This window comes from Longimonas halophila, from assembly GCF_002554705.1.
Classification (GTDB): Bacteria; Bacteroidota; Rhodothermia; order Rhodothermales; family Salinibacteraceae; genus Longimonas; species Longimonas halophila.
This window is the reverse complement of sequence record NZ_PDEP01000007.1, coordinates 115,344-173,014: the sequence shown is the minus strand read 5'-3', so window position 1 is coordinate 173,014 and position 57,671 is coordinate 115,344. Positions and strand designations below refer to the sequence as shown.

Annotated in this window: 44 protein-coding genes (2 of these 44 cut by a window edge); 33 read left to right on the top strand and 11 right to left on the bottom strand. The window is 62.1% G+C overall.

Annotation, left to right across the window (positions count from 1 at the left end):
- The 7 genes from CRI93_RS08960 to CRI93_RS08930 form a co-directional block, all read left to right on the top strand.
- Positions 1-95, top strand: partial view of a lipopolysaccharide biosynthesis protein gene (locus CRI93_RS08960; RefSeq protein WP_176521806.1) — the 3' portion only. Its footprint begins 1,366 nt before the window's first position; the window shows 95 of its 1,461 coding nt (coding positions 1,367-1,461); the start codon falls outside the window, past its left edge; it ends in the stop codon at positions 93-95.
- Positions 96-233: 138 nt separating this feature from the next.
- On the top strand, positions 234-1,538 hold the full coding sequence (locus CRI93_RS08955) for a glycosyltransferase (RefSeq protein ID WP_217992519.1): 1,305 nt from the start codon (positions 234-236) through the stop codon (positions 1,536-1,538).
- 135 nt (positions 1,539-1,673) lie between these two features.
- Entirely contained in the window at positions 1,674-2,597 is a 924-nt protein-coding gene (locus CRI93_RS08950; RefSeq protein ID WP_141491638.1) for a sulfotransferase family protein, read from the top strand.
- Between the two features lie 77 nt (positions 2,598-2,674).
- Entirely contained in the window at positions 2,675-3,907 is a 1,233-nt protein-coding gene (locus CRI93_RS08945; protein WP_098062280.1) for a glycosyltransferase family 4 protein, read from the top strand.
- 24 nt (positions 3,908-3,931) lie between these two features.
- Entirely contained in the window at positions 3,932-4,951 is a 1,020-nt protein-coding gene (locus CRI93_RS08940) for a CdaR family protein (protein WP_141491637.1), read from the top strand.
- 18 nt (positions 4,952-4,969) lie between these two features.
- Entirely contained in the window at positions 4,970-5,944 is a 975-nt protein-coding gene (locus CRI93_RS08935) for a hypothetical protein (RefSeq protein ID WP_098062278.1), read from the top strand.
- A gap of 10 nt (positions 5,945-5,954) precedes the next feature.
- Positions 5,955-6,662, top strand: coding sequence for a DUF4230 domain-containing protein (locus CRI93_RS08930; protein ID WP_098062277.1), 708 nt, complete (start codon positions 5,955-5,957; stop codon positions 6,660-6,662).
- A 212-nt stretch (positions 6,663-6,874) separates the two neighbouring features.
- Here CRI93_RS08930 and CRI93_RS08925 read toward each other — a convergent pair whose 3' ends face one another.
- Together CRI93_RS08925 and CRI93_RS08920 are read right to left on the bottom strand one after the other, a co-directional pair.
- A complete protein-coding gene (locus CRI93_RS08925; protein ID WP_098062276.1) occupies positions 6,875-8,695 on the bottom strand; it encodes a flotillin family protein in 1,821 nt (606 codons plus the stop codon).
- A gap of 245 nt (positions 8,696-8,940) precedes the next feature.
- Positions 8,941-9,627 carry an OB-fold-containig protein gene (locus CRI93_RS08920; protein WP_098062275.1) on the bottom strand — a complete coding sequence of 229 codons (687 nt, stop codon included), beginning with the start codon at positions 9,625-9,627 and terminating at the stop codon, positions 8,941-8,943.
- A gap of 342 nt (positions 9,628-9,969) precedes the next feature.
- Here CRI93_RS08920 and CRI93_RS15385 point away from each other — a divergent pair, with 342 nt between their 5' ends.
- From CRI93_RS15385 to CRI93_RS08880, 9 genes are all read left to right on the top strand, one after another.
- Entirely contained in the window at positions 9,970-10,662 is a 693-nt protein-coding gene (locus CRI93_RS15385; protein ID WP_176521805.1) for a hypothetical protein, read from the top strand.
- A 17-nt stretch (positions 10,663-10,679) separates the two neighbouring features.
- Positions 10,680-11,312 (top strand): histidine phosphatase family protein, encoded by a 633-nt coding sequence (locus CRI93_RS08915; RefSeq protein ID WP_176521804.1) that lies wholly within the window; start codon positions 10,680-10,682, stop codon positions 11,310-11,312.
- 80 nt (positions 11,313-11,392) lie between these two features.
- Entirely contained in the window at positions 11,393-12,799 is a 1,407-nt protein-coding gene (locus CRI93_RS08910) for an isochorismate synthase (protein WP_098062273.1), read from the top strand.
- Between the two features lie 144 nt (positions 12,800-12,943).
- A complete protein-coding gene (menD, locus tag CRI93_RS08905; RefSeq protein WP_098062272.1) occupies positions 12,944-14,698 on the top strand; it encodes a 2-succinyl-5-enolpyruvyl-6-hydroxy-3-cyclohexene-1-carboxylic-acid synthase in 1,755 nt (584 codons plus the stop codon).
- Between the two features lie 163 nt (positions 14,699-14,861).
- Positions 14,862-15,770, top strand: coding sequence for a 1,4-dihydroxy-2-naphthoate polyprenyltransferase (locus CRI93_RS08900; RefSeq protein WP_098062271.1), 909 nt, complete (start codon positions 14,862-14,864; stop codon positions 15,768-15,770).
- Positions 15,771-16,118: 348 nt separating this feature from the next.
- Positions 16,119-17,183, top strand: coding sequence for an o-succinylbenzoate synthase (gene menC / locus CRI93_RS08895; protein ID WP_098062270.1), 1,065 nt, complete (start codon positions 16,119-16,121; stop codon positions 17,181-17,183).
- A 100-nt stretch (positions 17,184-17,283) separates the two neighbouring features.
- Positions 17,284-18,711 carry an o-succinylbenzoate--CoA ligase gene (gene menE / locus CRI93_RS08890; protein WP_098062269.1) on the top strand — a complete coding sequence of 476 codons (1,428 nt, stop codon included), beginning with the start codon at positions 17,284-17,286 and terminating at the stop codon, positions 18,709-18,711.
- Positions 18,712-18,780: 69 nt separating this feature from the next.
- Positions 18,781-19,254, top strand: coding sequence for an energy transducer TonB (locus CRI93_RS08885; protein ID WP_098062268.1), 474 nt, complete (start codon positions 18,781-18,783; stop codon positions 19,252-19,254).
- A gap of 35 nt (positions 19,255-19,289) precedes the next feature.
- A complete protein-coding gene (locus CRI93_RS08880; protein WP_098062267.1) occupies positions 19,290-19,733 on the top strand; it encodes an energy transducer TonB in 444 nt (147 codons plus the stop codon).
- A 223-nt stretch (positions 19,734-19,956) separates the two neighbouring features.
- Here the strand turns inward: CRI93_RS08880 and treS are convergent, their stop codons facing one another.
- The 3 genes from treS to hutH form a co-directional block, all read right to left on the bottom strand.
- Positions 19,957-23,352, bottom strand: a complete 3,396-nt coding sequence (gene treS / locus CRI93_RS08875; RefSeq protein WP_098062343.1) for a maltose alpha-D-glucosyltransferase — start codon at positions 23,350-23,352, stop codon at positions 19,957-19,959.
- A 131-nt stretch (positions 23,353-23,483) separates the two neighbouring features.
- The gene (locus CRI93_RS08870) at positions 23,484-25,460 is read right to left on the bottom strand and encodes an alpha-1,4-glucan--maltose-1-phosphate maltosyltransferase (protein ID WP_098062266.1); all 1,977 of its coding nucleotides are present in this window, start codon (positions 25,458-25,460) and stop codon (positions 23,484-23,486) included.
- Positions 25,461-25,801: 341 nt separating this feature from the next.
- Positions 25,802-27,322, bottom strand: a complete 1,521-nt coding sequence (hutH, locus tag CRI93_RS08865) for a histidine ammonia-lyase (RefSeq protein ID WP_098062265.1) — start codon at positions 27,320-27,322, stop codon at positions 25,802-25,804.
- Between the two features lie 381 nt (positions 27,323-27,703).
- Between hutH and CRI93_RS08860 the strand changes: the two genes are divergently transcribed.
- Positions 27,704-28,990 carry an ammonium transporter gene (locus CRI93_RS08860; protein ID WP_342752105.1) on the top strand — a complete coding sequence of 429 codons (1,287 nt, stop codon included), beginning with the start codon at positions 27,704-27,706 and terminating at the stop codon, positions 28,988-28,990.
- A 105-nt stretch (positions 28,991-29,095) separates the two neighbouring features.
- Here CRI93_RS08860 and CRI93_RS08855 read toward each other — a convergent pair whose 3' ends face one another.
- Positions 29,096-29,701, bottom strand: coding sequence for a hypothetical protein (locus CRI93_RS08855; protein ID WP_141491636.1), 606 nt, complete (start codon positions 29,699-29,701; stop codon positions 29,096-29,098).
- 369 nt (positions 29,702-30,070) lie between these two features.
- On the opposite strand from CRI93_RS08855, the gene CRI93_RS08850 reads away from it, so the two are divergent.
- From CRI93_RS08850 to CRI93_RS08820, 7 genes are all read left to right on the top strand, one after another.
- Positions 30,071-31,168, top strand: coding sequence for a prephenate dehydrogenase (locus CRI93_RS08850; protein WP_098062262.1), 1,098 nt, complete (start codon positions 30,071-30,073; stop codon positions 31,166-31,168).
- Between the two features lie 134 nt (positions 31,169-31,302).
- Positions 31,303-32,412 (top strand): glycine cleavage system aminomethyltransferase GcvT, encoded by a 1,110-nt coding sequence (gcvT, locus tag CRI93_RS08845; RefSeq protein WP_176521803.1) that lies wholly within the window; start codon positions 31,303-31,305, stop codon positions 32,410-32,412.
- A 166-nt stretch (positions 32,413-32,578) separates the two neighbouring features.
- Entirely contained in the window at positions 32,579-33,340 is a 762-nt protein-coding gene (locus CRI93_RS08840; protein WP_098062260.1) for a 2-phosphosulfolactate phosphatase, read from the top strand.
- 30 nt (positions 33,341-33,370) lie between these two features.
- The gene (locus tag CRI93_RS08835; protein ID WP_098062259.1) at positions 33,371-34,972 is read left to right on the top strand and encodes a DNA translocase FtsK 4TM domain-containing protein; all 1,602 of its coding nucleotides are present in this window, start codon (positions 33,371-33,373) and stop codon (positions 34,970-34,972) included.
- Positions 34,973-35,007: 35 nt separating this feature from the next.
- Positions 35,008-36,144 (top strand): 5-(carboxyamino)imidazole ribonucleotide synthase, encoded by a 1,137-nt coding sequence (gene purK / locus CRI93_RS08830; protein WP_245850428.1) that lies wholly within the window; start codon positions 35,008-35,010, stop codon positions 36,142-36,144.
- Between the two features lie 53 nt (positions 36,145-36,197).
- Complete coding sequence (gene purE, locus CRI93_RS08825; protein WP_098062258.1) at positions 36,198-36,722, top strand: 5-(carboxyamino)imidazole ribonucleotide mutase; 525 nt, start codon at positions 36,198-36,200, stop codon at positions 36,720-36,722.
- 14 nt (positions 36,723-36,736) lie between these two features.
- Positions 36,737-39,028, top strand: coding sequence for a fibronectin type III domain-containing protein (locus CRI93_RS08820; RefSeq protein WP_098062257.1), 2,292 nt, complete (start codon positions 36,737-36,739; stop codon positions 39,026-39,028).
- A gap of 2 nt (positions 39,029-39,030) precedes the next feature.
- Here the strand turns inward: CRI93_RS08820 and CRI93_RS08815 are convergent, their stop codons facing one another.
- The 3 genes from CRI93_RS08815 to CRI93_RS08805 all read right to left on the bottom strand — a co-directional run bounded on the left by CRI93_RS08815 (position 39,031) and on the right by CRI93_RS08805 (position 44,617).
- A complete protein-coding gene (locus CRI93_RS08815; protein ID WP_176521801.1) occupies positions 39,031-41,178 on the bottom strand; it encodes a sensor histidine kinase in 2,148 nt (715 codons plus the stop codon).
- 217 nt (positions 41,179-41,395) lie between these two features.
- Positions 41,396-42,667, bottom strand: a complete 1,272-nt coding sequence (locus CRI93_RS08810; protein ID WP_098062255.1) for an asparagine synthetase B — start codon at positions 42,665-42,667, stop codon at positions 41,396-41,398.
- 39 nt (positions 42,668-42,706) lie between these two features.
- Positions 42,707-44,617 (bottom strand): tetratricopeptide repeat protein, encoded by a 1,911-nt coding sequence (locus tag CRI93_RS08805; RefSeq protein ID WP_176521800.1) that lies wholly within the window; start codon positions 44,615-44,617, stop codon positions 42,707-42,709.
- Between the two features lie 269 nt (positions 44,618-44,886).
- Between CRI93_RS08805 and rseP the strand changes: the two genes are divergently transcribed.
- From rseP to CRI93_RS08760, 9 genes are all read left to right on the top strand, one after another.
- The gene (gene rseP, locus CRI93_RS08800; RefSeq protein WP_098062253.1) at positions 44,887-46,299 is read left to right on the top strand and encodes an RIP metalloprotease RseP; all 1,413 of its coding nucleotides are present in this window, start codon (positions 44,887-44,889) and stop codon (positions 46,297-46,299) included.
- A 298-nt stretch (positions 46,300-46,597) separates the two neighbouring features.
- Positions 46,598-47,374, top strand: a complete 777-nt coding sequence (locus tag CRI93_RS08795; protein ID WP_245850426.1) for an undecaprenyl pyrophosphate synthase — start codon at positions 46,598-46,600, stop codon at positions 47,372-47,374.
- Positions 47,375-47,530: 156 nt separating this feature from the next.
- The gene (gene bamA, locus CRI93_RS08790) at positions 47,531-50,059 is read left to right on the top strand and encodes an outer membrane protein assembly factor BamA (RefSeq protein ID WP_245850425.1); all 2,529 of its coding nucleotides are present in this window, start codon (positions 47,531-47,533) and stop codon (positions 50,057-50,059) included.
- A 182-nt stretch (positions 50,060-50,241) separates the two neighbouring features.
- On the top strand, positions 50,242-50,748 hold the full coding sequence (locus CRI93_RS08785; RefSeq protein ID WP_176521799.1) for an OmpH/Skp family outer membrane protein: 507 nt from the start codon (positions 50,242-50,244) through the stop codon (positions 50,746-50,748).
- Between the two features lie 104 nt (positions 50,749-50,852).
- On the top strand, positions 50,853-51,449 hold the full coding sequence (locus CRI93_RS08780) for an OmpH/Skp family outer membrane protein (protein WP_176521798.1): 597 nt from the start codon (positions 50,853-50,855) through the stop codon (positions 51,447-51,449).
- A 177-nt stretch (positions 51,450-51,626) separates the two neighbouring features.
- Positions 51,627-52,463: a 3-methyl-2-oxobutanoate hydroxymethyltransferase gene (gene panB, locus CRI93_RS08775; protein ID WP_098062249.1), complete on the top strand. Its 837-nt coding sequence runs from the start codon at positions 51,627-51,629 to the stop codon at positions 52,461-52,463.
- 45 nt (positions 52,464-52,508) lie between these two features.
- Positions 52,509-53,375: a 5'/3'-nucleotidase SurE gene (gene surE / locus CRI93_RS08770; RefSeq protein ID WP_098062248.1), complete on the top strand. Its 867-nt coding sequence runs from the start codon at positions 52,509-52,511 to the stop codon at positions 53,373-53,375.
- Between the two features lie 69 nt (positions 53,376-53,444).
- Entirely contained in the window at positions 53,445-53,771 is a 327-nt protein-coding gene (locus CRI93_RS08765; RefSeq protein WP_098062247.1) for a nucleotidyltransferase family protein, read from the top strand.
- Entirely contained in the window at positions 53,740-54,105 is a 366-nt protein-coding gene (locus tag CRI93_RS08760; RefSeq protein WP_098062246.1) for a HepT-like ribonuclease domain-containing protein, read from the top strand. Before CRI93_RS08765 ends, CRI93_RS08760 begins: the two co-directional genes overlap by 32 nt.
- 64 nt (positions 54,106-54,169) lie before the next feature.
- Here the strand turns inward: CRI93_RS08760 and carB are convergent, their stop codons facing one another.
- The gene (gene carB, locus CRI93_RS08755) at positions 54,170-56,995 is read right to left on the bottom strand and encodes a carbamoyl-phosphate synthase large subunit (protein ID WP_098062245.1); all 2,826 of its coding nucleotides are present in this window, start codon (positions 56,993-56,995) and stop codon (positions 54,170-54,172) included.
- Positions 56,996-57,066: 71 nt separating this feature from the next.
- On the bottom strand, positions 57,067-57,671 hold the 3' portion of the coding sequence (carA, locus tag CRI93_RS08750; RefSeq protein WP_098062244.1) for a glutamine-hydrolyzing carbamoyl-phosphate synthase small subunit. It continues 532 nt past the right edge of the window; the window shows 605 of its 1,137 coding nt (coding positions 533-1,137); its start codon lies beyond the right edge, outside the window; it ends in the stop codon at positions 57,067-57,069.

The window sequence follows — 57,671 nt, the reverse complement described above, 5'->3', positions numbered from 1 at the left end:
CGGCAGGCACCCTCAGCTATGGAGGTCTCGTGTGGCTCCTCGATCGCAACCTGATACGCCGCCTAGTGCGGCTGGCGCGGCGGTTAGGCGCATGAGATCATAGCGACCCCGAGTCTCGTTCTCATCAGCAAGTGATTACGTGTGATGCATCTGCTCCCCGTGCATCAAGTAAGAAAACAAAACCACACCGAGAAGGGACTCTCAGCGGGGCTGTAATCAACCGTAGCTTGCCCATGAACGTATTTATTGCAACCATCGGTACGCGCGGGGATGTGCAGCCGTATGTAGCGCTTGGCGAGGCGTTGCACCAGGCGGGGCATGCCGTCACCATATGCACAAGCACCCGATACGCCGCGCTGGTGGCGGAGCGCGGGCTGCAGTACGGACGGCTGAGCGACGATCTGGTGGCGCTCATCGAAACGCCAGAAGGCCGTGCCGCTATTGCTGGGGCCGGCGGAAGCGCTGGGGGGATGCGCGCGCTCATTCGTCTGATTCGCACGTCCTTCCGCATCCAACGAGCCCTGTTTTGTGATGGGTGGACGGCCGCGCAGGCGGCGAATCCGGATGTGGTGGTGTACCATCCGAAGATGGCGATTGCACTACACTACGCCGAGCGCCTGGGCATCCCTGCCGTAATGGCAACGCTCTTCCCCACGTTGCTGCCCACAAGCGCGTACCCGAACCCTGGGTTTCCGTCTCTCAATCTGGGACGAAGGCTGACTGCCACATATAACCGGGCCACTCATCACCTTGTGCGGGCAGTCGTGAGCGTGGTGTCCCGCTGGCTCTTTGCGTCGTGGCGTGCCGAGCACGGCCTGCCGCCGCAGCCGTGGGGCACCGGTCTACTGCACCGCGACGACGGAACGCACGTGCCAATCGTGAATGGATGGAGCGCACATGTAGCCCCGAATCCGCCCGACTGGCCGCGCCAGGATGTGACGACGACCGGATACTGGGTCTTGGATCGCCCATCGGACTGGACCCCGCCGTCCGAACTGCAGGCGTTTCTGGAGGCCGGGCCGCCTCCGGTCTACGTGGGCTTTGGGAGTATGGCGGGGGGCGATCCTGCACACACCACACGCGTTGTGCTTGATGCGCTTGCACAGGCCGGACGCCGGGGCGTGCTGGCGCGTGGGTGGGGCGGACTGGATGCCCAGGATTGCCCTGAATCGGTCTATCTCCTTGATCAGGTGCCCCACGACTGGCTGTTTGAGCGCGTGGCGGCGGTGGTGCATCATGGCGGGGCCGGGACCACAGCGGCAGGGCTACGGGCTGGGTGCCCAACGGTGGTGTGCCCCTTCTTTGGCGATCAGCTGTTCTGGGCGCGCCGCGTCTGCGATCTTGGGGTGGGCCCCGCCCCGGTGCCGCAGAAGCACCTCACCGCACCGCGCCTGGCCGATGCGATCCGGCAGGCCACCGAACGCGGCGCAATGCGTCAGGCAGCGGCCATGCTGGGCCGTGCGCTACGCCGCGAAGACGGAGCGGCACAGGCCGTTTCCTCCATCGAGCGTGTAGGGACAGTTCAACAACATGGGTGACTCCGTCCACCAAGATTCTACTTATCAAGCCAGACGTCGTTACGTAGAGCGCTCCAGACGTTTGACGAGACGCTCATCTGCACTACAACATACAGCATAGGCAGCGTATCCCCGCTTAGCGAACTCAACTTACCTGTGACCTCGCTCTTCTTCATTGTCGGCTGTCCGCGCTCGGGCACAACGCTGGTGCAGCGGCTGCTGTCCACGCATCCGGAAAGCACCGTGCTGCCCGAGACCTTCTTCGTGCGCCGCCTGATGCCGAATCACCGCACACTGATGAATCCGTTATTGCAAAGCGAGCATAACGTGCTGGTGCAGGCGGTGCTACAGAGTGAGGCGTGGAGTGTGCAAGATCTCTCTGAAGAAGCCTTGCATCGCGAAGTCCAGCGCCAGCCGCAGACCGGAGCGGGCGTCTTGCGGGCGTGGATGTACACGGCAGCCCGAGCACACGGCGTACCCGTGGTGGGAGAGAAGACGCCCGATCATGCGCTGCAGGTAGCGGCGCTACACCACGCACTGCCCGAGGCCCGGTTTGTGCACGTGATCCGCGATCCGCGAGCGGTGGTGAACTCCTGGCGCACGGTGCCGTGGTCGTCGGGCTACGTGTGGCGCGATGCTGATCTGTGGCGCGAGCGCGTGCAGGCCGTGCGGCAGGCTCCAGAGTCGGCTCCGGTGCACACGGTGCGCTTTGAGCAGCTCGTGCAGGCACCGGCCACCACGATGCAGCGCGTGGCGGCGTTTTTGGGGCTGTCGCCGGGTCACATGTGGACGCGCGATGACGTAGACGCCGAGCAGGTGGCGGTGGATGCGGAGGCGGAGCCGTGGAAGCAGAATGCGCTCGCGCCGATCGATCCGGCGGTGGCCACGCGCTGGCGGAGGGCGCTGCCTGAGGCAGACCAGGCGATGGTGGAGCACATGGCCGCGCGCGAGATGCAGCGCTGGGGCTACATGCCCGAGGCATCGGCAGCGGCGCGGCGGGCGGCGGCCTGGCGAAAACCGCGACAGCACATCCGGTGGAAGGCGGACCTGCTCCTCCAGGAATGGAACGGCGGATCGTAAGCGGAGCCACGGAAGACTGCATCCGTATGGAGCATGCGTGCTGCCGCTCCTTTGCTTCCTCCTAACCCTTTAATTCCATGACCCTTGGCTATCTGCATGTCGGTGCATCGGAGCACGGTGTGCACCGGTACGGGGCGCTGTTGGCGCAGGCGGCACGGGGGCACCTGGAGGGCGATGTGCAGGAGGCTAAACTGACGTTCTCGGGCACGGCACAAGACGCGGGTCGCATTGATGCTGCACTGAACGCGCTTGCCGAGGCCGATGTGCTGCATGTGCAGTACGAACCGGCCGTTTGGGGCGGATCGGCGGCAGCGCAGAACGTAACGCACTTTGTCCGCCATGTGCAATCGCCGTATGTGGTTACGGTGCACGATGCGCGCGATGGATACGGCGTGGCAGCGCGTCTGAAACGGCTCTGGGCCGCGCGCAATGCAGCGCAATCGTCGCGCAAGGGGACGGGTTCGGCAGAGAAAAATACGTCAGGGGGATACGCAGGCACGGCGCCATGGACAGCAGGGTATGCCTCAATGCGGCGGGCGTGGCAGTTCTGGCACCTGGAGCGCTCGAACGCGCAGGCAACGCGTCAGATGATGCACGGGGCGGCAGCAGCGCTGGTGTGCACCGCGCCCGAGCAGCAGCGGCTGGCAGCGGTCTCTGGTACTACGCCGCTGGCTGTGATTCCGCACTTTGTAGAGGCCCGCGCCCTCCCCGATGCTACGGCAGCCCGCGCCGCGTTGGGGCTGGCGGACGCGGAGCCGGTGGTGACGGTGTTGGGCTTTATCCATCGTCAGAAGGGGCATGACCGCGTGCTGCGGGCCCTTCCGCACTTGCCCGACACCGCACAGCTCCTGTTCGTGGGCGCGCCGTCGGATGGGGAGGGGCGCTTTGCCAGCGAGCTCCGGGTCGATGCCGAGGCGCTGGGCGTGGCCGAACGCATGCGCATCACCGGATACGTGGACGAGACGACGCTGAACCGGTATCTGGCGGCCACCGACGTGGCCGTGTGTCCGTTTCGGGAGGCGGCGGCCTCCGGCTCGCTATCGACGTGGATTGCGGCGGGGCGTCCGCTGGTGGTGTCGGATCTGCCGCTGTTTGCGCCGTACCAGGCGGCAGCGCCTGAAGCGGTGCGCATCGTTGCAGACGCAGAAAACGGGGCTGCATGGGCAGATGCAATTCGGGATCAGCATGCAACGCTTGCCGCTGGAGTGGGCTCTGTCGGAGCGTTGCGGAACCTGCAGACGCGGCTGGCGCTTCCCACAATCATCCAGCGGCACATGCGCTGGTACACTCGTGCAGCACCGGCCTCGTGAGCCTTTGCTGCTGCGCCATTGCCTTTGCTAACTCGTACCGCCTCGCTTGTGGACTCCTCCGATTCTACGTCGAGCTATCCGGTCTTTTGGGAGCGCCTGAAGGAGATCTTTGAGCTGCGTCAGGTGCCGTCCACCTCCGACGGAACGGCGCTTTCCATCTGTATTCTGATTGCGCTGGTACTGTGGGCCGCGCTCACGCTACAAGAGGTGCGCACCGTTACGTTCGACGTGCCTACCGAGCTGGTAAATGTGCCCGAGGACCAGGCGCTGGTGTCCGAGCCGCCCGATCATGTGAGCGTGCAAGTGACGGGCGAGGTCATCCAGTTGCTGTATCTGTACGCGAATCCGCCCCAGGCGCCCATTGACGCCAGCAGCAGCGAGGTGAGCATTGAAGATGTGCTGGGCCTGGCCGGAAGTAACATCAGCATCGATGCGGTGACGCCGCGCAACGTGAACGTGCCGCTGGAGGCGCGGGTTGAGCGTTCGGTGCCGGTAGCCTCGCGCGTGGACATTGACCTCGAAGACGGATACGAACTGCTGGCTCCGCCCACCCTGTCTCCCGATTCGGTGCGCGTGTCGGGTGCCGAGTCAATCATCGGCGCGCTCGATCAGTGGCCCACGGCCTCGCGTCATCTTGAAAGCTTTCGGGATTCCGTGCAAATTCAAGTTCCACTGGCAGATACGTTGAATCCCTTAGTGAGCCGATCAGTGGATAACGTCTCCTTTGAAGCGCAAGCCGGGCGGTTTGCTGAGGAAACCCGCGAGCTGTTTGTGGAAGTGACCGGTGTGCCACCCGGGCAAAACCTGGTGGCGCTCGATCCGCCCATGGTGCGGGTGCGCTACCGCGTGCTCTTCGACGAGATGTTCGAAGCGCGCCGGGCCGATGACTTTGCGGCGGTGGTAAACTACGACCAGATTCGCCGCGATACGACCGGACGCGTAGAGCCCCGCATTCATGTGCCCGCGGGGCTTACCATCCGCGACCCCGAGCCCATGCCGCCCCAGCTGCGCTACTTCACACTGATGTCGTCTGAGTCTCAATAGCCGAGTCGTTATCCGCGTATGCTGTACCTGGCCCTTGCCATCCTCTGTAGCGTTACCATTGGCGTCCTCTTTAAGTACACAGGGCAGCAGGGCATCGACCGGGTGGCGCTTCTCACGATCAACTACGTGGCAGCCGTAGGCGTAGGGGTGGTGCTCTTTGCGACAGGTGGAAGCGTTGTGGAGGGTGATGTAAGCCTGTCTGCGGGGATGCTGGGGCTCAGTGCTTTCGTGGGTGTACTTCTCATCGCCGGATTCTTCCTCCTGTCATTGGCAACCGATCTGGCCGGGATGTCGCTTGCGCTGGGCGTGTGGCGCGTGTCGGTGGTGCTGCCGTTTCTGGCGTCATGGGTCATCTGGGCCGAGCCGCCGTCGGGGTGGCAGGGCGCAGGCATGGCCCTGGCGGCCATTGCGTTCTTCCTGATTGCGCGGCAGCCGCCTGCCCAAGCAGCCCGTGAGCAGAAAACGGCATCTGGTCCTCCAGCTGCGGCCGTTGAGTCCGATTCAGAGGCCGTGGCTGCCGCCCCTGCCTCTGTACAAACCGTGGCTGAAGAGGCCCCGGCTGTGGCCTCGTTTGGGGTCTTGCTGCTGCTCTTTCTGTCGAGCGGCGCCATCGACATCTCACTGAAGACGTTTTCGGAAACCTACAATGCGGCGCAGGGCGAGCAGGCCTTCTTTCTGCTCCTTTCGTTTGGCATGGCCGGGTTGGTTGGGCTGGTGCCAGTGCTTACCAAGGGGCTGCGGCACCGCGAGTGGCCGACCGCCGCCGCATACGGGTGGGGCACCGTGCTGGGCATCGTAAACTACGGCTCGCTGGAGTTCCTGCTGCGTGCGCTGGGCGTCTTTCCGGGCACGGTGGTCTTCCCCGTAAACCATCTGGCGATTGTGCTGTTGGGGGCTGTGGTAGGCGTTTTCATCTTTGGCGAGTACCTGTCGCGCATCAATCGGTGGGGCATTGCGTTGGCCACGGTGGCACTCGTTTTCCTCATGATGTAGCACTCCGAGCATGAAGCAACGCGTGATAGGCGGTCTGCTGGCGTTGGCGCTCGTTACATTGGGCGCAGGGCTGGCGTGGTGGGTGCGCGGCCCCTCTGAGGCTGAGATCCAGCGCGCTGTCGTGTCGACCGTGCAGCAAGAGACGCCCTCTGCCTTCCTGGTAACAGGCATCTTGTCGATGCAGGTGGAGGAGCGCGTGGCCTACACCGAGAGCGTAGCCCCCGAGTTCTACCAAACGCTGCGCCGCTATGGCATGGCACCGGGTGTAGACCTGGTAACAGCGGAGGCCCAGGTCCGGGTCACCGGTCGCGTAACGTATGGCTTCTCGGTGTATGATCTGACGTCCGATCGTATCACCAAGCGGCGCGATGGCACCGTACATGTGCAGGTGCCGCCGTTGCAGGTGCAGTCTGTGGCTCCCGACCTGGAGACGCTCCAAGTACACACCGAAAGCCGGGGCTGGCTGCGGGTGTTTTCGGGAGATATGGAGAGTACCGCACGCAACGAGGCCATGGCGGGCGTGCAACAGGCGCTGCGTCAGCAGGCCGAGCAGCGCATCCGCGAGGGGGCGCAGGCTCACGCAAACACACAAGACGCCCTCAGAGCGATGCTCACACCCTCGCTCCGCGTGGCTGGACTCTCGCAGCCCCAGTTGACCTTCGACTTCGAGAGCGACGGTCCTGCGGGCCCTGTGCTCCGCGCCCCCGAAGAGGAATGAACCCACGTTGCGGGGCATCAAGTTGTGGGGAATGGTATGTGCAGAAGCGCCTCCGCCAAGTCGACACCGACGGTCCTGAACAGGGCGCCGAACCCCCTACACCGCATCAACGATGCTTCTTTCTCCAACGCACGTGATTGTACTTAGACGCATAGTTCGTTAAGAGAACAATCAAAACGGGTTCTTACGGTCGCGCAGAAGAAGATGCCACATCACGCGTCGTTCCCGTCGCTTGGCGACACCTCCACGTCGACCGAGTCGAGCAGCGACTGGCCGCCTGGCACGTTGCGGAGCGTTTCGATGAGGCGGTCGGCGTCTTCGTTGCCCTGAAGGCCCTGCATGACCTCCCGGATCACAGGCATCAGCAGGCCCACATTGAGCACCGTGCCCATAACATCGCCCGTAATCGAACTGGAGCGTCCCTGTGCGCCATCGCCACCGGGCTGTGCGGACAGCGACGGGCTGCCCTCCAGGCCGTTGACATTGAGCACACGGATGCTGTCGATCTGCTCGGCGGGCTGCACGAGCTTCTCGACGAGCTCGGGCAGCTGCGGAATGAGCTGCTCCAGGCTCTGCGCCAGAATGACCTGCTGCTGGATCGCGTTCTCGGCATCCAGTTCGGCACGGCGGACCTCCGCCTCGGCAAGCCCCACCGTTTTTACGGCGAGTGCCTTCTTCTCGGCGGCATCGGCGTCGAGTTGGGCAGCTTCAAGGTTGGCTTCGGCCACAGTACGGATTTCGTACGCCTGCACGTCGGCCTCCACCTGACGCTCCTGGCGCTCGACCTCGGCATCCTGCTCGGCCTCAATCACTTCGATCTGCTTCGTTCGATTGGCGCGCTCCACGGCCCGCACCGTCTCCTTCTGCTCGTCGGCACGGACGAATTCGGCCTCCTGCAGCGCCGTCTCCTCCAGCTTGGTGAGCTTGGTTTTCTGCGCTTCCGCCTCGGCAGCTTCGCGGTTGATGCGCGCGATTTCGATGTCTTGCTGCTTCTCTTCGTTGGCCAGCGACACCGCCCGCTCGCGGCGTACCTTGGCGCTTTCGATCTCTTCCTGTTTCTGCTCCTTTGCGAGGGACACAGAGCGCTCGCGCTTGATCTCGGCTTCCATGACCTCCTGCTCGCGCTCCTCTTCGGCTACGCGAACGCGGCGCTCCGTGCGGATGCGTGCTTCTTCGGCGACCTGCTGCTGCTGGGCCTCGGTCTTTTGGGTCTGCGCGTGCTCGGTCGACTCGGCCTCGCGAATCTCGCGTTCTTGCTTCGCCTCGCGCTCTTTGATGTCTTGCTCGATTGAGAGCTGCCGGACCTGCGCCTCGCGGTCTTGCTCGGCAATCGTCACTTCTTTTTGGCGGAGGCGCTGGTTGGCGCTCTCTACCTCTGAGGAGGTACGCTCGGCGATCTCCTTACGACCGCGCGCATCGAGTACGTTGTCTTCGTTGTGCATCTCCAGCGGCAGCTGCTCCAGATACTGGATGGCTACATCGTCGAGCTTGTAGCCGTTGAGCACAATCTCCTGATCGCCATCCTCGCCCAGCGCGGCCAAAATCTCATCGCGGAACGCGCGGCGGTTATGGTAGAGCTGGTCGAACTGTAGCTTCGCTCCGGCGGTTTTCAGGGCGTCGGCGAATTTTGCCTCGAACAGTTCGCGCAGGATCGCGATGTTAGACGCCCGGTCGCAGCCAATGGTGGCAGCCACGTGCTGAATGTCGTCCTCCATCGGGTTGATCTTAATGTAGAAGTCGACCTCCACCTCGGCACGGATGCCATCGGCACAGGACAGGCTCTCGTGCTCGCGCCGCACGATCCGCACCGTCTTTACGGTGAGGTCGAGCGTATCGACGCGGTGAATGAGTGGAATGACGAAGGCGGAGCTGAGCGACACGCCGGGCGTGGCGAGTCCGAAGCCGGTTTTTACAAGTGCCTCCCCCGCCTCGGCTTTGACGAAGAACTTGCTGATCATGCTGAACAGCACTAATGCAAAGACCAGCAAGCCAATGCCGCCGAAAAGGAGAAGCGTAACAGTTGATGCGCCCATTAGAGCGGTGAAGTCGTGTTAAAAGAAAACGATGGGGTGAAAGGAGCCGGGAAAGGTCCAGAAGAAACTCAGCCGGCGGTGTTAGAACCTGTTTGGGTTTTGGTTTGACGGCGAGAGCGAGGGCCGCTGAGGCGAAAATTGGACTCCAATCGAGGTTCGTAGCCGGGGCTACGGGCCGAGATTAGGGGCAATTTGCAGCCCAGCGGAACCGCTCGCAGCCCAAAATAAGAAATCAAAACAGGTTCTTACAGGCGGTCGAGATCGTTGTCGTTGAGGGGCGCAACGTAATAAAAGTTACGCTCCGGATCGTAATCGTACAGCAGCACCCGGTCGCCATAGTTGAGGGCGAGGTCGTTATCATTGTCATCGGCACGCACACTGACCTCCACGCGACCGCGTCCCTTCATGCGGACGGTAGCCGAGCCAAATGTAGGAGTGACCCGCTGTGTGGAGAGCACGCCTACCGTTCCAACCAACTCGCTGGCTCCTTTGGCAACGCCGTAGTCTTGAAACAGCGGCTGTAGCAGACGCGACGTAGGGGCTGTAATGAGCACGGCCGCTGCTCCAGCCGGCAGAGCCAGCACGAGCGAGGTGGCCAGTCCGGTGCCCACCATGCTCGACACGGTCGATCCCAGCAGACTAACGAGCAGCAGTCCAACCCAGCCAAAGCTGAAGCAGAACAGAATCAGAAAAAGGGAGAGCGGGATCATGCCAAGCCCGAGCGTCTGAAGCACTCCGCCGCCCCCGGCATCGGCGTCTGCATCCAGGTCCACATCGGCGTCAAGGTCGACCTCGGTATCCAGGTCTACATCGACATCGAACCCATCCAGGTCGAAAAGACCCAGCAGGGCAAGACCGCTAAAGGCACATGCCAGGAGTAGCGGGATGGTGAAGATAAGCAGTGCAGGCTTGAAAAGCGCCGTCGCGTCCATGGACGGGAAGCGTGGATGTATATGTGTAATGCAATATAAAATTTACCTAAGCAGGCGGGAAAAACGCAAGTGTGAAGACGCAGTGCCTCCGTATCGGCGAAACGAGACCGCCTCAGCCGTATGCCCCAGCGCCTGTCGATAGCAGGACGCTCAAAATGAGGACTTGACAGGGAGCCGCCCAGGCTGCGTATACGATAAACCGCAAATAAAAAATGCTAAGATTCGAATCGAGCGATGCATCGATCTTGTCGCCTCCCCACCGTTTTCAAATAATTCTGAAACTGCATCCCGGACGCGGATGTAGATTTCATGCTATTGCTTTTGCACCAATTGCTTCTGCCTATGGGCCTATTTGCCCGCGAAGAGGTTACCATTTTGGACACGCCCTACGGCATGTTTACCTCGAACGGGCTATGGTTTCATGTGCGGGAGGACGACGTGCGCACCTATGCGGCCGATGTGCTGGAGCATGTGTCGCTTGAAACGCTGGTGACGTACGCAGGCCGGTGGATCCATTCGCCGCAGACGCTGGCGGTGTGGCTTCTGCCGATACTGCTGATGGTGCTGAGTCCTGTTCCGGCATTTGCCTGCATGCTCGGGGCCTACCTGGGCTGGAAGGCGTTCTGTCCGGCTGTTGTAAGCTGGAGGATCATGGGGATGGTGCGCATCCTCAATCAGCCGGTGGTGCAAGGGCTGTTCTACGTGGTGGTGCTGAGCTATCTGGCGGCGGGTGAGCAGCTGGCGGCCGTCGGTACGGGACTGGTCGGGTTTGTGCTGCTGCGCTGGGGCCTGCTGCGATGGGCCACCGACCCAATTGTGCACCGGCTGTGGCGCGGTCTGTACCGTCTGCCAGTGGCCGACCAGGTGCTGCGAGCGGTCATCGTGCGCGCCGCACGCCACTACGGTGCATCGCTGGATCAGATCGACCGGATGCTCGGCGATATCATTCGCCACTGGACCGCCCGCGCCGACGACATGGACGACGTGCGTCCCCCGCCCGATACGTCGACGCGTGGGCCTTCACCTTCTTCCTGACGAGTCTACTGCCTGCAATGCCTGCTGAGCCCACTACGCTGTACGTCACGCGCCACGGCGAAACCGATTACAACCGCGACCACATCATGCAAGGGAGCGGCGTTGATAGTGCGCTAAACGAAACAGGCCGGGCGCAGGCCGAGGCGCTGGCTGTTCACCTGGCCGATACGCCGCTCGACGCGGTGTACGCCAGCACGCTGGTCCGCGCGCGCCAGACGGCCAAAATTTTAGGCGTGCCTCACGAGCCGCTGCCGTACGCCTATCTCGACGACCTGAAAGAGATTAGCTGGGGCGTGTACGAAGGCACGCCGCCCACCGACGAGCGCACTGCGGCTATGAAAGCGATCAAAACGCGCTGGCGGGCGGGTGAAGTAGAAGCCCCCGTTGAAGGCGGCGAGTCGCCGCGTCAGGTGGAGCGCCGCGCGCGCCGCGCCATTGATGTGATCCTTGAGGCGCACGCTGGCGAGCACGTACTGGTTGTAACCCATGGGCGCTACATGCGCATCATGCTGGCCTCGCTGCTCTACGATGGCGATCTTACGCAGATGCCGAACGTGCCGCATGCCAACACGGGACTGTACGTCGTAACGCATGAACATGACACCTTCGAAGCCCAGGTAACGAATAGCGTGCGCCACCTGGCGTCGTAACTCTGTACGTGCTGCGCGCATTCACGAAACAATGCGCACCGCTGCTGCTGTGCCCTTGCTGGTTGACTTCCGTTCGCCCTATGATCCCTCTTTCTCTGGTTTCGGCTCCGTCCGACGATCGCATCGACGCCGATGCTGTGCGCCAGGCGCTGCGCGCCAAGGTACGGCAGGCCGTGCAATCCATGAACGGCGTGAAGCAGGTGCGGGCGGTGTCGGTTAAGGTGCCTGTTGCCATCGATCCCTTGGCATGGGGCGCGGTGCAAACGCAGGCTCCGTTTGTCTACTGGCGCAGCCGTACCACCGATAGCACCTACGCGGTAGTGGGGGCCGCTCGTCAGTGGCAGGGTGAAGCCGGATCTGGGGAGACCGTCCCTGCCTCGGTCGTGGAGCGCCTTGCGCCGTGGCTCGATCGCCTGCCGCCTGCAGTGCGTCTGTGGGGCGGGGCGCGCTTCGACCCGACATCAGAGCGCGAGGCAGCGTGGGCTGACTTTGGAGCGTGGACGTTCATGCTGCCACGCTTTACCCTGCACCGCAGTGGCTCCACCACGCGGCTGCATGCCACCCTGGTGGCTCCGCACGACACTGCCGCGCACGAGGCGCTCCTCCGCCAGATCGATGCGCTTCGTTTCCCCAATATCCCCGACGCCCACACCGATGCCCACCGCATCCGCCGTACCGATCGGCCCACGCGGGCGGAGTGGATGCGGCAAGTGCGTGCTGCCGTACAGTCCATTCGCAGCACGGACCTTCGCAAAGTGGTGCTGGCCCGTGCGGTCGACCTGCACTTCGACCACGCGCTCATGCCGTGGGCGCTCCTGCACCGCCTGCAGCAAGAAACGCCGCAGTGTACCGCCTTTGGATGGCAGCCCAAGCGCTCGGGTCCGGCGTTCATCGGCGCTACGCCCGAACGACTGTTTCGGATGCATGGCGACACGCTCCGCACCGAAGCCATTGCCGGAACGCGTCCTCGTGGCGCCACGCCCGCCGACGATGCCATGCTGCGCCACGAACTCCTGACCAGCGACAAAGACCGCCGCGAGCATGCGTTTGTGCAAGATGCGATTGCGGATGCGCTGGCCCCGCTTGCCACAGACGTGAACATGCCGGATGCTCCCAGCGAACTGGCGCTGCAACGCAAGCGGCACCTGCGCTCCGAAATTACTGCCACGCTCCACGAATCCACCTCGCCGCTCAACGTGCTAAACGCGCTGCATCCGACGCCGGCGGTCGGCGGCACGCCCACTCGCACCGCCCGCGCCTTCATCCGCGAGCACGAGTCGTTCGACCGTGGATGGTACGCCGGACCCGTGGGATGGATGACGCAAGATGCCGCCGAAATGCTCGTAGCCATCCGGTCGGCACTGGTGGATCGCGACACGCTCACACTCTACTCGGGCGCGGGCATCGTAGAGGGCTCCGACCCGGCCAGCGAGTGGGACGAGATCGAGAATAAGCTGGCGGATTTTAAGGCGGCACTGGAGCGTTAGGTGAGTGAAACGGGGCAGAGGGGCCCGAAGGGTCATGCCTGTTGTGCCCCTGAACGATTGCGTCACGAGGCAGAGCCTCGCGACGAGATGCGGGGTAGTGCTGCAACTGCGTAAATCTCATTCTATTTAGATACAACCCGTTGCATGGACCATTCGACCGCTCCGAATCCACTTGATGCTCCAAACCGAACCCACGCCTGGGCGCGCTGCATGATCGACGAATGCGTGCGCTCAGGCGTCGACACGTTTTTCGTGTCGCCCGGCTCGCGCTCTACCCCCCTGACGACCGCCGTCGCGCAGCATCCGGTCGCGCAGTCTGTGTTACATGTGGATGAGCGCGGCGGGGCGTTTGCTGCGCTGGGATTTGCACGTGCTACAGGACATCCTGCTGGGTGGATTACCACCTCGGGCACCGCTGTAGCCAATGGCATGCCTGCCGTGGCCGAGGCGGGGCAAGAGGGTATCCCCATGCTGCTGCTGACTGCCGACCGTCCGCCCGAGCTGCGGGGCACCGGGGCCAACCAGACCATCGACCAGGTGAAGCTCTTTGGCGATCACGTACGCTGGAGCGCCGATGTGCCGCCGCCCAGCCCCGACACGCCGCTGGCATCTGTGCTCACCACCGTCGACCAGGCGCTCCACCACGCTCAGCGTCCGCCGGGCGGGCCCGTACACCTGAATGTGATGTACCGCAAGCCGCTGCACCCGGTCGAGCAGACGTTTGAGATCGACGACCCCGCCGTGCACCACTGGGCCGAGCGGCGCACGCCGTTCACCACGTACCCGGTGCCCGTGCCGCACGCGCTGCTTCCGGATTCGCTCACCGAGGCGGTGCAACAGGCCGAGCGCGGACTCATTGTGGCGGGCCGCCTTACGGATGCCGAGGCGCACGAACTGCTCGACTGGGCTCGCGCGCAGCACTGGCCCGTGCTGCCCGACATCACCTCGCAGCTTCGCCTGAGCGCCGAATCGCCCGTGGTGCCGCACGCGCACCACATCGCCCATCATCAGGCAGCCGATCTTCGTCCCGATGTCGTGCTGCACGTAGGCGGACGCTTTGTATCTAAACCCATGCGGCATTTTCTGCGGGATGCGGAAGCACGCGTCTACGCCACCATTCGTCCCGCGCCGCTTCGGGTGGATCCCGACCACCGGTGTACGCATCACATCGAGACAACCGTCGCAGCGGCCATGGATGCGTTACCTACACGCACCGCCACGCCGGCTTCCTGGAACGGTCAGTGGAAGCGGGCTAACGATGCCGTGAGTGATGCACTTGCGCAACGGTTTGAGGACGAGGAACTACCTCCGCTGAGCGAACCAAGTGTGGCGCGCGCCCTCAGCGAGCACATCCCCGACACCCACGCGTGGATGCTGGCCAGCAGCATGCCTATCCGCGATGCACAGCGCTACGCCACAGCTCAGGGCGCGAACGTGCCGGTGTTTGCCAACCGCGGAGCCAGCGGTATCGACGGCACCATTGCCACCGCAACGGGCATCAGCATTGCGCGCGATGCACCGACCACGCTCCTCATTGGCGACCTGGCCACCTGGCACGATGTGAATGCCCTCGCATTGCTGGAGGCGCATCCGGTGATCGCTGTCGTTGTGAACAACGATGGCGGCGGCATCTTCCACTTTCTGCCGATTGCCGAGCACAGCGACGTGTTCGAGCCGCACTTTACGACCCCACACGGACGCTCGTTCAAAGCCATTGCTGAGGCATTCGACCTGCCCTACCACCAGCCGAGCACGCGCGCCGAGTTTGCGGATACATACCAGGCAGCCTGTGAGCGCGGCACCAGCGCCCTGATTGAAGTCCGCACTGACCGCACCGAAAACGCCGACGTACACACGCAGCTGGATGCCCACGTGGCTGCCGCCCTCAGCGATAGGTGACAGACATTGAATCCGTTATTGGGTAGTGATTCAATGCTACGTGATGGAGAAACGGTACCCGTAGCCGGAGACTGGGAGCGCCGCCCGGCGCGTACGTCTCCGGCGGGAGCGAAGCGGCCTCTTCGCCTCTCAACAAAACGCCTTTAACTGAACACACCGCCTCATGCCCACCCGCGACGAATTGGCTGCTGCGCCCTGGCGCATCTGGATTCAGGCCGCCCGCCCGAAGACACTTCCAGCGGCGGCAGCGCCTGTAATGATCGGGATTGCCCTGGCCGTGGGCGATGGCGGCTTTCATCCGCTTAGTGCCGGACTTGCGCTGTTGTCGGCATTGCTGATTCAGGTGGGGGTGAACTTCCACAACGACTACACGGACTTCCTGCGTGGCACCGACACCGAGGAGCGCGTGGGACCGTTGCGCGTAACGCAGGCCGAACTGGTGGATCCGAAGACGATGCGCTGGGCCACATTTGCGGTGTTTGCGGCAGCGGTAGCCGCAGGCACCTACCTGATGATTCGCGGCGGCTGGCCCGTGGTGCTCATCGGCGTGACGTCGATTGCCTCGGCGCTCTGGTACACCGCCGGACGCTACTCGCTGGCGTACATCGGCTTGGCGGATCTCTTTGTGTTTGTGTTCTTTGGCCCGGTAGCGGTAGCGGGTACGTACTATGTGCAGACGCTCACCCTTACGGCGCCTGCGGTGCTTGCTGGAGCCGGACCGGGGGCGCTCTCGGTGTGTATTCTGCTCATCAACAACATCCGTGACCTCGAAGGCGACCGTCAGGCGGACAAGCGCACGCTTGTAGTACGCCTCGGGCGCGCGTTCGGAGTGCGGCTGTATGCAGTCTGCATGGCGGTAGCTGCAATCGTTCCTGTTGCGCTGCCACTTCATGTAGGAGGACACTGGGGCGTCCTGGTCGCCGCGCCCGTCGTAGCAGGCGCCTGGCCCGCCCTGCAAACGTTGCACTCGGGCACCACCGACCCGGAGCGCCTGAATCCACTTCTGCCTACAACCGGACGCACCCTGGCGCTCTACAGCATCTGTTTTGCGCTTGGGTGGATGCTCACGTAAGTATCCACTCCGCACGCGTCGTTGATGTATGGAGGGATGGACGTGTGAACGGATTGACGAGGAAAACATCCATTGCTTTTTCAACCCTCATTTTGATACTTGTCTTGCAATCATTCTCCCACGAAGCCTGTCATGGTGAGCGCAGTCGAACCATCTCCTCGGCGTTTAGCGGGAACGGTTCGGGACGGCACGGCACGCGTATCCATCTTGGTTCAGTCCGCAGAATGACCTGTGACACAGCACTACCCGTGCATTCCCAAGTCTGAAGCGCTACAGAGGGACTGTACTGTACGTAACGCTCTAACCGCATTTGATATACCTGCTTCTTTCGCCCGCGCATTGCCGTCTATGTCTGCTATTGCCTGCTACACATATCGCATCCCACTGACTAACGCGTTGCCCGGTCCCGACGGACCCATATCGCATCGCACGGGCCTGTTGCTGGCGGCCGAGCACCCATCGGGGCGGACGTGCTGGGGCGAGGCGGCGCCGCTGTTGGGGTTTACCGCCTCGCTCAAGACGGTGACCCAGGCCGCCCGCGACTGGCAGTCTGAGGTTAACACGCTCAGCGCAGATGCCGCCGGACACGTCACCCCGTACCCGTCCGAGGCACCGGGGCCGCTGCGCTTTGCCATCGACCAGATCGGGCAGCAGTGGGCCGCGTGCGAGGCGGGCACGTCGTGGCACGACTGGCTAAACGCCGGACGCTCAGCCCGCAGTGGCAATGCGCTGTGGCAGACGCCCGAGGACCGCGACATGCGTCAGGTGCTGATGGCGCTGCAGGCCGAGCACGTCAGCACCATCAAGGTGAAAGTAGGGCGTGCCCCGGTCGAGGACGACCTGGACCGGCTCGATGCGCTGTTTGCGTCGCTGCCTACGGGCATGACCGTGCGGCTGGATGCGAACCAGGCGTGGTCGGTCGAGCAGGCGCACACCATCTGCGAGGCGGTGCAGCATCGTCGGGCGCTCGAATACATCGAAGAGCCGCTCGTGCCCGATGCTGATCTGCGCGCATTTGTGGGAGACACGTCCGTCCCCATTGCGCTCGACGAAACCATCCGGGCGCGTGGCATCGACGCGGTATCCGACTGGCCCGTGGCGGCGTTTGTGGTGAAGCCCGCATGGATGGGCATCCGCCGCGTGCAGAAGCTGGCCGAGCAGGCGGGTGACGTGCCCGTCATCGTGACGAGCGCCTACGAAACGGGCGTCGGCTGGCGGGGCACCTTTGCTACGGCGCTGCAGGTGACGCCGCCCGACCGCGCCATTGGCATGAGCACGTACCAGGCGCTGGCCCGCGACATCGCGTGGCCGCCCATTCCCGATGCACACGGCAAACTGCTGACCATGGCGCCCGGTCTCTTTGATAACTGGACCGTCGATCGGGACGCGCTGGAGGCGGTGGATCGGTCGTGATGAAAGAAGTAGAGACGCGCCATGGCACGTCTCTACGGCAGGACAGACGAAATGAACGCCCAACCTATATGCCCAGCGTCCCCACGAATTGGACATCACCATGACCACGTCCCACATCATCTGCCCGTTGGCCCTTCAGGCGCGGTATCGCCCCCACGCACCGGCGGTCGTAGGACCTGCGTGTACGTGGACGTTCGCTGACCTGGAGGCGCACATTCGCACGGCCCAGCACGCGTTGCAGCAGGATGCACAGTTACAGGGCGCCTCCATCGGGCTGCTGCCGCGCCGCGATGTGCAGACGCTGGCATGGCTGTGGGCAGGCTGGCGCGAGCGGCGGCGCGTGGTGCTCGTGAGCAGGCGGTGGACGCCCGACGAACGCGCCGACGCGCTCCAGATGGCCGGGGTCGCAACGTGTCTGGCGGATGACGACGATGCCCTACCTGCGGCGGCTCCTGTGGCGGTGCATCCGCGTAGCCGGAGAGCGGAAGACGCCTCCGTTCAGGCACGCTCCTGCGCATCCACCTTACAACTACAGGGGGATGCGACGGTGATCTTTACCTCTGGAAGTACCGGGCAGCCGAAAGGCGTGGTGCACGCGTGGCGATCGCACTTCTACAGTGCGCGGGGGGCGGCTTCGGTGATGCCGCTGCGCAGTACGGACTGCTGGGCGCTGTCGCTGCCGCTCTACCACATCGGGGGGCTGGCGATTGTGATGCGGGCGGCGCTGGCGGGGGCTGCGGTGGCGCTGCTCAACAACCCGGTGCGCGACTGGACGACGCGCCGCATCACGCACGGATCGCTCGTCGCCACACAGCTTAAGCGCCTGCTGGAGGCCACCGACGGCCCGCCGCCCCCGTGGCTGCGTGGCCTGCTCGTGGGTGGCGGGCCCGTTCCGGCGGGGCTCCTCGATGAAGCGCACGCTCGGGGGTGGCCGGTGCACACGACCTACGGCTCCACCGAGATGGGCTCGCAGGTAACGACCACGCCGCCAGGAGCCTCGCGCGAGACGCTGGCAACGGCAGGCCACGTGCTACCTCACCGCGAACTGGCCGTGCGCGACACCGGCGAACTGGCCGTGCGCGGTCCCACACGCTGCCGGGCCTACCTGACGCCGACAGGACGCACACAGTCGTTTGATGCAGACGGCTGGCTGGGTACGGGCGATGTCGGGCATCTCGACGCTGAAGGCCGCCTGCACATCACCGGGCGCGTGGACCATCAGTTTATTTCGGGCGGCGAGAACATCCAGCCGGAGACCGTGGAGCGCGCGCTACAGGCCCTACCGCAGGTGGCGCGTGCGGTGGTGGTGCCCGTGCCTGATGAAGAGTTTGGGGCGCGTCCGGTGGCGTTTGTGGAGCCGGCGCCGGGCACCGCGTTCGCCCCCGGCTGCTATCGCACGGGGCTGCAGGGGCGCCTTGCGCGGTTTAAGCATCCCGACCGCTACCTGCTGTGGCCCGACGATCTGCCCAACCGCATGAAAATCGACCGCGCCGCGCTGAGAAACCGGGCCCAACAAGCTTGCGATTGAAGGCTGAGATGGCTACGCTATAGATGGTTTGCAATCTATTCTTCGTGTCCCGCCCAATCACATCCATCAATGATTTCCTCATTTCCTGTTGCGTCGAAGTGGATGTTTCTCTCGTTTCTGATGGCTACTGTCGTGGCCGTAGCAGGCTGCGCAGGAAGCGGAGGCGTACGTAGTGATGTCCCCGCAAGCTGCCGTCCCGACGATTATAACGAGAACCGAGCGGAAGCGGAGTCGGACGAAGAAGAGTGTACAGACTGCCAAGAGCCCGAACTCATTGGCGGGATGGCATCGATGTACGATAAACTGTCGTATCCGACCAAGGCGCGCGAAATCGGTGCTGAGGGCACCAGCTGGATCCAGTTTATTCTATCGCGCGAAGGTGAGCCAACAGAGGTCCGCGTCTGCCAGACGGCAGGCAACTCAATTCTCGACCGCGAGGCGTGGGAGGCGGTCCGCCAGCTGGCGTTTCGTCCCGGCATGAGAGCCGGAGAGCCTGTCGAGGTGCAGATGACCTTGCCCGTTAACTTCAGCCTGAACCGCTAACGTTCTGTCCCATTTCTACACCTGCTTCTAAACGCATGACATACACATTCCGACAACAGTCCCCTGCACACGATGCGTTCGGCTGGATGCATCGGCTCATTCCGCTTCTATTGTGTGTACTGATGCTAAGCCTCAGTGCCTGTGCCGGAAGCGAAAACACATCAGAAGCGAACGGAGACCGGGGCGCGTCAGCATCGAATCAAGCGCCTGAGCTCATCGGCGGTCTGGAGGCGCTGTACAGCGAGCTGGAGTATCCGGAGTTGGCCCGCGAGCAAGAGCGCGAGGGGCGAGCGATTATCCAGTTTGTGGTTTCGCCCGGGGGCAAGGCTGTTGAGATTGGTGTTCTTAGCTCGTCGGGGACACGCGCGCTCGACCACGAAGCCCAGCGCGTCATCCGAGAGACGGACTGGCGCCCCGGCATGAAAGACGGCGAGCCGGTGCAGGTCCAGATGGTGCTTCCCATCAACTTCGAGCTTTAACCGCTGACGGGAGAGGCTATGTCGGATTGTTAGATTAGCCGCCGTACGCTGCACCTCATCCCCAGACCGCTTGCATCCCCAGTGGCCTGTTCGCTACCAATTTGAGAGACGTATTCCCCTCATCCTGTCCTTCTCCCCTCGGGAGAAAGGACTCAATACGCGGGGTCGTAGCCAGGTCCTGCGGTTAATCTCACGGTATCACAATGCCCCTCATGCAACCCAGCTACCGCGACCCTGAGAACGAGGATGCCTCGTGGTCGTCGGCGGTGGTTCCGTTTTGAAAGGCTGACTCGGCTTCGGGGGCGGCGTCGAGCAAGCGGTGCAGGCCGCGCAGAGGCAGCCAGGCCCACGACGGACGGTTGTTGATCTCGTAGCGTACCTCGTAGAGTGCTTTCTCGACGAGGTAGGCCCACAGGTAGAGATAGCGCGATTCGCGCGGAAGCAGAAACGCGTCGTCTTCGGCGGTGTCGGCGTAGGCATCGAGGAACGTTACGTTCAGCCAGCGCAAGAGCGTGTGCACCCAGTCGGCCGCATAGGGGTCGTCGCCATCGTACCGTTTCCAGGCGGAGAACACGGCGTATTCCATCGAACGGAGCATGCCCGCCACGTCGCGGAGGGCGTTGTTGGGGCGGCGGCGTTCGTCGAGAGATCGGGCCGGCTCGCCCTCAAAGTCGAGGATGTAGAACTCGCCATCTGCCCGTAGAATCTGGCCCAGGTGGTAGTCGCCGTGCAGGCGGATGTGCTGGCACGAGGCCGTGTGGTCGCTCAGGGCCGTCAGGTGGCGCAAGAGCACATTCCACGACACGTCATCGTCGAGCGATTCGGGGGCATCGTGGTCGTCCAGTAGGTCGCGCGTGGCCTTGGCCTCATCCCAGATGCTACGGCGGAGCACCGAGCCCAAATCGCTGGGGGCGTCGACGGGGTGAAGAGCATCGGTGGTACCTTTGGCCAGCACGCGATGCATCTCAGCGGTGCGCACGCCGAGCACCTCGGCCACGGAGAGTAGCTCCGGGGCTACGTTCTCCATCCACACCGGCGGCTGCAGCGCATGGGTGGGGCCCAAGAACGGGGGCTGCGCGGCATCTTCGGGGAGCGGCGTCTGCGCCACGCGCTCCAGGAAGCGCCGGGCCGACTGCAGCGCGTACGTCCAGCCGTCGGTGTCAAGGTCGAGCGCCTCTTGCACGATGCCCAGCGTGTAGGTGCGGTCGTGATCATGAAAGTCGATGGTACCGTGCAGCCTGGGCGTAAAGCTAAACTCGTGTTCAGTCAGATGAGCCAGCAGCTCCTGTTCGGGATGCACGCCCTCTTCAAGGCGGCGATACAGCTTTACGAATGAGGCATCGTCGACCACCGCCGAGGAGTTGCTCTGCTCGCCTGAGAACAGCCGGATGGTGCCGGGATCTACCGCCGTATCCAACGAACTGGTCTGGCGAGCCTCGTACACGCCCTGCAGCGAGCGTCCGCGTTCGTCATTGCGCCACCAGCGGTAGAGCGTCGACCAGAAGCCATCGGTGACGCTGGCATCGTACACGAGCAGGTGCTCCTCCTGCGCATCCGTGTTCAGCCAGATGACGCCGGCGTCGGGATGCTCCTCCAGCAGAGCATCGCCCTCTTTGCCGGGCAGGGTCGACAGCGGCAGCGTAAACAGCTCCGAGGTGTCGCCGTGGTGCACACGAATGATGGAGAGATAGACCACCGGATCGGTGTCCAGGCGCAGCGCGTCTTCCACTTCAACGTCGTCAATGGACTGCCCTTTGCTGCCGTACCAGCGCTGGCACTGCAAGAATTCGGGCAGTTCCGCAGCAAAGCGCTCCGGGTGGCGCCCGCGTGCCATAGTGGGAATGAGCACGTTCTGCAGCCCTTCTTGCACCGAGAACACCGGCAGGTTCGAGTTGCTGTGGGATGCTGTTGCGGGTTCGGGATCCGCAAGCGCGCGGCGGTCGAGTTCGTCTTGCGACACGAGTTTGAACCAGTAGAATCCGTGCGGGCCCACGGTGATCGTGTATGAGGATTCGTCCTCAAAGGCCGGAAACGGGGACTGCCCGAATAGCTCGACTGGCACTGCATCTGCAAACGCCGAATGCGAGGGCAGCTCCACCGGTTGGGCGTAGCGCGACAGGTTTGCGCACACGAGGATGGAGGTGTCTTCATGCTGACGCACAAACGCCAGAATGCTCGGATTTTCGACCGGAAGCAGCTCCAGCGTGCCGCGCCCAAACACCTGCTTGTGCTGCTGGCGCAGTGCAATGAGGCGCCGCATGAAGTGCAAGAGCGAATGCGGGTCGTTGTTGGCATCCTCGACGTTGACGACATCGAACGCGTACTCGCCCCGGTTAATCGGCGGCATGAACAGCTTGTGGTGCGGGGCACGTGAGAAGCCGCCGTTCTTGTCGGGGCTCCACTGCATGGGCGTGCGCACGCCGTTGCGGTCGCCCAAGAACGGGTCGTCGCCCATCCCAATTTCGTCGCCGTAGTAGATGACCGGGCTGCCCTTGAGCGAGAACAGGATCGCGTTCATCAGCTCAATGCGCTTGCGCTCGCCCTCCAGCAGCGGCGTAAGGCGGCGCCGAATGCCCACGTTGATCCGGAAGCGGTCGTCGGCGGCGTACTCGTTGTACATGTAATCGCGCTCCTCGTCCGTCACCATTTCGAGGGTCAGCTCGTCGTGGTTACGGAGAAAGATGGCCCACTGCGCATCTTCGGGGATGCCGCGGGTGCGCTCCAGCATCTCCACAAACGGGCGCCGGTTTTCGCGACGCAGCGCCATAAACAGGCGCGGCATAATCGGGAAGTTAAAGGCCATCTGCACGCCGGTGCTCGTGCCGTCGTTGTCCTCACCGAAGTACGGCAGCGTGTCTTCGGGCCACTGGTTGGCTTCGGCCAGCATGACCTTGCCGGGGCCGTAGCGCTCCTCAATGGCGGCGCGCAGTTCCTTCACGTAGTCGATGGTTTCGGGCAGATTCTCGCTGCTGGTGCCCTCGCGCTCGTAGAGATACGGAACGGCATCCAGGCGCAGCCCATCCACGCCCATATCAAACCAGAAGAACATCACCTCCTTCATCTTCGCTCGCACCTCCGGGTTGTCGAAGTTCAGGTCGGGCTGATGGCTAAAGAAGCGATGCCAGTAGTACTTCTGCGCCTTCGCATCCCACGTCCAGTTCGACTCCTCGGTATCGGTGAAGATGATGCGGACATCCTCGTACTTGTCGTCCGTCTCGCTCCACACATACCAGTCGTGCTTATCAGAATTAGGGTCGCGCGCCTCCTGAAACCAGGGATGCTGGTCGGAGGTGTGGTTCAGCACCAGCTCCGTAATAACCCGCATGCCCCGATCGTGGGCCTCATCCATAAACTTCTGAAAGTCGCTCAGGTCGCCATGGATCGGCAACACCTTGAAGTAGTCGGCAGTGTCATAGCCATCGTCCTTGAGCGGGCTTTCCAGAAAAGGAAGCAGCCACAGTGTGTTCACCCCAAGCGCATCCAGATAGGGCAGTTTTTCGCACAAACCCGCAAAATCGCCAAAGCCGTCGTTATTTGCATCATAAAACGACCGCACATGCAGCTCGTAGATAACAGCGTCTTTGTACCACAGCGGGTCGGACAAAAAGTCGTTGGGCATAGATGCAGCATGGGGCATTGGGTACGAAGGGATGCGAAACAGAGGCGCTCTCGCACGAAAGTCCGTTCGTCACGCGAGAGCGCCAGGTGCCAGTGGCATGTACACAGGGTGCGGAGAACCCCGGCGTGCCACTACGGGCGGTAATTGGATTCAACGCGGAAGATGTGGGCGGGTTGTTCCGGCTTCAGGTGCAAGTAGTGCTCATGGCCGTCCCACTCGTATGCCGCCTCGTTGAGCAAGTCGTACACGCGCAGGCGGTCGGCCCCAGGCATGTGCAGGTCGTACGGGCTTGCGACCAGCTGCCCAAATTGCTCGTAGTGCGGGTCCAGACTCACGACGACCAGAATCACATTGTCATCGCTCCACTTCACGTACGCAATGATCTGATCGTTGCGCGTCTTCAAAAACTGGATGTTGCGCATCTGCTGAAGCGCCGGGTTATGGCGCCGGATGCGGTTGACGCGTGTCATAAACGGCTGTAGCGAGGTGGGGTCGTTCCAGTTCCAGGTGCGCAGTTCATACTTCTCGTTCTGCATGTACTCCTCGCGGTCGGGGTGCTGCCGGTTGTCGACGTGCTCATACGGCGGGCCGTACACGCCGTACACGGGCGACATGGTAGCCGCCAGGACAAAGCGGGTCATGTGCTTCGGGCGCCCGCCGTGCGCGAGTTCGTCGTGCAAGATATCGGGCGTGTTGGGCCAGAAGTTGGGCCGGTAGTACTCGGCCTTTTCGGTATGGAAGAGCTCGCGGGCGTATTCCTGCAGCTCCTCTTTGGTGTTGCGCCAGGTAAAGTACGTGTACGAGTTGTTGTATCCCAGCTTGGCCAGACTGTACATCGTGTTTGGGCGCGCAAACGCCTCGGCCAGCACCACCAGTTCGGGGGTGTCTTTGCGGAGCTCGCGCAGGCACCATGTCCAGAACGGAATGACTTTCGTATGCGGGTTGTCAACACGGAAGGTTGTTACGCCGCGCTCAATCCAAAACTCAAATACGCTCTTCAGCTCCATCCAGAGCGCCTGCCAGTCGTCACATTCGAAGTTGAGCGGATGCACATCTTCGTACTTCTTGGGCGGATTCTCGGCATAGCGGATGGAGCCGTCGGGCCGCTGATAGAACCATTCGGGATGCTCCTCGATGTACGGATGGTCGGGCGAGCACTGAAACGCAATGTCGATAGCCACATCGAGGTCTACGTCGTTGGCGGCCTCTACAAAGCGATCGAACGCATCGAGTCCGCCCAGCTCGGGATGCACGCTCTTGTGGCCGCCGCGCGTGCCGTCCTCCAGAAACCCGCCAATGGCCCACGGGCTGCCCACATCCCCCGGCTCGGCACTCGGCGCGTTGTCTTTGCCCTTGCGGTTGGTTTCGCCAATGGGATGCACGGGCGGGAGGTACACCACGTCGAATCCCATCTCGCGGATGCGGGGCAGCAGCTTCGCCGCGTCGTCGAGGGTGCCGTGGGCGTCAGCGGGCCCTGCCGAGCGCGGGAAGAACTCGTACCAGGCGGCTTCGCGCGCCTGCCGCGGGTCAACGCGCACGCCATACGTCTCGCTTCGGATCTCCATATCGCGGGGCGCATGAGCACGCATGATAGTGGTGAGCTCCGGATTGAGCGCCTGGTCGGTATCACCGTTTTCAAATGCATCGGCGGCAGCGCGCAGGTCGGCAGCTACGCCCTCGTGGTCGGTGTGGGTGGCGGTACGGCGGAGCAGGTTCGCGCCGTCCTGCAGCTCGCTGGCAATTTCCTCGGCCGGCGAACCGCCCTGCACGCGGCGTTCAAACTGGTCCTGCCAGGTGCCAAAGCGGTCGAGCCAGGCGCGCACCTGATAGGTGTAGCGTCCGAGCTGCGTGGGGGTGAAGGTGGCCTCGTACGTGTCGTTACCCGTGGCCTCCAGCGGTACGGTGTGCGTGGTATCGTCACCCTCCAGCCCATACGCGATTTCGGCAGCAATGAGGTCGTGGCCATCCACAACGAGCGCCGCGCGTACGGTCACCGGCTCGTGCTGCACGCGCTTGATGGGCCAGCGCCCGCCGTCGATGACGGGTTCGACCCAGGGAATCATAATGCGCGACCACGAAGCAGGTAGCGAAGCGTTGGAATCGGCCATAACGAGAGCAGGCATTCAAGAGAAGATAATGGAAATATATAAACTAACCAAAAAGAAGGGACGCGTGCCAGCGTAATGTGCCCCATTGTGCAGATTTCGTGTGTATCCTGCGAGTTATACCAACTCCGCATGCTTCGTTGGAAGGGGGAAGGTGTGGAAAGGGAAACCAGACAAATGAAAAACATCCATCCTTTCACCCGTCCATTCCTCCATCCCCACACGAGGCTGAAGGTCAACGGACGATGTACATCCGATATGTTGTAGAGAAACGATATCGCCATGCTGCGTTCAGATTCGGTATCTCCCGCGCGGCGTGTCTGGGTTGGGGCCGTTCTTCGATCTCACCGAATAGGAGTGAGGGCATTGCCAATGGTGTCCAACAGCGCAGGACGGCGTACAAACTGGCGGCAGCGGTCGAGGTCGGCGTCGAACGCGGCGTCGGCGGTGCGGTGGGGGATGGCGGCGCGAATGCGCTCGTGGGCCAGCTCCACGCCGCGCCCCGGACGTAGCGGACGGCGGAAGTCCAGCGCCTGCGCGGCGGTGAGCAGTTCGATGGCCAGCACCTCCTCAACATTTGCAAGCACCTGAAGCGCCTGCACTGCGCCAATACTGCCCATGCTGACGTGATCTTCCTGGCCCAGGCTCGTCGGAATTGAATCGACTGAGGCGGGGTGGCACAGGCTCTTGTTCTCAGAAACCAGCGCGGCAGCGGTGTACTGCGGAATCATAAAGCCCGAGTTTAGCCCCGTGTCCTCCATGAGCAGCTTGGGGAGTCCGTCGTGGCCTTTGAGCAGCAGGTAGGTGCGCCGCTCCGAGATGCTGGCAAGCTCGGCCAGCGCAATGGCGGCGGTGTCGAGCGCCAGCGCCAGCGGCTGCCCGTGGAAGTTGCCACCACTTACAATGTCCCCATTGTCGAACACCAGCGGGTTGTCGGTCACGCTGTTGATGTCGCGTTCAGTAACGGTGGTGGCGTAGCGCAGGGCGTCGCGGCTGGCCCCGTGCACGGCCGGCACACAGCGCAGGCAGTACGGATCTTGCACCTTGCCGCAGGTACGATGCGATTCCAGAATTTCGCTTTCCTGAAGCAGCATGCGCACATTGGCCGCAACGGTCTGTCCGCCGGGATGCGGGCGGACGGCATGCACGCGCTCATCGAATGGTTTGATGCTGCCCTGAAGCGCTTCCAAACTCATAGCAGCAATCAGGTCGGCCCATCGGAGCAGCCGGTGCGCTGCATGCAGAATGTGTGCGGCGTAGGCGCCCATCAGCTGCGTGCCGTTAATGAGCGCGAGCCCGTCTTTCGCCTGAAGCGTGATTGGATCGAGGTCGTGCGCCTGAAGGACATCGATGGCGGGACGCGTGTCGGTGCCGTCTTCAGTCCAGAACGCACCATGACCAATAAGCGGCAGCGCCAGGTGCGCAAGCGGGGCCAGGTCGCCCGAGGCCCCCACGCTGCCCCGGCTGGGTACGGCAGGTATCAGGTCGTGCTCGGCCAGCTGGAGCAACTGCTCGAATGTGCGGCGCGACACGCCGGAATAGCCCAGCCCCAGCGCGTGGATTTTGAGCTGAAGCATCAGCCGGGTGATGGGCTTCGGCACCAGGTCGCCTACGCCGACCGCATGGCTGAGCAGCAGATTGCGCTGCAGTGCCTCCACCTGCTCAGGCGGAATCTGTTGCTGGGCGAGCGCGCCAAATCCGGTGTTGATGCCGTAATGGGCGGTATCGCCCGCGAGTGCTGCATCGACATGGGTGCGCGACTGCGCAACGGCTGCGGCGTCGTTACGAAGTGCTGCAAGGCGGGCCTCCAGATCGGCATGAAGCGTTGGAATTGAAACGTGCGGGGCGTCGGCAAGCAGATCCATACAGATGGTCAGGGCGAGAGCAAAAATGGCGGCGACAGGATATCAACGTACGGCACGCAGCTTAAGAGCATCAACATAGACCGCACACAACGCCGAGTCCGTTGCATCTCCATCGAAATGTAACAAAAAAGACAATTCCAGTATATTGGCACCCGAAACAAAATTATTATTCTTTTGGAAGCGCTTTGCAAAAATAATTAAGTTGAAATAGTCATTACGAGCAATTAAATACGTCTTGTGGATCACGCAATGGGGCCTCCATAGCTCCAGTTCGATGCATGTAGATGGCTGTACTCACAAGACGAGAAACGACACATGCGAGCATTTGGGATCGTAGTACTGGGACTAATCGCACTGGCACTGGGCGCGCCTGCTGATGCGATGGCCCAAGATACAGCAGAGGCTGCGGCTTCCGCCGAGTGGATGGTAAACAACCTGTGGATCATGATCGCCGGGATGCTGGTGTTCATCATGCATCTGGGCTTCGCGGCATTGGAGTCGGGGATGACGCAGTCGAAGAACACGGTCAACATCCTGTTTAAGAACTCGATGATCATCTGTATCGGGATTTTGACCTACGCGCTCTGCGGGTTCAACCTGATGTATCCGGGCGACTTCAACGGGCTGGTGTCGTTTGGTGCGGTTACAAACTTCATTACGGTATCTCCGCAGGACGCTGAGGCGCTGCTCACGCCTGCCTACAACGAAGGCTACACCTGGTACACCGATTTCTTCTTCCAGGCCATGTTCGCCGCCACCGCCGCAACGATTGTGTCGGGCGGGGTAGCCGGACGCATCAAGCTGTCGAGTTTTCTGGTGTTTGTCGTCGGCTTTCTCATGATTAGCTATCCGATCACCGGGTCGTGGCATTGGGGCGGTGGATTTCTGAACGAGCTTGGCTTCTACGACTTTGCTGGTTCTACGCTGGTGCACTCGGTCGGCGGATGGGGCGCGCTCGTCATGGCCATTTTGCTGGGACCGCGTCTGGGTAAGTATCCGGCAAGCGGCGGCGTGCAGTCTATTCCAGGCAGCAACATGTCGCTGGCTACCATTGGCGTATTCTTGCTGTGGTTTGGCTGGTTTGGATTCAACGGCGGCTCGGTGCTTACGGCAGACCCGGCCACTGTATCGCTTGTGCTCGTCACCACGTCGATGGCTGCCGCTGCTGGCGGCATTACAGGCGGACTGCTGTCGTGGTATCGTGATGAGAAGCCGGATCTGACGATGGCGCTCAACGGCATTCTGGCTGGCCTTGTAGGCATCACGGCTGGAGCCGACCTGATGGCCGTGTGGGAGGCGGTTGTGATTGGCGCCGTGGCAGGCGGACTCGTCTATGCCTCTATCGTTGTAATCGATGAAATAATTAAGATTGATGATCCGGTAGGTGCGGTAAGCGTGCACTTGACATGCGGCATTTGGGGCACGCTCGCTGTGGGGCTCTTCGGCGATATGGCGGGGCTGGCACAGGTTGGATATCAGCTTGTCGGTATCGCCGCAGTAGGCGGAGCCACGGTTGCCTTCTGCTGGACGGTAGGCCGCCTCATCGATGAAACCATGGGGCTGCGTGTGGACCACCACGAAGAGGCCGAGGGTCTTGACGTGGGCGAGCACGCCATGCACGCGTATCATGACCTGGTGCAGACGCATACGCCGTCAAACTCGAACTAACCTACGAAAATAACGCCGCCGCTCAGTTATCACCTACCAAACAGGCGGCGAATCCGATAAATATGTCGGATTCGCCGCCTGGGTGGTTAGCTATCTGGGTATGTGTTAGCCGCTTGTTCTGGTGGGCATTCGTTGGCCGAGCCGTGTGGCTTTTTGGGTGTGTCGGTGGGCCTTATCCATGTGTCGGTCGATACGGCGCTGAATGCGGTCTGCGCGCCGCTGCTCACTGCGCGTGTGGTAGTACATTCGTACCGCACGATCGCCAATCTGCTCAACACGCGAGGGGGTGTAGCGTGACCTCTGAAGCGCATGTGTGTGTCGGACAAGCGCATTGTGACGATTTATGGCATCGATGGAGTGCTGATCGCCAATCGTGTAAATCGCAGAAGCCGCCATGATACGCAGCCGGTCGTCTGTGTTGTGACTGTAGATGCGAACCAGGCTGCGGCCCACCGCGCTCCAGTCGTGGGCTGCTGGGTGGCTATGGCTGAGAGCGATAATGTTGCGCATCGCCTGCTGCTGAAGGTGAGGGTTATCCGTATTCAGCAGGTCCGCATGTTGCCCAACGATCTGAGCCTGCGGCGGGGGACGCTCCATGGTGGATGGTTCTCCTGTAAGAAGCTGGGCATGAGTCGCCAGTGGAGTGATCCATACGAACAGGAGGATCGGGACCAGCAGTGTGTACCACCGTAGCGGCACGGAGTAGAGCATATATCCTTTCGTGTTCATTGGAATGCGTTGGGGGCACGCGGGTTAAGGGTACAGAGGATGTTTTCCTGTCATGCTTGGTAGTTTCCAAATTAAATTGCTTGGTTTAAATGGTTTGCAAAAATAATTTAGGAAGATAGTGCGACAAGAACTTATACATTTTAGTTTCTGAGCGCAGGGCTCAACTATGGGTCGGGTATTGGCGCGTCTCGATGCGTCTGCTATAAAAGCAGACATGAAGGAGCGTCAATGCAAGGTGAATCGGCCCGTTCGTGGTGGCGCACAGAAGAGATCGTTGAACCCGGCGCTTGGTGGGCCCGTTCGCACGCCGTCCCTCATCGATCAGCCTCGTCCACAACGCACGTGCCCTGCATGACCGACTTCCCCTTCGACCGCTGCGCTGTACTTGGTACCGGACTCATTGGCGGCTCGCTGGCAGCAGCCCTGCGCCAGCACGCGCCGGGCTGCACCGTGGTGGGGTTCGATCGTCCGCATGTGCTGGAGCGTGCCGAGGAGCGCGGCCTGATAGACGCGAAAGCCGCCTCGATGGGGGCCGCTGTTGATGGGGCCGATCTGGTGATCTTGGCGTTTCCTCCGGCCAAAATTGCGTCAGCCATGGAGCCGCTTGCGCCGCATCTGACCGAGGGCGCGGTGGTTACCGATGTGGCCTCGGTGAAGCAGGCCGTGGTCGATCAGGCACAGGAGGTGCTGCCCGAGCATGTGACCTTCGTGGGCGGACACCCCATGGCTGGCGCAGAAACCGCAGGCGTTGACGCAGCCGACCCGATCCTTTTCGAGAATGCGGCCTATGTGCTCACCCCAACCGATGACACTCCGTCTGAAGCGCTGTCTAACATGCGAGCTGTTGTTGAGGTTGTCGGTGCTACGCCTGTTGTGCTCGCTCCCGAAGCGCACGACCGCATTGTGGCGCGTGTGAGTCACTTGCCGCAGCTCCTGGCGGTTACGCTCGTGCAGCACGCGGCCGAGTCCAACGACGATGCGCTGGCACTGGCCGCTGGGGGATTCCGCGACCTGACGCGCATTGCCGAATCACCGTTCGATCTGTGGCGCGAGATCTTTGTGGGCAATCAGGGGAGCATTCTGGATGCGCTTGCCGACTTTACGCGCCGCCTGCAGCGGGTGCAGCGTCAGGTGGCTATGGGCGATATGGATGCGCTCGAAGACGACTTTGCCGCTGCCCAGGATGCACGCGCTCGACTGCCCGAGGAAGCAGCCGGTCTCATGCGGTCTGTGCACGACTGCACGGTACGCGTTCCTGACGAGGCCGGGGCATTGCATGCTATTAGCAAGCCACTGGCGGATGCCAACGTGTCGGTACGCAATATTGAACTGCTGCGCGTGCGCGACGGCACCGGCGGCACGTTCCGGCTCTCATTCCGCAGCCGCGAGGCGCTGCATACCGCCCTCGACGTGCTCAACGCGGCCGGATTTGATGCCCAGGCTGCCTAATCCAGCCCATGCTCCGCATCCCCCAAGCACGACACAAATACGGATGAAATCAGCGCGGCGCGTTGCATCCGCTATCGGCAGGCCCTATACTTCCGACTGTTCACTCGTTCAACCGTTCACCTGTGTCCTACGCCATGCCCAACACGCTTGCAACCACGCCCCTCTACGATGTGCATGAACGCCTGGGGGCCCGCATGATGCCGTTTGGGGGATTCGACATGCCGGTGCAGTACAGCGGCATTATTGATGAACACCAGGCGGTGCGCAACGAAGCAGGGCTCTTTGACGTGAGCCACATGGGCGAGGTGGAGGTAACCGGCCCCCACGCGGAAGCGTTCGTGCAGCAGCTTGTAACCAACGACGTGTCGGCCCTCTACGACGGAAAAGCGCTCTACACAGCTATGTGTACGCCCGAAGGCGGCATCATCGACGACTTGCTCGTCTACCGCCGCGCTGCCGACTCCTTTCTGCTTGTGATTAACGCGGGCAACCGGGCCGAAGACTGGGCATGGATGCAAGATCACAACCCGATGGGCGCTACGCTGGCGAACCGCTCCGACGACTACGCGCTGCTGGCGCTGCAAGGCCCCGCTGCCTTCGACATTGCCCGTCCATTTGTGGGTGAGGCGCTCGATGATCTCAAGTTCTATCACTTCATCGAAGCTGAAAGCGGCGCGTTTATGGAGTGCGAGCATGCCATCATATCGCGCACCGGATATACCGGCGAGCCGGGGCTGGAGCTGTACATTGCGCCCGACGATGCCGAGCATGTGTGGGCCACGCTTCTCAACGCGGGTGCCGACCACGGACTAAAGCCTGCCGGACTGGGGGCACGCGATACGCTGCGTATGGAGGCGGGCTTCTGCCTGCATGGCAACGACATCTCCAAAGATACCAATCCGTATGAAGCGGGGCTCGGTTGGATCGTCAAGCTGGATGCGGGCGATTTCGTCGGTCGTGAGGCGCTGCAAGCTATCAACGAAGCGGGGCCGAAGCGCAAACTGGTCGCTTTTGTGGCGCAAGAGCGCGGCATCCCGCGTCATGGCGATGCCCTTGCCATGCCCAATGGCACCACGCTGGGTTCGGTAACCAGTGGTACGCAGTCGCCCACGCTGAGCACCGGCATTGGGCTGGGGTATGTGCCCAACGATGAAAAATACACGGCGCCGGGTACTGCGCTGACTGTGCAAGGGCGCCGTCCCGTAGCGGTAGAGGTGGCCAAACCGCCGCTGCATACCTCGTAGCTCCTGCGAGCTGTGACAGACCTTGCGAGATGCAACAGCATGGGCGTCTCAAGACGCACATGGCACATCCTGAACAGAACCATGACCGGATGCGAACAACTGCGGGCCCATGGATGGGCCTGCCGCATCCAGACTCCTCCTCATCACACGATGCCCCACACGGTTCATGAACGTAGAGGTCTTCCTAACTCATACTACTGTTACCGAAGACGATGTGCGCGGCCGTGCGGTCGTAGTCATCGATGTGCTTCGGGCCTGCTCGACCATCAACACAGCGCTGCATAATGGGGCCCGTGCGGTAATGCCTGTGCTCGACATGGCCCAAGCCAGTAAGATTGCGGCGAATCTTGACCCCGACGTATTTCGGCTGGGCGGCGAGCGCAATGCCGAAAAGATTGAAGGGTACCATCTTGGCAACTCGCCGCTTGAGTACACCGAAGACGAGGTCGAAGGGCGCGATGTCATTCTCAACACGACCAATGGCACCAAGGCCCTCGAACGCGCCAAAACCGCTCGTCACCTGGTAGCGGGGTCGTTCCTGAATGTGAGCCGCACTGCACGCTTTCTGAACGAGCAAGACCGCGACGTTACAATCATCTGTGCCGGACACGAAAACCGCGTCTCGCTCGAAGACACCATCTGCGCCGGGGCGCTGCTGTACCGGCTCTGGGATGGCACCGAACCCGACCACGTTTCCGATGCCGCCCACACGGCCTACTCGCTCTTCCTGTACAACCGAGACCACCTCGACGTCACGCTGCGCAATACTAACCACGCGCGTCGCCTTACGGAAAACGGCTACGCCGATGACGTCGACTACTGCTATCAGATTGACCATATTCCTGTTCTTCCCTACTATACAGATAACCGCCTCGTTATGCACGAGGTGTCCTCCGAGCCGGTAAGCACGCCCACAACCGCGCCATGATGACGCCGTGTGGCGCCTGCTTTTGTGGGAATGCTACCGCACACCGGACTCACTGCCTTCCCGTATGGCGCCTTGCATAGCGCGTTGGCTGATCGCTCCACTGCCATGGCATCCACTCGTCGAAAAAAGAAATTGTTGGGCGTTCTGTGCATAGGGCTGTCGGTACTTGCTGCTCTGGCCGTGCTTTCCTACACGCCCTCCGACAACGAGGCCGTATTGGCGTTTTTCGACGCGGGACAGATGACCCACAGTGTAGGTGTGAACAACTGGCTTGGCCTTGTGGGGGCCGCACTGGCTTGGGCCTGCGTGCCCAACTTTCTGGGCTATCTGGCTGTGGTGCCGTGCACCCTGGTCGGAATTGCTGGGTGGTATGTGGTTCGCCAGCGATCTCTGAGGCCGCTGGTTCCCCATGTGCGAAACGCGCTTGTTGGGACGTTCCTGGTTGCGGTCTTCTTGGGATGGGTAGGGCTGGCATTCGGCCTTCCTATGACCCGCTGGGCGGGTGCGGTTGGCGCCTCGGTTGCCTATGCGTTTGTGCAAGTAGTTGGCATAATTGGCACGTTTCTGCTGCTCACGATAGGCGCGGTGGCAGCCGGGCTCTTCCTTGCAGAGGGCACGATGCAGGGCGCCATGCAGCGTGCCGTGCGCAGCGCGCAGACCGCCCGCACGAATGCGCACCCTTACGTGCAGTGGGCGCTGCGTTGGATGCGCGCTCGCATGCAAGATACCAACGTCGACCCGAATGCGCCCCTCCCCGACGCTTCTTCCACCTCGCCTGCTTCTCCCCCTGACGCAGATTCGCCGTCCTCTGATGCGGATGCCGAGCGGCCCACCATTCAAGATCCCACCGCCCCCCAGGTAACCGGGCTGCGGCTGGTGCGCAATGATGACAAAAACGGTGACGAGGAGGCAGAGGACGAGCCGGTAGCGCCCAGCACGGAAGCGGACACCGATACGACTGACGATACGAATCCCACTGACGCGGGCACCGCGGACGCCGAGGCCGCTCGTGTAGAGCAATCGACATCAGCCCCAGATCCGGAAGCAGGCGCTGCCGACACCAACTCTGTCGACACCGCTATGCCGTCTGAGATGCAGCGGGTTGTGCCTCCGCCCGAGTCTGAAGAAGAGACCCTGGACGATAAGGAGCCGGATGAAGATGCTGATGTGATCCGGTTTGATGAGGTGCGGGCCCGCATTCGTGCGGTGCAAGAGCGCATGGAAGGCGCCCGGCGATCACCCAGGCACGACGCGCCGCCTGAGGATGACGAACCGTCCACCGCGCGCACTGATGCCGATTCGTTCGATGGAGATGACGCGCGGGAGGTCGACGCTACACCCGAGCAGGAAGCCGCGGAGTCTGTATCGGCCCCATCGCCCGAAGCGCCGTCGCTTTCGTATCCCTCTGACCCCGACCCGCTGTTTGAGCATGCTGCTCATGTTGTGGTTCAGCATCAAAACGGGGCGGCGCTGCTTGTGCAACGGGTGCTGGTTGTGGATGCCGACCGCGCCGAGCACATTGTGCAGCAGCTGGAGGCGGCGGGCCTTGTCGGACCGCCCTCCGAAACGGGCCGCCGCGAGGTGCATGTGGCGGACTCCGAGGAACTTGCACAGCGTCTTCTGACGCCTTGACTGCTTTGATTCTCTCACATAGCCCTGATTTCGTTGTGACTTCGTTCCCCACTCTCGGCATTTTAGGCGGTGGCCAACTCGGTAAGATGATGGCCGCCGAGGCGGTGCGCCTGGGCATGGGGGTGCGGCTGCTCGCGCCCAAAGACGCTGGGCCCATGCAGGCGTATGCCCACGCCACTACCGCTGACTGGACCGACCCCGACATCCTGCGCGACTTTGCGACGGGATGCACAGCGGTTACGGTGGAAAGCGAGTGGGCGCCCGCTGATGTGCTGGCGCCGGTGTGCCCAGAGGACACGGCGCTGTGGCCCAGCCCGCAAACGCTGGGCTGGATTCGGCACAAGGGCGTGCAGAACGACCGGTTGGCTGCACACGACCTGCCGCTTCCGTCGTATCGGTGCTGTGCCACGCCAGATGAGGTGCGCGCTGCGGGGGAGGCGCTCGGCTGGCCGCTTATGCTGAAGCAGTACGAAGGCTCGTACGATGGCTACGGCAACCGCCTGGTGGAACGCCCCGACGAGGTCGACGAGGCGTGGAACGACCTGGCTGCCGACGACGGCGTGCTGGCAGAGCAGTGCATCGATTTTGTGCGCGAGCTGGCGGTGCAGATTGCGCGCCGCCCCAACGGCACCTCGGTGGCGTACCCGGTAGTGCACACGGAGCAGCGCGACCATCGCTGCCACGCTGTGGTAGCCCCCGCACCCATGGCCGACGATCTGGCTGAAGAGGCGCAGGCCATCGCCCGCGACGCCATAGACGCGGTCGAGGGCGTGGGCTTGCTGGCGGTGGAGCTGTTCGAAACCCGTGATGGCGCAATTCTCGTCAACGAAATCGCGCCGCGCCCGCACAACACCGGGCACTACACCATCGAAGGATGCGTGACGAGCCAGTTCGAGAACCATGTGCGGGCGGTACTCGATCTGCCGCTGGGCGCTACCGATCTGGTGGCCCCGTACGCCGTTATGGTCAACGTACTGGGCCAGCGCGAAGGCACGCCGCCGCGCGCCGACGGCTGGAAGCAGGCGCTACAGGTGCCGGGGGCGCATGTGCACATCTATGGCAAACCGGATGTGCGCCCGCACCGCAAAATGGGCCACGTCACCGCCCTGGGCGATACGGCTACCGAGACCCGCACTCGTGCGGAAGAGGCGGCCGAACAGATCATTCTGTAACGATGCAGGGCCCTGCATCGCCAATCACGCTTTATCCAACAACCTAATCAAGCATGCCCGACTCCGAAGATACGCCACGCGTTGGCATTGCCATGGGCAGCGAATCTGACCTGCCCGTCATGCGCAATGCCGCCGCCATCCTCCACGAGTTCGACGTGCCCTACGAGATGCGCGTCCTCTCGGCGCACCGCACGCCGGGCGTCATGAAAGACTATGCCGAAACCGCCGCCGACCGGGGCGTCAAAGTCATCATTGCAGGCGCTGGCGGCGCCGCGCATCTGCCCGGCATGATTGCCGCCAGCACGCCGCTTCCTGTGCTGGGCGTGCCCGTAAAAACCAGCACGCTCAACGGCATCGACTCGCTGCTCTCGGTGGTGCAGATGCCTGGCGGCGTACCCGTGGGCACCCTCGCCATCAACGGCGCCAAGAACGCCGCTCTGCTCGCCCTGCAAATCCTGGGCACGCACAACGCGGACCTTCAGGACGCCGTCCGCGCGTACAAGTCTGACCTCACAGACACCGTCGAAGGCATGGATGCCCGCGTGCAGGCCTTCGATCCGACCGAATCTACCGACTAACCCTTTTTAGGCGGATGCGTAGTGTGCTCCTTTACGTGCTTGTTGGCTGGCTGATACACGGCGCGGTGCTGGCGCCACAGAGCTTCGCTCAGGAGGCCGACAGGGAGCCGCATCTCCGGCTGGCCCCACTCAACGACGACAGCCGAGCCGCACTGCGGGCCGATGCGCCGGGCGGCCCGCATGCCTTTGCCACGGCCCGCGAAGTCAACGAACCCCTCGCCGATCTGCTGGCATGGGAATCGCAGGGCACCGCCTCGCGCATTGGGCGCGGGTATGTGACGAGTCCGGGCGCCGAGACGCTGAACCTGGGCTTTCGCGACCTTGATCTGCCTGCCGGCGCGCGCCTTGTGGTGTCGCACCCCGATGGTACGCAAGAGCGCGGTCCGTATCCCGCCGAAACCGCCAACGGCGCGCTCTTTACACCTGTTATTGCAAACGAAACCGTTCAGATTACGGTTGTTGTGCCCGCAAACGCTGCCCCCTTGCGCGGACGCCTGGTGCACGTGGGCCACGGGTGGAACCCGCCCGAACGCGCGTTCGACGCGGTGCGTCCGCAGGCGGCTGGGGCCTGCAACATCGACACCGCCTGCGCGCAGGCCGATGACTGGGGGGCTGCAGCCTCGTCCGTAGCGCGCCTGACCTACGTACGCAATGACGTGCAATTCTCATGCAGCGGGGCGCTCATCAACACGACTGAGGGGCCGGTGGCCACCTACGTGCTTACGGCGCAGCACTGTGTGGATGCACAGGCGCAGGCCGAAACCGCCGTGTTCTACTGGAACTACGAGCACCCCGACTGTCGTCCGCCCGGAAGTACCGAGAGCGGTAGCACTTCATCAGCCGATCCGTTCAGCCAGACCTCGACCGGCGCCACCGTGCGCGCCAGCATCGGCACAGGCGCTATTACGGGCGGCCCCGACATTACGCTGTTGGAGGTCGAGGAGCCCCTCTCGCCCGCGTTCGATCTGCACTTTAGCGGCTGGACCCGCGCCGACACCGCACCTGAAGCCTCCACTACGATTCATCATCCAGGCGGATTCGCCAAGCGCATCTCATTCGACAATGACCCGGCAACCATCACCGGGTACGCCACCGATGCCGAGGGCGACGCCACGCACCTCCGTATCGAAGCGTGGGACGCAGGCACCACCGAGCCGGGCTCCTCGGGCGCGCCCTTGCTCAACCCAGACCAGCGGATTACGGGTGTGCTTTCGGGCGGACTTGCAGCATGCGGTGTGAACGAACCGGACTGGTATGGGCGATTGGCACGGGCGTGGGACGGCCCGGCCCCCAGCGAGCGCCTGCGTGACTGGCTCGACCCGGCGGGCACGGGCGCACCAACGACCGACCGGGTCAGGCAGGGCGCGCACATCAACCCGCCGCCTGCTGTGAATGCGCTCACGGTGGCAGATACCGAATCGCGTAGCGCCCGAGTAGCGTGGACAGCGCCGACCTACAGCAGCAGCGCGCCCGTGCAGCGGTATCGGGTGCGTGTGGATACCGAGCCGATCGATGATGCCGACGACTTTGCCACAGCGCGCTCGCTTTTGGCCCCTGTGCCGGTTGAGCCAGGCACTGAGCACACCCTTCGCATCGACAACCTGTGGCCTGAGACGCCCTACTACGTCGCCATTCAAACCGAGAACGCAGCCGGGCGCTCGACCTTGACTGCGCTCGACGCTCCCGTCGAGCTGCCCGATCGTGTAGCACCTGCTACCATTGACAATCTGCGTATTGCCGAACTGCGTCCTGAGGCCGTCACGCTGGCATGGACGGCCCCCGGCGACGACGACATGCGCGGCACCGCAGCCACCTATGACCTCCGCTACGCGGAACAGCCTATTGAGAGTCCGAGCGACTTTGCACGTGCCACGCCAGTGAATCCATCGCCACAGCCCGACACCGCAGGTACAGCCGAGCGCATCACCCTAACCGATGTGCCGAAGGGCACGCCCCTGTACTTTGGGCTGGAGGCGGCAGACAACGCAGGCAATGCCTCGCCGGTGGCGCGCACCACGCGCAATGCTACGCTTATTGACGATGCCCGGCAGGTGGAAGGCCCCATGCCGAATCCGGCTACCGAAGCTGCAAGGCTGCAGATCACGGTACGGGAGGCCCAGACGCTCCGCATCCGCCTGTACGACACGCTGGGGCGCGCTGTGGGCCAGCCGCTGGATGCGGAGGTCCCGGCGTTAGAGGCGCAGCGCATTGCCCTTCCGGTTGGCGAACTGGCGTCGGGGACGTACTTTGTGCGGGTGGAAGGGGCAGAGTTCCAGATGACGCAGCGGCTGGTTGTGGTGCGGTAGAACTATTTGTCTTCAGATACAGCAGCTCCAGGAGTAGATTTGGAGGACGCAGACGAGCCATCGGCAAGGGGAAGCTGCACGGCAAACCGACTACCTTCGCCGACCGTGCTTTTTAGGGTTACGGAGCCGCCCATCAGCGCGGTGCACGCGTCTACGATAGCGAGCCCGAGCCCAGCGCCCTCGTGCGAGCGGTTTTGGCCCTCGGAGGCTTGCCGGAACGACTCAAAGATCAGATTTTGCGAAGCGGGGGGGATGCCGATGCCATCGTCCTTAACAACGAAGTGCACCTGTTCGCCTGAGCGGTACGCTTGTGCGGTGACATGGCCGCCCGCAGGCGTAAACTTGATTGCATTGTCAATGAGATGACGCATGATTAGGCGGCCCCCATCGGGGTCGATACAGGCGCGGTGATCTGAATTCGAAGGGGGTGAGGCGGTCTGGAGGGTAATCTGATTTCGTTCTGCTTGGGCCCTGAACGAGCCAAGCAGTTCGTCAAGGAAAGTGGGCAAGTGGACCGAAGTAGGACGTAGGGCGTGGGCCCCGCTCTGCAGGGCAGAGAGCGTGAGCACCGACTCCAGCGTGCGCTCCAGGCGCTTTCCGCTCTGGTAGATGCGCGCAGCAAACTCCGCGTTTGTGCCTTTGGTCTCAGACCGGATCATATCGGAAAACCCAAGGATGGCAGTGAGCGGCGTGCGTATTTCGTGGCTCATATTGGCCAGCATGTACTCTTTCAGGCGCGCGGTAGCTTCGGCCTTCTCCATTGCTGCATGCAGCTCGGCCTCGCGGTCCTTTTGAATGGTAAGATCAACAAGGACGCCATTGATGTAGGCCGGAGCCCCTTGCTCATTTCGAACGAGTGTAGCGCTTACGCGTCCGGTAAAGCACGTGCCGTTGCAGCGTTGGCAGGTCAGTTCGCCCGTGAAGGTGCCATCGTTATGTAAGGCCTCGTGCAGGCGGTGGGCTCCGTCGGATGCAAACAGTTGGGTAGCGGGGAGGCTGTGCAACGCCTCTACAGATGGGTAATCGAGCATGGAAGCCAGCGCCCGGTTTGCGTAAACGAGTCCGTCCTCAAACGAGATCTGGAAGAGGCCGTCAGACACGCTTTCAGTAATTGTGTGCAGCAGCTGCTCATGGGCACGAAACGTGCGTTCGCGCTCCGTGATGTTGCTCAAGGTCAACAGATGCACCAGGTCGGTGCCGGTGTGCAGGCGGCTTTCGGTAATGCGATAGTACTGTAGCGAGCCGTTTTTCTGCATGTCGATAATGGGACGCAGTGCGGCCCGTGCCTCTGCCACATCCGGGGCGATTTGGGTAAGAGGACGACCAAGCGCCTCGGGTCCAAGATTGGGAAAAAGCGCGGTGGAAGAGGTGTTGTATGCGCGTAGCGCAGCGTTGGGCCCCAGCACCAGGGTAGGCTCGTCGCGGCGTCCAACCTCTTGCACGGTGACAAAAGCGTTGCGGGCGAAGAACAACACGCCAAGTGCAAAGGCGGCTACGCCCAGAGGTTCGTGATACAGGCCAGCCAGCGCCGGAACCGCAAATCCGACGGCATTGCCAATGACAGGAAGCAGTGTGAGTCCAAACAGCCCGGCCAGAGCGCGCGTGCGGCCGTGTACCTGTGCCCAGCGAGCGGCCAGCAGCAGAAAGCCGCCCAGGACAAGGGTATACGAAACGCTTGTCGTGATCCAGTAGACCGTGTGGCGGCTAATTGTAAATGGAGCCAGAGGTGTTGGGATGGACTCGACCGAAAAGTAGAGTCCGTGCTGATGGTTGGTAATCTTGAGCAGCGTAACTACACTAAAGACAAAAGCCCCGAGGCCAATCCCCACTGGGTGACGGTGCAGCGTGTATCCGCCGTAGGAAGAGCAAAAGTAGAGCCATGCCCACACTGTAGAGAAGCCGACCACGAGTCCCGCGGTATACGCGGTATAGGCAACAAGCTCTGTTCGGGCCAGCAGAAAAATCAGTTGGGCACCGGCCCACAGGGCACTGGTAAGCAAGAGCGCAATCAGGCCGTAGCGGGCATCGCGATGGGGCAGGTAGCGGGCATGCCAGGCCCCAAACAGGCACAAAAACCCGGCCAGGCTAAAGAACCCACCATAGAGCAACGTGCCCAGAGGAAGGCCGAAGTCGGCATCGGCAGACCACACGCCAAGAACAGAGGCGGCGTGTAGGAAAAGTACGTGTAAGGATGTAGGAAACGGCACAGCGAGGCTCTAAAGCTACCGAGAGGAAAAAGGCCGCGATTGGCCGAGAGCGCGGCATTGGGAGAAAGAGCACATCCGCATGTCAAAAACGGAAGACGTGCTAACGGGTTGCCAGGGGACTGCTGCGCTGTGCCGAAGAATATCGAGGGCCGGTCTGGAGTCAGGTTTGCTGCCGCTCGGGCTTGGCGGCTGGAAACAGAATATTATTCAGAATAAGCCGGTAGCCGGGCGAGTTCGGGTGCAGATCGAGGTCAGTGGGTGGGTCGCCCACGAAGTGTTGGTAGTCTTCGGGGTCGTGTCCAGCAAAGAACGTGAATGTGCCGCTTCCAACGGTGCCATGCACGTACTTGACTTCGTTGCGGGCGGGCATTTCGGCGAGGCGCACCACACCCTCTTTGATAACGTCGGCATTGAAGGCGGTGGTTTGGCCCACGAAGCCCTTAACGGTAGCTACGTGGTTTTGCGTGAGCATGGTTGGCACCGGATCCCACTGCGCGCTGAAGTCGAACAGCGTAAAGTAATCGAGTGAGGGATCGCGCATGGAGGCAGGGGGCGGCCCGGCATCGATCGTGGAATGGTCGGTGCTTTGCGGATTCAGGTCGGGCTGGAAGTCGCGAAAGGCGAACGTAGGCGCGTAATCGAGCTGCTCGCGTGCGTTTGGATCAACGGGGTCGTTGTCGTACTCTTGCGGCACAATATCGGTATCGTGCGCCGCCAGGGCCAGGTCGAGCGTTTCGGTGCCCAGGCACATCGAGAACAGGAAACCGCCGTCTTGCACGTAGCGGCGGATGGTTTGCGCCACTTCGAGCTTCAGCCCGCTGATTTTGCGAAAGCCGTACTCACGAGCCAGCTCCTCGGCCTGCTGCTGCTTTTCCATATACCACGACGTGTTGCGATATCGCAAGAACTTGCCAAGCTGCCCAGTAAAATCTTCGTGATGCAAATGCAGCCAGTCATAGTCGTCGAGCGCGCCGTCGAGCACTTCGCGGTCGTAGATCATGTCGTAGGGCACCTCGGCATAGGTAAGGGCCAGCAGCACGGCATCGTCCCATGGCACGGTCTGGTCGGGGGCGTACACCGCAATCTCGGGGGCGGTTTCCAGGCGCACGGCCGCCTGGTTGTTGCCGTCGGATTCGACCTGGTCAACGAGGGAGGCGGAGGCGGAGGCCGAAAGGCGTTCATAGGCCACGTTGCGAAGGCGTAGCTCCTCTTCAAGCTCGGGGGTAGCCGTAAGCAGGAACGCACCGCCGCGATAGTTGAGGAGCCAGTCGGCCTCCTGGTTTTCGGTGAGCGCCCAGAAGGCAGCGCCATAGGCCTTCAGGTGATTGGTTTGGCGCTCATCCATTGGGATGAGCACGTCCTGCGCATGGGCGACGGGCGCCAGCACACCGCTCAGGGCGAACACAACAACAAGAGCAACGCGGGTAATCATGGGGGATTCGGGACGTAGGCGCAAGAAAATAAAGAGATGCTACGATGCCGGAAGCGCACGCACACGGGTGCGTGCCTGACTGGCAAATACAGAGCGTGGGTGCTCCTCAAGCAACTGCATATACACCTCGCGGGCCGCTGCAGTCTCGCGTTGTGCATAATCCAGCAGCTCTGCGGACGTAAAGAGGGCGCGGTCTGCCCATGGGTGGCGCGGGAACTGTGTGGCGAAGCGCTGGAGTGCGGTGGCGGCCTCTGCGGGACCTTGCAGGTGCGCGGCCAGGTGGGCGCGCTGGTACCGGGCACGCGTAGCCAGCGGGGTGCGCGGCATTTCATTGATGAGGGTCGCGTAGGCGCTATCGGCAGCGGCCCAGCGGTGCTGGCGCTCGCGCAGCAAGCCACGTGCATAGTGCGTCAGGGGCGTGCTGGTGGAATCGGAGCACTGAAAATGACGAATCGCTGCGTGAAGGGTTACGGCGTCGTTGGCGGCGTCGTGGCTGAAGTCGCTGAGCAGCGCGTCGAGGCGTTCCTGGGCCTGGTCCGTGGCACCGTCGTGCAGGTCAAGGAGCGCCAGCATGTGCTGCGCGGGCGTCTGTGCACTGGCCTGGGCCAGGGAGTCGAGGTGAGCGCGCGCGCCAGACAGGTCGTTCGTGTGAAGTGCAATGCGTCCGGCCAGAAGCGTGCGTTGGGCTGCGTGGCCACTAAACTGCGCGAGGGCGGCATGGGCCTGGCGAGCGGCCTCGGGGTCGTCCCGAACCTCCAGGGCCAGTTCGGCGAGTCGCATCCAGAGAGAGGCGTAGGCTTCGGGCGGACCGTCGGCAGCGGACGAGGCGCTCTCGATGGCCCCGCGGTAGGTGGACCATGCCTGGTTGGCCGCCTCGGTAGCATCCGTTGTGAAGGGCTTGGCTTGCTTCCAGCGCCGGTAGGCCATGTCGCCTGCAATCTTGTCGGCCAGCTGGGCGGCTTGAGTATCGGTGAACTGGGTACGTACGGCGTGTAAGGCGTTGCGGGCGGCCTCGGGGGCGTTGGCTTCGGCAGCCTGGCGGGCCAGGTCGAGCACGGTCTGGCCCTCATCGTTGCGGAGGGTGTCGAGGCGCGTGTAGGCATCGAGCGCAGCGTCGTAGTCGCTCTGTTCGGCGTAAAGCCACGCGAGCAGGTCGAGGTAGGCGGTGTGGTCAGGGTTCGCCTCCACCGCCTCTTCGAGGACCGTCGCCGCATCGCCCAGTCCGCCCGACTGGTCGAGGAAGGGCTGCAGGCGGCTTTGCACGAAGCGCAGGCGTCGCTCATCGGTTTCGAGCAGGGCCACGTACTCGCGCATAGAGGCCGCGTACTGGCCGTCGAGGCTGTACAGGTGGGCCAGTTCGGTCTGGAAGGCGTCGGGCTCGCCAAGTGCCTCGCGGCCTTGTTGCACCACATCGATGGCGGTGTTGAACTGCCGCAGCGTGGTCAGGGTGTGGTAGAGGCTGCGGTAGGTGCTGGCGCGTTCGGGATACAGCGCAATGGCGTCATCCCACGTCTGGCGCGCCGCGTCTTCGCGTCCAGCCAGGTGCTGGAGGCGGCCTTTGGTGACGAGGTCGCTCACCGAAGGACTGTCGAGGTTGGCATTCAGTAGGGCGAGGGCTTCGTCGTATGCCTTAGTGGCCTCGTAGGCGTCGATCAGTTCGTACTGGAACGTGAGGCGCTCGGGGTAATCGTTGACAAGCTGTTCGAGCAGAGCGATGCCGCGCTCGTAGGTGCCTTGCTGGATGTACTGCTGAGCTTGTTGAAGTGAGTCGGAGGCCGAGGTGGGTCCGGTTGCGTCAGAGGCGTCGGGCATGCGCTCGGGCGAGGGGGGACGGGGCGGACGCTGTGCGGCTGCATCCAGAAGGGCGGGGCCGAGCATAAGCATGACGATGGCGGCCAGTGCTACGGACGTGCGCCAAAACGTGCGGGGCGCGGAACTGGTGAGGGCCAACGCATTGCTCCTTCGCATCCCCCCAAAACAGGTCTGGGGCAGACTCGGCGCTGATGAAGCAGGGGCAGTTGGGCGGTGGCGCATGGTGGCACGGAGCAGAGAGCACAGAACGGCAGCGTGGGCGATATGCTACCTGTGCGTGCATCAGGCGTTTCCGAAGACAGGTGCGGGCAGAGGAACTACCCCCCGGGTGCGCTGATTGAACGCATGCCGTTTTAACGAGGCGGTGTGTTTTGCTTTTCCCTCATTGATCCCATTGCGGCGCACGCATGGAGCTGCTGCTGAGCATTGTAACGTCAACGGCCTGGGTGCTGCTGGCCCTCACGATTCTGGTCTTCATTCACGAGCTTGGGCACTTCTTAACGGCGAAGTACTTCGGGATGCGCGTGGAGCGCTTTTCGATTGGGTTTCCGCCCACGGTGTTTGGGAGGCGCATGGGCGAAACCGAGTATGTAGTAGGCGCCACGCCGCTGGGAGGATATGTGAAGATTAGCGGCATGATCGACGAAAACCTCGACACCGAGCATATTGAGGCCGAGCCCGAGCCGCATGAGTTCCGGTCGAAGCCGGTGTGGCAGCGTATCATTGTGATTACGGCAGGCGTGATCTTTAACGTCTTCTTGGCGGCGCTCATTTTTGCCGGAATTAAGTGGAGCACCGGCGAGTCGTACATCCCGGCGGAGAACATCGAATCGATCTATGTGGAAGAGAGCTCGGTGGCCTACAACATGGGGCTGCGCACGGGCGACGAGATTGCCGCAGTGAATGGTAACGCGTTCGAGACGTTCGACCAGCTCAACCCCGGTGCGCTACTGGCGGATACGCTGACGGTGACCGTTGCGCGCAATGGGGAGACGGAGACGCTCGTAGGCCCGCGCGACATCATGACGCAGATGAGCCGCGCCAGCCAGACGGTGGGTTCGCCGCTGGGCATTTCGTTTACACCGCCGCTGGTGGGGGCCGCGCCCGAGGGGCGTCCGGCCGCTGAGGCGGGTTTGCGCACCGGAGACCGCGTGGTGCATGTGGCGGGCGATTCGATTCGGTTTTGGCAAGAGATGGCCGAACGGCTTCAGGAAACCGGGGGGGCGCCTACCCCCATTCGATGGCTGCGCGCCGATTCGCTCCAGTGCGAGGGCGACCCTGAGCCGATGGCACGCACAGCCCAGGGAGCGCTGTATGAGGCCACTATCACGCCCGAGCAGGGCGATGATGGACGCTACCTGATTGGCGTTGCGGCACCTCCAACCGAAATGCTTGCGGCAGAGTTTGGGCAGCGCACACGCACCTTTTCGCCAGGTGAGGCGCTCGTGGCAGGAACTGCCGAAACATGGTCATACGCCGAAAATATTGTAGTAAGCCTGAAGCGTATCGTAGTGGGGCGCGACAGTGTGCGCGACAATCTGGGCGGGCCCGTGCGCATTGCACAGGTCACGAGCCAGGCGGCCTCGGCGGGCGCTGTCAACTTCTGGCGTATTGTAGCTATTCTGTCGATTACGCTGGCGATCATGAACATCCTGCCGATCCCAGCCCTTGACGGTGGACAGCTGGTCTTTTTGCTCTACGAAGGCATTACGCGGCGCCCGCCCTCAACGCGTGTGCGCCTGATCGCACAACAGGTGGGTATGCTGCTCCTGCTGGGCTTTATGATTTTCCTTATCTTCAACGACATCTTGCGTCTGTAGGCGTTTGGGGGTCGCGCACATTAACAAGCGCTACGAAACGCCTGACACCGGCATGCGCGTCGCAAGTCCCGTGCAGCTTGGATGATTCTGCATACAGATGATGGGGCGTTGGATGAAACGTTGCTTGCCCCTGTTCGTGCAGATACATTGGAAATACGTGTAACGCAGAGTGCCATTCCGCCGCGCTGTATGCACCACTGCGTTTTCGGCGCATGGCTGCCTTCTGGCAGCCGCCGTGCGGAGGTCAACAAGGCCCGCATCCGATCGTCTGTTATCTATCCATCACCCGCCAGCTAACGTGGACAACGACGCAGAATTGCAAGAGCTGTTGCACAAGCGAGGGGAAGTGCCACAGCATGTGGCGGCGATTATGGACGGAAACGGGCGCTGGGCCCAACAGCGTAGTCAGGTGCGGTATGCCGGACACTACGAGGGGGTCGAATCGGTGCGCGACATTGTAGAGGCGTGTTCGCAGCTTGACATCCAGTACCTAACGCTCTATACCTTTAGCACCGAGAATTGGGAGCGCCCCGCCATTGAGGTGAAAGCGATCATGCGCCTGATGGCGCATGCCGTACGTAAGGAACGGCCCAATCTGATGGAGAACAACGTGCGGATGAAGACCATCGGCGATCTCTCGCAGTTGCCGAAGCGTTGCCAGCGCGAAATACAGAAAACCGTGCGCAAAACGGCCTCGAACACTGGGCTTACTCTCGTCCTGGCACTCTCGTACAGCGGACGGTGGGACATGACCGAGGCCGCTCGCCAGTTGGCTACAATGGTGGCCAACGGGGTGTTAGATCCGGAAGACGTTGACGAGAGCATTGTGAGTGGCTTGCTCGATACAGGATCTATTCCGGATCCAGATCTGCTCATTCGCACCGGCGGCGAGTACCGGCTTTCCAACTTTATGCTCTGGCAGAGTGCCTACTCGGAACTGTACATCACAGACTGCTACTGGCCCGATTTTCGCCGCGAGCAACTGTATGAGGCGATTCGCAGTTACCAAGACCGCGACCGCCGGTTTGGACAAGTGCCTGTTAATGGCCATACAACCTACGCCTCCGACACGTAGCACCCTGCGATGGGCAGCGCCACTGCATGTTTCCATGCAACGTGCGGGCCCACGTACCGATATACGAACACATGCCCTGCATCCGTTATGCCGGGTACGCTCCTCTGCTGTTTTCCTCCACCACAGCCCTTTGTTGTGACCGCGACTTCAACTTGCATGATGACCCGCGTTCGATGGGCCGCGTCTGTTGCGCTGCTCGTGCTATTGGCCGGCCAGGCCGGGCCCGCCCATGCACAGGTCGAGCCCGAACCGCCGTCTCCTGTTCCGCAGGGCGGACCGCCTGAAACCGCCGAACCTGCGATGCAGGAGCAGACAAGCCTTACTGTAGCTTCGCTGCGCGTGCTGGGGGCCGAAGCCCGAACCCGCGACCTGGTGGCGCAGACCAGCGGACTCAGCGAAGGGCAGTCCATCCAACTGCCGCGTAGCGAGGCCATTGCTGAGGCTATCCGTGCGATCTATGAGTTGCGCTTGTTCTCAGACGTGCGCATCTATCAAGAGAATCGTACGGAAGACAGTGTGGGACTGGTCATCGAGGTGTTTCCGGAGCCGCGTCTTGGCGAGCTCCGTCTGCAAGGCATGGATCGCAGCGACCGAAGCGATGTCGAAAACCGCCTTCCGCTGCTGCTCGGACGCCCCGTGCGGCCGGGCGATATCGAGCGCTCCGTCCAGATCATCAAGGACCACTATGCAGAAGACGGCTACCTCAACGCGGACGTGAATATCGTCCGCAATACATTGCCCAGCGGGCAGATGCGCGTGGTGATGCAGGTTGACCGAGGCGACAAAGTCAAGATTGACGAGATCGAGTTTGAGGGCAATGAGGCCTTCTCGGACCGCAACCTGCGCAAGCAGTTTGAAGAGAACAAGCCGCGTAGCTGGTGGCGCTTCTGGCGCAACGCGACGTTTGATCCTGATGCGCTGGCCGACGACCTGGATATGGTCACCGACTATTATGGCGAAAATGGATACTACGACGCGCGCATCACCGGATATGAGACGCGTGAAACGGACGACGGCGATGTTGTGCTGGAGGTTTCGGTTACAGAAGGCACACAGTACTACGTGCGCGACATTGAGTGGGCCGGTAATACCATCTATCCCGATGAAGTGCTAAGCCAACGTCTTGGCTTTGAAGAGGGCGATGTGTTCAATACGCGCCGTCTCGAAGAAAATCTGCAGGGCAATCGCGAGGGGTCCGATGTTGCGGGCCTCTACATGGACCGTGGCTACCTGCAGTTCAATGCGCAGCCGTCCATTCGGGTGGTGGGCGAAGACTCGCTCGATATTGACATCGACATTCGAGAAGGCGATACGTACGACTTTGGCAATATCACGATTGCAGGCAACACCAAGACGAAAGACCATGTGGTGCGCCGCGAACTGTACACGGTGCCGGGCCAGACCTTTAGCCGAAGCGCAATCCAGGAGTCTATTCGCCGCCTGATGCAGCTGAACTACTTCAGCCAAGAGTCGCTCGGCGCTGGTCCTTCCCTTGATGTGGACGACAGCGAGCGCCGCGTCAACCTGACGTACAACCTCGAAGAAGTCGGTAGCGACCAGCTGGAACTCTCGGGCACATGGGGACGCTTCGGGCTGGTTCTGCAACTCGGCTTCCAGTTCAATAATTTCTCGACCCAGAGCATGTTTGATGGCAGTGCGTGGCGTCCGCTCCCTTCGGGCGACGGACAGCGTCTGGGCATCAACATTCGCACAAACGGCACCTTCTTCCAGAGCTATTCGCTCTCCTTCACAGAGCCGTGGTTCCGCGGACGCCCGAACCCGGTGGGCGGATCGGTGTCGTTCACGCAGTTCTCGCGTGAACCAGTATCTATCGGGCCGACCCGCTCGCGTGACGGCACCTTCACGCAGATCAGCTCGAACCTGTTCTTTGAGCGCCGCCTTACGTGGCCCGACGACAACTTCAACCTATCGTTTGGGGTGGGGTACCAGTACTGGCGTAACGACCGCGGGCTGCTTTCGAGTCTGCCCGAGGGCGTGAACCAGACCGTGACCTACAGCCAAGCGCTTACGCGCAATTCGCTGGATAACCCCATGTTTCCGCGTCAGGGCTCTCGCATCCGCCTGTCCGCCGAGATCGCTCCGCCTATTGGCGACCTGGTGCAGTACCACAAGTGGCGATTTAACACCAACTGGAATATTCCTGTTGGCGAGCGCTTCTCGTTTGGGTTCGGGACCAACTTTGGCTACATCGGCTCGATTACCGGCGAGAATGTCTCCTTTGAGCGGTTCGAAGTAGGGGGCACACTCTTCGACTTTAGCGGCTATCAGTTTGGGACCGAGCCCGTAACGATGCGTGGCTACCCAGCCCGCGTGATCGGACCTCGCGAAACGCTTCGGGGGCAGGTGACCCCGGTTGGAGGACGCATTCTGAACAAGTACACGTCCGAGTTTCGGGTAAAGGCCGTCGAGTCGCAACAGCTACAAGCGGCGCCCTACCTCTACCTCGATGCGGCCAACACGTGGGATGGTTTTAACACCTACAACCCCTCTGAGCTGTACCGCTCGGCAGGCGTTGGTGTTAAGCTGTTCCTTCCCATCGTAGGCATGATCGAGTTTAACTACGGCTATAACTTCGACACCTTTGTGCCCTTCCAGAGCGGTGAATCTGGCGTGCCGGGATGGCGCTTCCAGTTCTCGCTCGGACAGGGACAACAGCGGCAGTAGCCGAACAGCAATAGTCACCTATGGCTGCTCTTGGAATAGGACCTTGAACACCCGGCCGCACTCAATTCCGCCTGCCGATCATGAATTTGCAATCTGCAGCTATGAGCAGACAATACCGGACGGAGGGCTGCGTTTATACATCACTACTTGTTCTTTGCATATGGGGATGTGCCGCATTCGCGTTGGCTCGGCCTGCTGCCGCACAGCAAGAAATCGCCTACGTTAACTCCGACGAGGTGCTACAGCAGATGCCGGAGTACACATCGGTACAGCAAGAGCTGGAGCAGCTTGAAGAGGAGTGGCGCAGCGAGATTCAGTCGCAAGAAGAGGAGGTGCAGCGCCTGGTGGAAGAATTTCAGGCACGTGAGCTTCTCTACACGCCCGACGAGCGCGAGCGCCAGCAAGAACGTATCCGCGAGGCCCGCCGCGAGGTGGAACGCCTGCGTAGCGACTACTTTGGCCCTGAGGGCCAGCTTTTTCAGCGTCAGCAAGAGCTGATGCGTCCGTTGCAGGAGCGCGTGCTCGAAGTTGTGGAAGGCATTGCCGAGGCTGCCGGGTACGATTACGTGTTCGACACCGCCGGTGAATACCTATTCATGTATGCGCGTCCTCAACATAACTTGACCGAAGATGTCATCCTTGAACTTGGCATTGATAACCCCAACACCCCTTCGGATTCGAACAACTGATGCCGCAACCCGAGCTGCCCTGCGCTGTGCGCAGGAGCTTGGTGCGCACTGGCAGGTGCACAGAGCGCCTGCGCTCGATACTTTGCGAACTCAACCGATCCACTATGTCTAACCGATATTTCGTTCCCGCTCTTGTGCTTCTGCTGCTAACCGCCTGGGGCACGGCCGACGTGCAGGCACAGCAGCGTATCGGCTTCACCAACCAAGAAGCCGTACTCGCCAATATGCCAGGCATCCAAGACGTGCAAGAACAGTTGCAGCAAGAAACGGTGCGCCTGCAAGGCGATCTGCAAGAGCAGCAGCAATCATTTCAAGAGCAAGTGCAGCGCTATGAGCAACAGCAGAGCCTGCTCTCGGATGAGCGTCTGCAAGAACGGGAAACTGAACTCCGTGAGATGCAAGCCGAACTGCAGCGCTCGCAGCAAGAGGCCGAGCAAGAGCTGGCCCAGCGCGAAATGGAGTTGATGCAGCCGCTGCTTGAAGAGCTACAAACGGCCATTAACGAAGTAGCGTCTGAGCAAAACCTTGATCTGGTCTTGCGTGAACAGGCGCTTCTCTATGTAAATGGATCTACCAGCGATGTGGTCAACATCACGCGCGACGTGGCCAGCCGCCTGGGCATCGAAATTGACGAAACCGAAGCCGATCCCGGACCGTCGCTCGACACCGAAAACCCAATGGGTGGTGGCGGAACCAACTAAGCGCTGCTCATCGTTGAGCATATATGTACTGCCCCTCAGCCGGGTCTCCTTCTGGAGGTCCGGCTGTTTGCGTATGGGGCCACGGTGTCTCCGTACACTGCGTGCTCCATCTGCACGTTGCGCCCTCCTGATGCTGCGCCCTCATGTTCGTACCGTTTCTCTGTAGCCCTGCCGCCCATGAGCACCGAAACCATCCGCCCCGACCCGGCTGACGTGCCGCGCGTGACCACGCAAACCCTCCAAAATATGAAGGCCGAAGGGGTGCCTATCGCCATGCTGACGGCGTACGACTACACGTCGGCGCGTCTCCTTGACCAGGCCGGCACCGATGTGCTCTTGGTCGGCGACTCGGCCTCGAATGTGATGGCTGGTCACGAGACCACGCTGCCCATCACGCTCGACCAGATGATCTACCACGCGCAGTGCGTCATCCGCGCCATCCAGCGGGCGCTCGTCGTGGTCGATCTGCCGTTTGGATCCTATCAGGGGAACTCCAAGGAAGCGCTGGCCTCCGCCATCCGCGTTATGAAAGAGGCCGAGGCCCATGCGGTCAAGCTGGAGGGCGGGCACGACGTGCTCCCCACCGTAAATCGCATCATCTCCGCAGGCATTCCGGTGATGGGTCACCTGGGCCTCCTGCCGCAGAGCATCCACAATTACGGCACGTACAAGGTCCGCGCCCGGGCCGAAGAAGAAGCCGAGCGCCTCATTGACGATGCTCAAGCCCTGGAAGAAGCGGGCTGCTTTGCCCTCGTGCTCGAAAAGATACCGGCCTCGCTGGCCGAGAAGGTCACCGAAACGCTGGATATTCCTACCATTGGTATTGGGGCCGGGGCCGACTGCGACGGCCAGGTGCTCGTATCGCACGATGCGCTGGGCCTTACAACCGACTTCCACCCACGCTTTGTGCGACGCTTTGCCCGCCTCGACGAAACCATCACCGAGGCGGTGCAAACTTATGTGAACAGTGTGCGCACCCGCTCTTTCCCCAATGACGACGAAAGCTACGAGTAGCCGCGTCGCATTCCTTGTGTCCTCTGCCCCAACCGACCGACTGGCATGTCTGCCTCCAACAACACGCGCCGCCCGCGCATCCTCATCTGCAACGACGACGGCATTGACGCACCCGGCATTCAAGCGCTGGCCTCGGCGCTCGACGGGCTGGGCGATCTTATCATTGCAGCGCCCGAGAGCGAGCAGAGCGCAGTCGGCCATGCCATCACCGTGCGGGACCCGGTGCGTGCGCAGTCGTACGGGTTCGAGGTGCCCTCCGGCCCCACCAAGGCGTGGTCCATTGCCGGAACGCCTGCCGACTGCGTGAAGCTGGCGGGGCAAGAACTACTGGATACGCCGCCTGACCTCGTGGTGAGCGGTATCAACCATGGCCCGAACACGGCGGTTAACGTACTCTACTCGGGCACGGTAAGCGCAGCTACGGAGGCGGCCATTATGGGCTACCCGGCGATTGCATTTTCGCTCTGCTCGTGGTCGTCGAACGAGTTTGAGGCGGCGGGCTACTACGCGCGGATGCTGAGTCAGCATGTGCTCAACGAGGGCCTGCCGGCTGGATCCCTTTTGAACGTGAATATTCCGGCACTGCCCTTCGAGGAGATTGAGGGCGTGCGTATCACCCGGCAGGCCAAGGCGCGGTGGGAAGAGAGCTTCGTGGCCCGCACCGACCCGCTCGACCGTCCGTACTACTGGCTTTCGGGTACGTTTGTGAACCTGGACGAGGGCTCCGAGAACGATCTGGCTGCCATCGATGACAACTATGTGGCCGTAACGCCGATGCAGCTCGATCTAACGGCCTACGACCAGCTCGACACCCTGCGTAATGTAGACTGGGACACCAAGCTGGATGCCGAGGCCCGCCCCGACGCCCGCGCCCGCCGGGCTGCACGTCGAGCCGATGGGGAGGAAACGTGATGCCACGGGACGCGTCTTGTAGCGGCCATAGCACTGCGTGGACTGCACTCATCTATTCAATGGAAAGGGATGCCTGGACCGATCCAACAGCACAAATCGGAGCTTCGTGATCTCTGCCGTACGCATGGTGTGGAGCGGCTGGAGGTGTTCGGGTCGGCCATGTCCGATGCCTTTGATCGTGGATCGAGCGATCTTGACTTCATCGTACGCTTCGCCGACACATCACCGGGATACGCGGACCGGTACATGGATTTTGCCGAAGCGCTTGAGGACCTGTTCAAACGCCCTGTAGACTTGATTACAGAACGTTCTATTTCCAACCCGTACTTTCGAACGTCCGTTGATGCGACCCGCCAAGTGATCTATGACCAACGCCGTGAAGAAACGGCTGCTTGACGCCAAAAATGCTTGTCAGGCGATCTTAAACTTTACTTCCAATACTGACTTTGCAGCATACGAGAGCAATCTCATGCTGCGTTCAGCCGTGGAGCGCCAACTCGAAATTATTGGGGAAGCCCTTGGTAAAGCGGACGAACTGAAAGAAGGACTCAAATCCGATATTCCAGCTTTACCTCGAATAGTGGCACTTCGTAACCGAGTAATCCATGGATATGATAGTGTGGATCACCAAATTGTATGGGATATTGTCCAAACAAAAGTTCCAGTGCTGCATCAGCAATTAGAGACACTCCTTTCAGGGGGTGACCTTGATAAGAAATGCGATTTTTAGGACGAACGGTGCCGCTGAAAGCGTTCGGGATAAGTTCCTCTGCTGCCCCGACGTAGCGACTGACCTACCCCGCCACCGTCATCGCCCGCATCGGGTAGGGCTGGGCGAGGTGCTCCTCTGTCATCTCGTTGGTGAAGACGATGGCCTCGCCGGTGGAGCGCATTTCGGGACCGACTTCTTGCTTCACATCCGGGAATTTGTCCCACGAGAAGACGGGGCGCTTCAGCGCGTAGCCGGTGAGGTGCGAATCGAGCAGCCCTTCGTTGCGCAGATTTGCCAGCGTATCCCCCAGCATGACCCGCGTGGCAATGGCCGCGACGGGCGCGCCGGTGGCTTTTGCCACAAATGGCACGGTGCGCGAGGCACGCGGATTGGCTTCGATCACGTACACAGTATCGGTGTGCACCACGAGCTGTACGTTTAATAGACCGCGCACATTGAGCGCGCGGGCCAACTGCTCTACGTAATCGCGAATGGTGTCCTGCACATTGGCGGGGAGACTGTGCGGGGGCAGCACCGCCGTCGAATCGCCCGAATGCACCCCCGCCGGCTCCACATGCTCCAGGATGCCGCTGATCCACACGTCGGTGCCGTCGCAAATCGCGTCGACATCGACCTCAATGCCGCCTTCCAGGAAGCGGTCGAGCAAGATCGCGTTGTCGGGCGTGCGCTGCAAGATGGAGGCGACATGGCGCTTCACTTCGGCGGGCGTATGGGCAATGCGCATGCCCTCGCCGCCCAGCACGTAGCTCGGACGAATCAGCACCGGGTAGCCGATGTCGGATGCGCGCTGCACGGCTTCGTTGATGCTGTGCGCCATGCCGTACGGCGGCGAGGGGATGTTGAGCTCCTCCAAGAGCGCAGAGAAGTGTCCCCGATCCTCGGCGCGGTCCATGTCGACGGGATCGGTGCCCAGCACGCGGATGCCGTGCTCCTTGAAACGCCTGGCGTACTTCAGTGCGGTCTGCCCGCCCAGTTGCACGATGACGCCCTCGGGCTGCTCGTGGTCGATCACGTTCATGATGTGCTCCCAGTAGACCGGCTCCACAAAGAGGCCGTCGGCCACGTTGAAGTCGGTCGAGACCGTTTCGGGGTTGCAGTTGAGCATGAGCGCCTCGTAGCCCATCTGTTGCGCCGCGCGTACGCCATGCACGCAGGCGTAGTCGAACTCGATGCCCTGCCCGATGCGGTTGGGGCCGCTGCCCAGAATAAGCACCTTGTCGCGGTCGGAGGACGGGCGCTCGTTGCCGGCATCGTAGCTGGAGTAGTAGTACGGCGTGTCGGCAGGAAACTCGCCAGCGCAGGTGTCCACTACCAGAAACGACGGCGTGATATCGGCTTTTTTGCGATGCGCACGGACGGTGTCGTCGTCGAGGTCACCGGCAAGCAAGAAGGCCAGCTGTGCATCCGAAAACCCGTAGCGCTTGGCCTCGCGCAGCAGGTCGTTCGGGAGTGTATCGAGCGTATGTGTGGCGATCTGCCGCTCCATCTCGACGATCGACTCAATGCCGCGCAGAAACCACCGGTCGATCTTGGTCACGTCGTGGATTTCTTCGACCGAGGCGTCGTGGTAGAGCGCATGGCGCACGTGCAGGAGTTGATCCCAGTACGGCTGTTCCAGCCGTTCGCGCACCGTGTCGCGGTCGGGCACAGGACGGTCGGCGCCGAGGCCATGATAGCCAATCTCCAGGCTCTGCCACGCTTTTTGCAGGCTTTCGGGGAAGGTGCGGCCGAGCGCAAGCACCTCGCCCACGGCCTTCATCTGCGTGGTGAGCGCTTCGTCGACGCCCTCGAATTTGTCGAAGTTAAAGCGCGGAATCTTCGTGACCACGTAGTCGATCGACGGCTCGAAGCAGGCGCTGGTGCCGGTGATCTCGTTCGGGAGCTCGTCGAGCGTATAGCCCACGGCCAGCCGCGTCGCGACCTTGGCGATGGGATAGCCCGTTGCCTTGGAGGCCAGCGCCGAGGAGCGCGACACGCGGGGGTTGATCTCGATCACGATCATGCGCCCGGTCTCTGGATCCACCGCAAACTGGATGTTGCACCCGCCCGCAAACGTGCCGATGGAGCGCATCGCCTTGATGGCGGCGTCGCGCATGGCCTGGTACTGGCGGTCGGTGAGGGTCTGCTGCGGAGCCACCGTCACCGAATCGCCCGTGTGCACGCCCATCGGGTTCACGTTCTCGATGGAGCAGATGATGACGACATTTTCGTTGGCGTCGCGGAGCAGCTCTAACTCGTACTCCTTCCATCCGAACAGGCACTCCTCAATGAGCACCTGGTGCACCGGACTCATCTCCAGTCCGCGCGACACCATGCGCTCGAACTCGTCTTCGGTGCGTACAATACCGCCGCCCGAGCCGCCCAGCGTGTACGACGGACGAATGACGACGGGCAGGCCGCCCAAATCACGGGTCACAGCAGCAGCTTCGTCTACGGTTTTCGCCGTCTGACTACGCCCCTGGTCCAGGCCCACTTCTTCCATGAGGTCGCGGAAGCGCTGGCGGTCCTCGGTGCGCTGCACGGCGTCCAGGTCCACGCCAATCAGCTCCACGCCATGCTCGGCCCACACGCCGGCCTTCTGCACATCTTCGGTCAGGTTCAGTGCGGTCTGGCCGCCCATGGTGGGCAGCACCGCATCCGGCTGTTCCTTTTCGACGATCCGCGTAATGGATTCGACGGTGAGCGGCTGCAGGTAGACCTCGTCGGCCATCATGGGATCGGTCATGATGGTGGCGGGGTTTGAGTTCACCAGCACCACGCGGTAGCCCTCGTCCATGAGCGCTTGCGCAGCCTGACTACCCGAGTAGTCGAACTCGCACGCCTGACCAATGACGATGGGGCCGGAGCCGATGAGCAGGATCGTGTCAATGTCGGTACGTTTGGGCATTGGGGGATTCGGAGGCGGTAGTCAGAGAATCAGAGTTCGGTCGCAGGGAAAACGCAGGTGCATCCCAAAAATTAACCCGCAACGGCGAGACCGTGGCGGGCAGTGCGAAGAGCGGGAGCGCGATTGGGAACCATCTCCAGGAACGCATCGAAGAGATAATCGCTGTCGTGCGGCCCAGGCGACGCCTCGGGATGGTATTGCAGCGAGAACGCCTTATGTTGGGGATACCGCAAGCCCTCGATCGTGTCGTCGTTCAGGTTGCGATGCGTAACGACCGCGCCCTGATCGGGGAGCGAACCGGCATCCACAGCGAATCCATGGTTTTGCGTGGTAATCTCGACGCGCCCGCTCATCAGATTCTTGACCGGCTGATTGGCTCCGCGATGGCCCACGCGCATCTTGTAGACGTCCATGCCCTGCGCCAGCGCCATGAGCTGATGTCCCAGGCAGATGCCGAGCACCGGGAGGTTGGATTCGAGAGCGGAGCGAGCGTGAGCAATGGCCTCGGGCATGGCACGCGGATCGCCGGGCCCGTTCGACAGAAAGAGCGCGTCGGGCGCATACGAGCGCAGCTTGTCGAGCGGCGTAGCGGCGGGTACCACATGCACCGTGCAGCCGCGCTGGGCAAAGGCGTCGAGCAGACTGCGTTTGGCGCCGTAATCGACCACCACAACGG

What these genes read in the sequence shown, in the direction of transcription:
- gcvT (WP_176521803.1), top strand. Translation starts at nt 31,303, where the DNA reads ATGCCCAACACGCTTGCAACCACGCCCCTCTACGATGTGCATGAACGC.
- CRI93_RS08860 (WP_342752105.1), top strand. Translation starts at nt 27,704, where the DNA reads ATGGCCCAAGATACAGCAGAGGCTGCGGCTTCCGCCGAGTGGATGGTA.
- carB (WP_098062245.1), bottom strand. Translation starts at nt 56,995, where the DNA reads ATGCCCAAACGTACCGACATTGACACGATCCTGCTCATCGGCTCCGGC.
- CRI93_RS08870 (WP_098062266.1), bottom strand. Translation starts at nt 25,460, where the DNA reads ATGGCCGATTCCAACGCTTCGCTACCTGCTTCGTGGTCGCGCATTATG.
- CRI93_RS08925 (WP_098062276.1), bottom strand. Translation starts at nt 8,695, where the DNA reads ATGGGCGCATCAACTGTTACGCTTCTCCTTTTCGGCGGCATTGGCTTG.
- menD (WP_098062272.1), top strand. Translation starts at nt 12,944, where the DNA reads ATGGACCATTCGACCGCTCCGAATCCACTTGATGCTCCAAACCGAACC.
- CRI93_RS08880 (WP_098062267.1), top strand. Translation starts at nt 19,290, where the DNA reads ATGACATACACATTCCGACAACAGTCCCCTGCACACGATGCGTTCGGC.
- rseP (WP_098062253.1), top strand. Translation starts at nt 44,887, where the DNA reads ATGGAGCTGCTGCTGAGCATTGTAACGTCAACGGCCTGGGTGCTGCTG.
- CRI93_RS15385 (WP_176521805.1), top strand. Translation starts at nt 9,970, where the DNA reads ATGGGCCTATTTGCCCGCGAAGAGGTTACCATTTTGGACACGCCCTAC.
- bamA (WP_245850425.1), top strand. Translation starts at nt 47,531, where the DNA reads ATGATGACCCGCGTTCGATGGGCCGCGTCTGTTGCGCTGCTCGTGCTA.
- menE (WP_098062269.1), top strand. Translation starts at nt 17,284, where the DNA reads ATGACCACGTCCCACATCATCTGCCCGTTGGCCCTTCAGGCGCGGTAT.
- treS (WP_098062343.1), bottom strand. Translation starts at nt 23,352, where the DNA reads ATGCCCAACGACTTTTTGTCCGACCCGCTGTGGTACAAAGACGCTGTT.
- CRI93_RS08760 (WP_098062246.1), top strand. Translation starts at nt 53,740, where the DNA reads ATGACCAACGCCGTGAAGAAACGGCTGCTTGACGCCAAAAATGCTTGT.
- CRI93_RS08885 (WP_098062268.1), top strand. Translation starts at nt 18,781, where the DNA reads ATGATTTCCTCATTTCCTGTTGCGTCGAAGTGGATGTTTCTCTCGTTT.
- purE (WP_098062258.1), top strand. Translation starts at nt 36,198, where the DNA reads ATGCCCGACTCCGAAGATACGCCACGCGTTGGCATTGCCATGGGCAGC.
- CRI93_RS08765 (WP_098062247.1), top strand. Translation starts at nt 53,445, where the DNA reads ATGCCTGGACCGATCCAACAGCACAAATCGGAGCTTCGTGATCTCTGC.
- CRI93_RS08910 (WP_098062273.1), top strand. Translation starts at nt 11,393, where the DNA reads ATGATCCCTCTTTCTCTGGTTTCGGCTCCGTCCGACGATCGCATCGAC.
- CRI93_RS08855 (WP_141491636.1), bottom strand. Translation starts at nt 29,701, where the DNA reads ATGCTCTACTCCGTGCCGCTACGGTGGTACACACTGCTGGTCCCGATC.
- CRI93_RS08900 (WP_098062271.1), top strand. Translation starts at nt 14,862, where the DNA reads ATGCCCACCCGCGACGAATTGGCTGCTGCGCCCTGGCGCATCTGGATT.
- CRI93_RS08780 (WP_176521798.1), top strand. Translation starts at nt 50,853, where the DNA reads ATGTCTAACCGATATTTCGTTCCCGCTCTTGTGCTTCTGCTGCTAACC.
- CRI93_RS08920 (WP_098062275.1), bottom strand. Translation starts at nt 9,627, where the DNA reads ATGGACGCGACGGCGCTTTTCAAGCCTGCACTGCTTATCTTCACCATC.
- CRI93_RS08935 (WP_098062278.1), top strand. Translation starts at nt 4,970, where the DNA reads ATGCTGTACCTGGCCCTTGCCATCCTCTGTAGCGTTACCATTGGCGTC.
- CRI93_RS08820 (WP_098062257.1), top strand. Translation starts at nt 36,737, where the DNA reads ATGCGTAGTGTGCTCCTTTACGTGCTTGTTGGCTGGCTGATACACGGC.
- CRI93_RS08810 (WP_098062255.1), bottom strand. Translation starts at nt 42,667, where the DNA reads ATGATTACCCGCGTTGCTCTTGTTGTTGTGTTCGCCCTGAGCGGTGTG.
- CRI93_RS08915 (WP_176521804.1), top strand. Translation starts at nt 10,680, where the DNA reads ATGCCTGCTGAGCCCACTACGCTGTACGTCACGCGCCACGGCGAAACC.
- CRI93_RS08840 (WP_098062260.1), top strand. Translation starts at nt 32,579, where the DNA reads ATGAACGTAGAGGTCTTCCTAACTCATACTACTGTTACCGAAGACGAT.
- surE (WP_098062248.1), top strand. Translation starts at nt 52,509, where the DNA reads ATGTCTGCCTCCAACAACACGCGCCGCCCGCGCATCCTCATCTGCAAC.
- hutH (WP_098062265.1), bottom strand. Translation starts at nt 27,322, where the DNA reads ATGGATCTGCTTGCCGACGCCCCGCACGTTTCAATTCCAACGCTTCAT.
- menC (WP_098062270.1), top strand. Translation starts at nt 16,119, where the DNA reads ATGTCTGCTATTGCCTGCTACACATATCGCATCCCACTGACTAACGCG.
- CRI93_RS08930 (WP_098062277.1), top strand. Translation starts at nt 5,955, where the DNA reads ATGAAGCAACGCGTGATAGGCGGTCTGCTGGCGTTGGCGCTCGTTACA.
- CRI93_RS08945 (WP_098062280.1), top strand. Translation starts at nt 2,675, where the DNA reads ATGACCCTTGGCTATCTGCATGTCGGTGCATCGGAGCACGGTGTGCAC.
- panB (WP_098062249.1), top strand. Translation starts at nt 51,627, where the DNA reads ATGAGCACCGAAACCATCCGCCCCGACCCGGCTGACGTGCCGCGCGTG.
- CRI93_RS08850 (WP_098062262.1), top strand. Translation starts at nt 30,071, where the DNA reads ATGACCGACTTCCCCTTCGACCGCTGCGCTGTACTTGGTACCGGACTC.
- CRI93_RS08835 (WP_098062259.1), top strand. Translation starts at nt 33,371, where the DNA reads ATGCTACCGCACACCGGACTCACTGCCTTCCCGTATGGCGCCTTGCAT.
- CRI93_RS08955 (WP_217992519.1), top strand. Translation starts at nt 234, where the DNA reads ATGAACGTATTTATTGCAACCATCGGTACGCGCGGGGATGTGCAGCCG.